The organism is Rathayibacter sp. AY1E2 (genome assembly GCF_002932325.1).
Taxonomy (GTDB): Bacteria; Actinomycetota; Actinomycetes; order Actinomycetales; family Microbacteriaceae; genus Rathayibacter.
This window is the reverse complement of record NZ_PSVO01000001.1, coordinates 285876-342726: the sequence shown is the minus strand read 5'-3', so window position 1 is coordinate 342726 and position 56851 is coordinate 285876. Positions and strand designations below refer to the sequence as shown.

Here is a 56851-nt window from a genome sequence, read left to right as displayed (position 1 = left end):
GTGCACGTGGATGCCCCAGATCATCATGTTCCGGCCCCACCACTGGGTCCGGTCGATGAGGCGGTGGTACCGCTCCTTGTCCGTGATGGCCTGGTCGAACCACTGCGCGAACGGGTGCGTGCCCGAGCACACGAGGTCGAGTCCCATGGGGTCGGTGATCTCGCGCACCTGCCGCAGCTGGTCCTGCAGATCGGCGACCGCGTCGCGGACGGAGGTGTGCACGCCGGAGACCAGCTCGACCGTGTTGCGCAGGAGCTCGCCGGTGATGTGCGGGTGCGGGGCGCCGTCGTCGCCGCGGAGCGCCTCCAGCACCACATCGGCGACGTTGGCGAGATCGCCCGTCTGCCGGTCGACGATCGCGACCTCCCACTCGATCCCGAGCGTGGAGCGGTCTGATGCGGCGAAGCTGATCTCCATGGCGTGGTCCTCATCGGATCCGGGCGTCCGCCGATCGGGACGCGCCTCGCCATCCTGCCACCTGCGGCCGGGGCGGACGCCGAGCCCCGGCGGAGGCCTTCCGGGTCCCGCGCGGCCCGCTCCCGCGAGGGTGCCGCTGGTCGGCGGCGTGCCGGGCCCGCACCGGGGCGGTTTTTCTGGCAGAATGATCCGTCGGGTCCGAGGCGGTCGACCCTCTACTCACCGCCGACGAAACCCCCTCGAGCTTCCGCCGGGTGTGCCCCCACGCTCACGGCTCAGTTCATCCATCATCGACCGGACACCGGTCAACGACCACACAGGAGAATTGTGGCTGTCAAGATTCGTCTGAAGCGCCTCGGCAAGATCCGGGCGCCCTACTACCGCATCGTCGTCGCCGACTCGCGCACCAAGCGCGACGGCCGCGTGATCGAGGAGATCGGCAAGTACCACCCGACCGAGCAGCCCTCGTTCATCCAGGTCGACTCGGAGCGCGCGCAGTACTGGCTCGGAGTCGGCGCGCAGCCGACCGAGCAGGTCGCCGCGATCCTCAAGCTGACCGGCGACTGGGGCCGCTTCAAGGGCGACGCCGACGCCGTCAGCACCGTCCAGGTGAAGGAGCCCAAGGCTCCGTTCGTCGTCGACGCGAAGAAGAAGCCCGTCCTCAAGCCGAAGTCCGAGGCTCCGGCCAAGGCCGCCCCGGTCGAGGACACCGCCGACGAGACCTCCACCGAGGCGTAGTCAGTGCTCGCTCCCGCCGTCGAACACCTCGTCAAGGGGATCGTCGAGAACCCCGATGAGGTCAGTGTCGTGGCCACGAGCTCCCCGCGCGGAGAGGTCCTCGAGGTGCGCGTGCACCCCGAGGACCTCGGCCGCGTGATCGGACGCTCCGGTCGCACCGCCAAGGCCGTCCGCACTCTCGTCGCCGCGCTCGCCGACGGGCGCCGCGTGCGCGTCGACGTCGTCGACACCGACAAGTAGAGGTGTCGGTCACCGGACCGGGCACGACGCAGCTCCGCGTCGCCCGACTCACCAAGGCCCACGGGCTCAAGGGCGCCATCAAGCTCGAGCTCTACACGGACGAGCCCGACAAGCGCTTCACCCCCGGATCCACGTTCACGCTGCAGGTCCCGCGCACCTCCGAGTGGCACGGCAAGAAGCTCGAGCTCGTCGAGCTGCGCTGGTACAACAGCCACCCCGTCGCGTTCTTCCGAGGCGTCGACGACCGCAACGCCGCTGAGACCCTCCTGAAGGCGATCCTCTGGATCGACGAGGAGGTGCAGACCCAGCCGGGCGAGGACGACTCCTGGTACGACTACCAGCTGGTCGGCATGAAGGTCGTCCGCGACGGCGTCGAGGTCGGCACCGTCCGCCGCGTCGACCACTTCCCCGCGCAGGACCTGCTCATCGTCGGTACCCCCTCCGGCGAGGTGATGGTGCCGTTCGTGAACGCGATCGTCCCCTCCGTCGACGCCGCGGCCGGGATCGTCACGGTCACGCCTCCGATCGGCCTGTTCGAGGAGGCTCCCGAGGAGGAGCCCGCCGCGGTCGACCTCAGCGGTGTCGACCTCGCGGACCCGGCGCTGAGCGCGCCTGCGGACGCCGACGCGCCGGACGCCTCCGATGACGCGGACTCCGCTCTCGAGGAGCCCGCCGGCGCCGAGCCCTCGACCGCCTCCGACGCCGCCTCCGAGGAGGAGCCCCGGTCGTGAGGATCGACATCGTCACGATCTTCCCGGAGTTCTTCGGCGTGCTCGACATCAGCCTGCTCGGCCGAGCGCGGCAGAGCGGGCTGATCGAGCTCGGCGTGCACGACCTGCGCGACTTCACCCACGACCGCCACCGCACCGTCGACGACACGCCCTACGGCGGCGGCGCCGGCATGGTGATGCGACCGGAGCCGTGGGGCGAGGCGCTCGACACGATCCTCGACGGCGCGGACGACCCCGTCGTGATCTTCCCGTCGCCCGCGGGCGAGCTGTTCACCCAGGCGACCGCCCGCGAGCTCGCGGAGGAGTCCTCCCTCGTCTTCGGCTGCGGCCGCTACGAGGGCATCGACCAGCGCGTCGTCGACCACACCGCCGAGCGCGCGCGGGTCCGTCTGATCAGCCTCGGCGACTACGTCCTCAACGGAGGAGAGGTCGCCGTGATGGCGATGATCGAGGCCGTCGGGCGCCTGGTCCCGGGCGTCGTCGGCAACCCGGCGAGCCTGGTCGAGGAGAGCCACTCCGACGGGCTGCTCGAGTACCCGAGCTACACCAAGCCGGCCTCCTGGCGGGGCCTCGACGTCCCTCCGGTGCTCCTCAGCGGCAACCACGGGGCGATCGCCGCCTGGCGCCACGAGCAGAGCGTCGAGCGCACGCGCCGCGTCCGCCCCGAACTGCTTCCCTAGCCCCTCGCCGCACGGTCACCGGGCCGCGAGGGCCAGGTGCCGGTCGCGGAGGGCGAGGAAGAGCGGGAACGCGAACGCCAGGGCGACCAGCGGCGCGAGCAGCACCAGGATCCACACGCGGCGCATCCCGATCCGGCGGCCCTCCACCACCATGAAGGCGACGGCCGCGATCGCGACGACCAGCAGGTCGGTCGAGAACGACGACACCCACGGCCCGCCCGCGGCGAGGCCGGCGAGGACGTCCGCGCCCTCCTGCACCGCCCGCACGTTCCAGGTCCAGGTCCCGATCAGCCCGGCGAGGGCGAGGACGAGGTAGACGATCCCGAGCGGCGTCCAGCCGCGGTGCAGCCGGCTCATGCGCGGGCCTCCGTTCGTGCGAGGGTGAGGATCGTCCCTCCGGCGAGGGCGATCACGGCCACAGTAGCGACGGCGAGGGTCAGCGCGTCCGGTGCGGTCAGCGCCTGTCCGCGCAGCGCCTGCCAGCAGGTGAGGGCGACCGCGGCCGCCCAGCCCGCCGAGGCCAGTGCGACGAGCCGCAGCCGGGTGCATCCGGGGCGCAGCACGGGGATCCGGGGTGCCAGCCGTCCGAGCAGCAGCGCGAGCAGCGGGAGCCCCTGCAGAGCGTGCATCCCGACGAAGTGCGGGATGCGCAGATCGCCCCCCGTGGTGCTCCAGCCCAGGAGGGGGAGGCCGGGTCCGCCGTCCGCGACTCCGACGGCGTGCGCACCGACGACGCCCTGGTAGTCGCTGATCTGGCCGGGCGAGGGCCCCGTCATCAGGAACGCGAGGGCCATCCCGACGAGCCCGATCACGAGTCCGGCGCGCACGGCGAGCGTCAGCGCCGGGTCGCCGAGCGGCACCCGCGCCAGGAGGGCGGCGAGGACCAGAGTCGCCAGCCAGACCACCACGATCGAGACGGCCATCGAGGCCCAGAGCGCGGCGTGCAGGGGAGTGGAGACGTCGAAGTGGCTGCGCTCGCCGACCAGGGCGGCGCCTCCGATCACGACCATCTCGACCGCCAGACCGACCGCCGCGACCGTGCCCAGCGCTCGGGCGAGGCGGCGCCGGCGGGGCACGAGCCCGATCAGCCAGGCGAGCGTCACGGCGTACAGCGCGATCGAGAGGCAGAACTTCAGCGGCTTGCCCCAGAGCGGCTGTCCGCCGAGCTCGCGGGGATCGACGACCAGCGCGATCGCGCAGAGGAGGGCGCCGACCGCCATCGCGGCAGCGAGCACCAGGAGCGGCCGGTGCGGAGCAGCGGAGGCGGTGCGCGCGGGCGTCTCGGTCGCGGCGCTCATCGGGGCACCTCCGTCGAGCCGAAGCGGCTCTGCGTCTCGCGCGCCTGGGCGACGCGCCGGAGCGACTGCAGCACCACGTCTCCGAGCGCGGTGCCGACGGCGGCGACGGCAGCCTGCTCGCTCACGCTCTCACGGGCCTGCAGTTCGTCGAGGTCGGCGGAGGCGACGAGGGCGGCGGCGCGGGCGTAGGCCTCGAGCCAGCCGGCGCTCATCGGACCGGTGGAGAGCTCGAGCGCGTCGAGCGCCCGTGCCGCCGTCGCGACGGCAGGGTGGCCGCAGTGGTCGGAGCCCGCGGCCTCGGCGATCCGCCGCGTCGACGCCTCGGTGGCGGACGCGGTCGCGTCGGCGCTCACGGAGACCACGTCCTGCGCCACCTCGAAGGCCGCTGTCGGACCGACGCCCGCGTCGAGCGCGGCCGTGATCCGCTTCGCGCCGGCGATGCCGACGCCGCCGCTCTCGATGAGCGCCCGGAGCAGCGTCAGGCGGGCGACATGGGCGTCCCCGTACTCCGCCCGCTGGGGGCCTGCGGCGTCGCCCGGCGGCAGCAGCCCCTCCCGGATGTAGTACTTGATCGTGGGCAGGCTGACGCCGCTGCTGCGGCTGAGCTCAGAGATTCGCACGTGGACAGTATCGCTATCCGATAGCAGTACTGTCCACCATTTGATCAGTCCCGCGCGGAGAGGACGATGTTCCCCGTCTCGGTGATGGCGATCGTGTGCTCCATGTGGGCGCCGCGCGAGCCGTCGCGGCTGCGGAGGGTCCAGCCGTCCTTGTCCGTGTAGATCTCGTCGGTCGTCTGCAGGAACCACGGCTCGATCGCGACGACGAGGCCCGGGCGGAGCGGGTAGCCGCGGCCGGCGCGTCCGTCGTTGGGGATGTGCGGATCGCCGTGCATCGTGCGGCCGACGCCGTGGCCGCCGAAGTCGGTGTTGATGGACAGGCCCTCGGCGTGTGCGACCGCCGCGATGGCCGCGGAGATGTCGCCGATCTTCTTCCCGGGCTGCGCGGCGGCGATGCCGGCCTCGAGCGCGCGGGTGGTCGTGTCGATGAGGGCGAGGTCCTCCTCGCGCGGCGTCCCGACCACGACGCTGATGGCCGAGTCGGCGACCCAGCCGTTCACGGAGGCGGCGAAGTCGAGGGTGAGCAGGTCGCCGTCCTTCAGCCGGTAGTCGAAGGGCAGGCCGTGCAGCACCGCGTCGTTGACGGAGGTGCAGATGACCTTGCCGAAGGGGCTCGCGCCGAAGGAGGGGTGGTAGTCGATGTAGCAGGACTCGGCGCCGGCCGTGCGGATCATGTCATGGGCGAGCCGGTCGAGCTCCAGCAGGTTCACGCCGACCGCGGCGGCGGCGGAGGTGGCCTTCAGTACTTCGCCGACGAAGCGGCCGGCGGGACGCATCTCCTCGATCTCGGCGGGGGTGCGTAGCTCGATCATCCTGATCCTCTCGGGGTCCGCTGAGCCGTCGCTCAGCGGTGGTGGGTACGGTCGGTGCATGCGCACGCGACGGGCATTCGGTTCCTGGCAGTTCCCGGCGGCGATCGTGCTGCCCTTGTGGATCCTCCTCGGCTACGGGGTCTTCGGAGGATCGAGCGGCTGGACCGTGCTCGGCCTGGTGATCGCCCTCCCCATTCTGGCGGTCGCGCTGGCGGCTGTGGCCGCGATCGTCGCATTCCGGGTGACCGTTCGGCCCACGCGCACTCCCGCGTGGGGCGACGTGGCCGTGGTCGGCGCCTGGCACCTCTCCCTGATCGCCTTCGGCTTCTTCCCGCCCGGCGCCTGGGCGCTGGGCCTGCTCTCGGTGGTCCTCGGAGTGGCGGCCTTCTGGCACTCGGGGTGGCGGTTCCTCGCCGACGCGAGGGCCACTCTCCTCGCCTTCTCGGAGGCGGCGTCCGTGCAGGCCGAGGGCGCTCACCGCCCCGTCTCCGGAGATGGCTTCGACCCGGAGCGCCCGCAGGACGGGCAGACCATCGTCCTCTGATGGGTCGGGCGTCCCGAGAGGCGCTGTCCCCTGCGAGGCCCCGCCCTGCTCCACGGCTCGGCCCTCTCGACGGATCCGCCCTCTGCGCAGCTCTGCCTCCGGGTGACCCTGCCCTCCTCATGACCCTGCTTTGACTCGGATCGACGCGGCATGGCAGAATGAGCGCTTGTGCCTCGCGCAGGCTCTGCCACAGGGGGGCCGCGACGACGTGGGCACGACCGACTTCCATCAACGAAACGGTGTTCGACCTGTGGCGGGCACGGAGAGCGATACAGCATGCACATCCTCGATTCCGTCGATGCGGCGTCCCTCCGCAGCGATGTCCCGGACTTCCGCGCCGGCGACACCGTCAAGGTCCACGTCAACATCGTCGAGGGCTCCCGCTCGCGCATCCAGGTCTTTCAGGGCGTCGTCATCGGCCGCTCCAACGAGGGCGTCCGCGAGACCTTCACCGTCCGCAAGGTGAGCTTCCAGGTCGGCGTCGAGCGCACGTTCCCCGTGCACTCGCCGGTCATCGACCACATCGAGGTCGTCACCCGCGGTGACGTCCGTCGCGCGAAGCTCTACTACCTGCGCAACCTGCGCGGCAAGAAGGCCAAGATCAAGGAGAAGCGCGACGCCTGAGCGGCTTCCGCACGACTTCTCGGGAACCCCGGTCCACCTATGATGGACCGGGGTTCCTCCCTTTCTCGGGGCGATCCGTCCGGGGAGTCCACCCGGTGATGCACAGTAGGGGCGACGGCGAGCGATGACAGACAGCACGGCCCCGGTCCGCCTCCCCGGAGGCGAGGACCACGCCCGCCACTCGGCGGATCCGTCCGAGAAGCGCCCGCGCAAGCGCCGGGGTGTCCTGCTCTTCCTCCGCGACGTGCTGATCATCTTCGTGGTCGCGGTGCTCGTCTCCTTCCTCGTGAAGACCTTCCTGATCCGCTCGTTCTACATCCCCTCCTCCTCCATGGAGCAGACGCTCGTCGAGAACGATCGCATCCTCGTGAACGAGCTCGTGCCCGGAGTCGTGCCGATCTCGCGGGGCGACGTCGTCGTCTTCCGCGATCCCGGCGGATGGCTCTCGCCGAGCTCCGAGCCCTCCGTGCCGCCGTTCCAGGCCGCGGTCGACTCCGCCCTCGCGCTCGTCGGCCTCACCGCTCCCGACAGCAATGACCACCTCATCAAGCGCGTCATCGGCCTGCCGGGCGACCACGTGACCTGCTGCACACCGCTCGGCCAGGTCGAGATCAACGGCAACCCGATCGACGAGCCCTACGTGAAGCTGCCGGACGGGGTGCAGGCGGTCTCGGCCACCCCCTTCGACGTCGTCGTGCCCGAGGGCTCGCTCTGGGTGATGGGCGACAACCGCTACAACTCCGCCGACTCCCGCTACAACACCGACAAGCCGGGCGGCGGCTTCGTGCCGATCGACAACGTCGTGGGCCGCGCGATCCTCGTGACCTGGCCCGTGCAGCAGTGGGCGTGGCTCGACGACTACCCGTCGGTGTTCCGCGGAGTCGACACCGAGGCCTCCGAGGAGGGCTCGGACGACGCGCAGAGCGGGCAGGGCTAGGTGGTCGTCGCCGAGCCGACGCTGACGCAGGAGCGGCGCCTCTTCCGGCAGGGCTACGAGACGGTCATCGGCTGCGACGAGGTCGGCCGCGGCGCGATCGCCGGCCCGGTGTCGGTCGGTGTCGTGTCGATCGGCAGCCGTTGCGGGCGCTTCCCCGAGGGGCTCCGCGACTCCAAGATGCTCGCTCCCGCCCGCCGCGAGGCGCTCCTGCCGGGAGTCGCGAAGTGGGTCTCGGCCTGGGCGATCGGCGAGTCCTCGGCGGACGAGATCGACGAGACCGGGATCATCGCGGGCCTCGGCCGCGCTGCGTCGAGGGGCATCGAGCGCCTCGCCGACCAGGGCGTCGACCTCGCCACCGCCGTCGTCCTCCTCGACGGCGCCCACGACTGGCTGACGCCCGCGCTGGGCGAGTGGGCGGCCGAGCTGACGATCGTCACCCGCGTGAAGGCCGACCGCGACTGCGCCGCCGTCTCCGCCGCCTCCGTGCTCGCGAAGGTGGGCCGGGACGGTCAGATGGTGCGCCACCACGACGACTTCGCCGACTACGCCTGGGACAGCAACAAGGGCTACGGCAGCGCCGCGCACTGGGCGGGGATCGAGCGGGTCGGCCCGTCCCCGCTGCACCGGGTGACCTGGCTGTCGAAGTCGCGGGAGAGCGTCGAGGAGCCGCTCCCGGCGTTCGTGCCCGTCGGCTCGGCGTAGGATTGTCCAACGATGGATGAGGACGAATTCGAGGACTACGACCGCGAGGTCGAGCTGGCACTGTACCGGGAGTACCGCGACGTCGTCTCGCAGTTCTCGTACGTCGTCGAGACCGAGCGCCGGTTCTACCTGGCGAACGAGGTCGACCTGGTCCGCCGCGACACCGAGCACGACTTCTACTTCGAGCTCACCATGCGCGACGTGTGGGTCTGGGACGTCTACCGCTCCGACCGCTTCGTGAAGTCGGTGCGCGTGCTGACCTTCAAGGACGTCAACGTCGAGGAGCTCTCCCGCAAGGAGTTCGAGCTCCCCAAGGAGCTCGCGCTCGACGAGTAGGGCGCTGTCGCGGCAGGCTCCGGACCCCTTGCTGGTCGAGTAGCCGCTTCCGACGGCGCATCGAGATCCGGTGCCCGGAGCCCCACCCCGCTCCGGAGCTCTCTCGGATCCTCGGATCCGCGGGTCTCGTCTTCAGGCAACGCGGATTCCTCCTGCTGGTCGCATAGCCGCCCCCGGCGGCGTCCGAAGACCCCGGCCCGACGTCCCTCCCCACCCGCCTCCTCGGCCCTCTTCTCCCCGGATCCCCTCCCGGCCGTCCGACGCTCCTCTCTGCTCCTGCACGCTTCCGGCAGGAGGACGCATGGACAAGGACGAACTGGGGCGGCGCGGCGAGGAGATCGCGGCGGCGCACCTGAGAGACAACGGATTCGAGATCCTCGACCGCAACTGGCGGGTCCGCGAGGGCGAGCTCGACATCGTGGCCCGCGACGGGTCGGCACTGGTCGTGGTGGAGGTGAAGACGCGCTCGTCGACGCGCTTCGGACTGCCGGTCGAGGCCATCACGCGGGCCAAGGCGCAGCGCCTGCGCCGACTCGCCTACGCCTGGGCCGACGAGCACCACGAGCGCTCCCGGCATCTGCGGATCGACGCGGTCGGCATCGTCGCTCCCGGGGGAGTCCCGTCGCAGATCCGGCACCTGCGGGCGGTGGCCTGATGGGCCTGGGGAGGACCTCCGCGGTCGGTCTCGTCGGCTTCGCGGGAGCCGTGGTCGGGGTGGAGGCCCACTCGGCCGACGGCACCCCGGGCATGGTGATCATCGGCCTGCCCGACGCCGCGCTCGCCCAGGCGAAGGAGCGGGTGCGCTCGGCGGCGATCAACTCCGGCAGCACCATCGCCGAATACAAGATCACCGTGAACCTCTCGCCGGCCGCGATGCCCAAGCACGGCTCCGCCTTCGATCTCGCCATCGGGCTGGCCGCGCTCGCGTCGCTCCGTGAGGTCGATGCGGAGTCGGTCGCCGCGGTCGTCCACATCGGGGAGCTCGGGCTGGACGGCCGGCTGCGCTCCGTCCCCGGCGTGCTGCCCGCGGTGCTCGCGGCCGCCCGCGAGGGCAGGCGCCGCGTGATGGTCCCCGTCGAGGACCGCCTCGAGGCGGAGCTGGTCGACGGCGTCGAGGTGATCGCGGTCTCCTCGCTGGCGGCGGCCGCCGTCTGGCACGGAGCCGAGTGGGAAGTGCCGGTGCTCCCCGAGGCCGCGCCGCCGTGTGCGACGGTGTCCGAGCCGGAGGCCCGCCTCGACCTCTCCGACGTGGTGGGGAACGAGGAGGCGGCCGAGGCGATGGTCGTCGCGGCGGCGGGCGGGCACCACGTGTTCCTGCTCGGGCCTCCCGGCGCCGGGAAGACGATGCTCGCCTCGCGCCTTCCAGGCATCCTCCCCGACCTCGATGACGACGCAGCGCTGGAGGCCACCTGCATGCGCTCGCTGGTCGGAGCGCCGACCGGTGGCGCGCTGGTGCGCAGACCGCCGTTCGAGAGTCCGCACCACTCCGCCTCGTCCGCAGCGATCGTCGGCGGGGGCAGCGGCCGCATCCGGCCCGGCGCGGTCGCCCGCGCCACCCGGGGAGTGCTGTTCCTCGACGAGGCCCCCGAGTTCTCGTCCGTCGCCCTCGATGCGTTGCGCCAGCCGCTCGAATCCGGCGTGATCCGCATCCACCGCGCGAACGCCGTCGCCGAGTTCCCCGCGCGGGTGCAGCTCGTCCTCGCGGCGAACCCGTGCCCGTGCGGCCGCTTCGGCATCCCCGGAGAGACCTGCACCTGTGCTCCCTCGGTCCGCCGCCGCTACCTCGCGCGGCTCAGCGGACCGCTGCTCGACCGCGTCGACATCCGCCTGACGGTCCGCCGCATCAGCGCGGCTCAGCTGGCCGCACGTCGAGACACGTCCGGCATGTCGACGGCGCAGGCCCGCGCTCGTGTCGCCGCGGCGCGGTCCCTGGCAGCGGCTCGCCTCGCCTCCACTCCGTGGACGCTCAACTCGGAGGTCTCCGGCGCCTGGCTGCGCTCGGACGCGGTGCGCCCGACCAGTGCCGAGTCCCGCACGCTCGACCGGGCTCTGGAGCGAGGTCTGGTGACCATGCGCGGCTACGACCGGGTCCTGCGCCTGGCCTGGACGCTCGCGGACCTCGACGCGGCCGACCGGCCGAGTGCCGCCCACCTCGCGCGCGCGCTCGTCCTCCGTGGAGGTGCCGCGTGATCCGGCCCGACGCGCTCTTCGACGGAGCGGAGCTCGACGCTGTTCGCCGACTGCTGCCGAGCGGTGCAGCCGATCAGGACTCGGCTGCCGACGGCGAGCCTTCGGGTGAGTCCGGCTGCGCTCGGAGCGCACTCGTCGACGCTGCTGCCCGGTGCGGCTGGAACTCTCTGACCGAGCCCGGCGACTCCGTCGCAGCCCTCCTCATCGCGAGGGTCGGCGCGGCCGAGGCCTTCGCCCACGTCGTGTCCTCGTCGTCCGCGGAGGAGATCCTCGCGCCCCCGCATCGCGCTCCCTCCGACGAAGGAGGCCCGGCACCCGCGCCCCTCGACTCCGAGGTCGCCGCGCTCCAGTCGGGGCTGGCGCGCTGGCGACCGCGCCTGGACCGCAGGCTCCTGTTCCGACGTCTCGAGATCGCCGAGCGACTCGGCGCCCGGCTGCTCCTGCCCGGGGCTGCCGTGTGGCCCGAGTCGCTCGACGACCTCGGGCCGCACGCGCCACTCCTGCTCTGGCTGCGCGGTGATCCCGCCGCCTTCGATCCGCCGCACCGCCTCGCCCTCGTCGGCGCCCGCGCTGCGACCGGTTACGGCGAGCACGTGGCCGCCGAGCTCGCCGCGGGCGTCGCGGCGCGAGGCGTCTCCGTCGTCTCGGGCGGTGCCTTCGGGATCGACGCGGTCGCCCACCGTGCCGCACTCGGCTCCGGAGGCCGAACGGTCGCCTTCCTCGCCGGGGGAGCGGACCGCCTCTACCCGACGGCCCACGCCGACCTCCTCCACCGCATCATCGCCACCCCCGGCTGTGCCGTCGCAACGGAGGTCCCGCCGGGCACCACGCCCACTCGCTGGCGATTCCTGCAGCGCAACCGCCTCATCGCCGCCTCCACCGCGGGCACCGTCGTCGTCGAGGCCGGCGCCCGCTCCGGATCCCTCAACACCGCCGGCCACGCGGCTGCCCTGGGCCGCCCCCTCGGTGCGGTCCCGGGCCCGGTCACCAGTGCCTCCTCCGCCGGCTGCCACCGGCTCCTCCGCGAGTACGCGGCGACCTGCGTCACCTCGCCGGCGGACGTGCTCGAACTGCTCGGTGTCGGCGACGCCGACGGATCGTGCCGAGCGCTGACCGCGGCTGAGGCGCGAGTCCTGGCCGTCGTCGAATCCGAAGGAGGCTGCGACGCCGCAACCGTCGCCCGGCTCTCCGGGGATTCGCTCGATTCGGCACTGTCGGCGCTGGGTGCGCTCCTCGCAGACGGACGCGTCCACCGTTCCGAGGACGGGGACTGGGAGCGGGCGCCCGGGTGAGCGGCCCCGCCGCCGCGGCGCTGTCGGCGGTCCGCCCTACGCTGAAGGGGCATCGGCGAGGGGAGCGGCATGGACGCCACGGCAGCAGGACACGGCGGAGAGCGCCCGCAGCTCGGGCACTTCCGCGCCGCCGACAGGGTCATCGCGCATCTGAGCGACACGCACCTGCTGGCCGACGGCGCTCCGCTCTACGGGAAGGTCGACACGGTCGCCCGCCTCGCGCAGGCGGTCGGCCGGCTGGCCGAGCGCGGCGGACGCCTGGACGCGATCGTGGTGACCGGGGACGTCGCGGACTGCGGCGAGGAGGACGCCTACCGGCGCGTGCGCGAGCAGCTCGACCCCGTGGGCGAGCGGTTCGGCTGCCCGATCGTCTGGGTGATGGGCAACCACGACGAGCGCGGAGCCTTCCGGCGGGTGCTCCTCGAGCAGGACCCGGCGGGCGCGGGACCCGTGGACCAGGTCGTCGACCTCGGCGGGCTCCGGCTCATCGCGCTCGACAGCGCGGTGCCCGGCTTCCACCACGGCGACCTCACCGACGCCCAGCTGGCCTGGCTGAAGGACGAGCTCGCCGCACCGGCCCCGCTGGGGACGATCCTCGCCCTGCACCACCCTCCGCTGCCCACGCCGCTCGGCGCGATGACCGTGCTCGAGCTGCGGGGGATCGACCGCCTCGAGGAGGTGGTGCGCGGAACCGACGTCCGCGCGATCCTCGGCGGCCACCTGCACTACCCCACGGCTGCGACCTTCGCGGGCGTGCCCGTGCTCGTCGCCGGCGCCACCAGCTACACGATGGACCTCGGAGCGCCCGAGCGGGAGCTCGCCGGCGTCGACGGAGCGCAGAGCCTCTCGCTCGTCCACGTCCACCCGGAGACGGTGGCCGCCTCGTTCGTGCCGACGGCACCGGCCCCGATCGCGACGCGGTTCGGCACCGACCTGATCGAGCGGCTCGAGGGGCTCGACGAGCAGGGGCGCATCGACCTCTGGTCGCGGATGCCGGACGGATCATGACCGGCGAGACGCTCGCCGACTCGGTCGAGCACTTCCTCCGGTACGTCCTCGATGAGCGGTCCCTCTCGCCCGCCACCGCGAAGGGCTACCGCTCCGACCTGGCGCGCCTGATCGCCCACACGGAGGAGAAGGGGCGGCTCCTCACCGCCGAGCTCGACCTCGAGCTGCTGCGCGACTGGCTCTGGCGAGAGTCGGAGTCGGGGATCGCCCGCGCGACCCTCGCCCGGCGCACCGCGGCCGTCCGCTCCTTCTCCTCCTGGGCGCAGCGGACCGAGCGGCTTCCCCTCGACGTCGCCGCACGCCTCAAGACGCCCAAGTCGGGACGGACACTGCCGCGGGTCCTGACGCTCCCGCAGGCGGAACAGGTGCTCGACACGGTCGCGGCGCGCGGCGCGACAGAGGACCCGGTGGCGCTGCGGGACCTGGCGATCGTCGAGCTGCTCTACGCCTCCGGCATCCGCGTCTCCGAGCTGGTCGCCGTCGACCTGGGCGACGTCGATCTCGGCAGGCTCACCGTGCTCGTCACCGGCAAGGGCGCGAAGCAGCGGGTCGTGCCGTTCGGCGTGCCCGCGAAGGAGGCGCTCGTCGCCTACCTCGACCGCGCCCGTCCCGCTCTCGCCACCGGTGACGGCGGCCGCGCGCTCCTGCTCGGCCGACGGGGGGCGAGGCTCACCCCGCGCACGGTCTACGGCGTCGTGGCGAGGCTCCTCGACGGCGGGCAGGGCTCCGGACCGTCCGGTCCGCACACGCTCCGCCACACCGCGGCGACCCATCTGCTCGACGGCGGAGCCGACCTCCGCGCCGTTCAGGAGCTGCTCGGCCACGCGAGCCTGGGCACCACGCAGATCTACACCCACGTCTCGACCGAGCGGATCCGCGACGCCTACCGCCTCGCCCACCCCCGCGCCTGACCGGTTCCCCGCGCCCGAACGGACCCCCGCGCCCGAACGGGTCCGAGAGACACCGGACGCACCCGCCCGCGCCACGTTCTCGACACCCCGCGCCCCCTCGTCCATCGGCAGAAGCACCGCCCGGGGGATCCCGCCGAAGAACCGCATCGGCGAGACGTAGTCGCCACCCTCGCGGACGCCGAGGTGCACGCACCTCCCGTCGCAGTGGCCGCCCGCACCCACTGCTCCGACGGGCTGGCCCGCGGTGAGGACCTGCCCCGCCGTCACCGATCCGTCGACCGGCTCGACCGTCGAGACCAGACCGTCCGCGTGCACGATGCTCACCACGGACCGGTCGACCACCCTGCCCGAGAACGACACGGTGCCCGCCGCGACGGCGATCACGGGCTGCCCGGCCGCTGCCGCGAGGTCGATCCCGCGGTGCCCGGGGGCGTAGCGGTGGGCCGGCGCGCCCCACGGCTCCACGACGGAGAACCCCGGGACGGGTGAATTCCACCGCGGGTCGGACCGGCCGGGGGACGAGGTGCCGGAGGGGGAGGCGCCGAGAGGCGCCCCGACGAGCAGAGCGGCGAGGGCGAACACGCCCGGGCGCAGGAGTCGGGATCGGAGCATGCGGCCACCCTCCTGGAGCCGGTTCGGGACCGGTGGTCGGCCGAGCGGATCAGGGGAGGAGAGCGCGACGGGCCCGGCTGTGGAGGGAGGACATCGGCCGAGGGAGAGCGCAACCCGTCTCGGCGGTGCCGCGGCGAGGAGTAACGTGCCGGTGATCCGGCTCGGGAGCGGCACCCCGCCCCCACCGGCGGCGAGAATCGGAGACGACCATGACCAGCGGACGATCTGACACGACCAGCGGGAGAGCGGACATCCCGAACCCCTCGGCGGCGAAGCTGAAGAGGAAGGTGATCGGCCTCGCGATCGCGGCGGCGGTCGGCGGCTTCCTCTTCGGCTTCGACTCGTCGGTGGTGAACGGTGCCGTGGAGGCGGTGCAGGGCGAGTTCCAGCTCTCGGCCGCCCTGATCGGCTTCGCCGTCGCCTCCGCGCTGCTCGGCTGCGCACTCGGCGCGTACCTCGCGGGCCGCCTGGCCGACCGCTGGGGCCGCATCAAGGTCATGCTGCTCGGCGCCGGGCTCTTCTTCATCTCCTCCATCGGCGCCGGCGCGGCGTTCGCGGTCTGGGACCTCGTGCTCTGGCGCGTGGTCGGAGGCCTCGGCATCGGCATCGCCTCCGTGATCGCTCCGACCTACATCTCGGAGATCGCGCCCAAGGCCATCCGCGGCGCCCTCGCGTCGCTGCAGCAGCTGGCGATCACGCTCGGCATCTTCGCCGCCCTGCTCTCGGACACCCTCATCGCGAACGGCGCGGACGGCGCCTCCGAGCCCTTCTGGTTCGGCGTCGCCGCCTGGCGCTGGATGTTCATCGCCTGCGCCGTGCCGGCCGTCATCTACGGCCTCCTGGCCCTGACCCTGCCGGAGTCGCCACGCTACCTCGCGACCCGCGGCCGCTCCGAGGACGCCCGCGCGGTGCTCGCGACGGTCACGCCGCGCGACGAGGTCGACGAGGCGCTCGCGGACATCCAGAAGAAGATCGACGAGGACTCCGAGAACGCGAAGCGCTCCAGCCTCCGCGGTCCCGCCCTCGGCCTGCTCCCCGTGGTCTGGGTCGGCATCCTGCTGTCGGTGTTCCAGCAGTTCGTGGGCATCAACGTGATCTTCTACTACTCCACCTCGCTCTGGAGCGCGGTCGGATTCGACGAGTCCAACTCCTTCGCGATCTCGGTCTTCACCTCGGTCGTGAACGTCGTCGTCACCTTCGTGGCGATCTTCCTGGTCGACAAGGTCGGCCGGAAGCCGCTGCTGCTGGTCGGCTCGGCCGGCATGGCCGTCTCGCTCGCACTGATGGCCATCGCCTTCAGCCAGTCGACGATCAGCGGAGAGGACGTCTCGCTGCCCGGCGCGTGGGGGCCGATCGCCCTCGTCTCGGCGAACGCGTTCGTCGTCTTCTTCGGTGCGACCTGGGGCCCGCTGGTGTGGGTCCTCCTCGGCGAGATCTTCCCGAACCGGATCCGGGCGGCCGCGCTCGGCCTGGCGGCCTCGGCCCAGTGGATCGCGAACTTCGCCATCACGGTGACCTTCCCGATCCTCTCGCAGGACGTGTCGCTCACCCTGGCCTACGGCCTCTACGCCGCCTTCGCGGCGATCTCGTTCGTCTTCGTCTTCATGTTCGTGCCCGAGACCAAGGGCCGCTCTCTGGAGGAGATGGACACCCTGCACATCCGCACCGTGATGAAGTCGGCGCGCAAGTAGCACCGGCCTCCCGCGCCCCGACGGCCGCCCTCCCGCAGCAGCGGGGGAGGCGGCCGTCCTGGTGCTAGACTCCACGGAGCACCTCGCTCGTCGGGGTGACTACGCGCGCCCATTCGGCCTCCGCTCCCCACGGTCCCTCTCCGCTCATGCGGCCGGGGCGGGAGTGCGCCGGGCGCCAGGGCGACGTGCCGACCGGCCGTCGCAGACAACCGAACGGGAGTTCGGCGCCGTCGTGCGCCCGGGCCCCGAGACAAGGAGAACGACTCATGGCAGTCGTCACCATGCGCCAGCTGCTCGACAGCGGCGTCCACTTCGGGCACCAGACCCGTCGCTGGAACCCGAAGATGAAGCGCTTCATCCTGACCGAGCGCTCGGGCAGCTACATCATCGACCTCCAGCAGTCGCTGGCCTACATCGACAAGACCTACGACTTCGTCAAGGAGACGGTCGCCCACGGCGGCACCATCCTTTTCGTCGGCACCAAGAAGCAGGCGCAGAACGCGATCTCGGAGCAGGCGACCCGCGTCGGCCAGCCCTACGTGAACCAGCGCTGGCTCGGCGGCCTCCTGACCAACTTCCAGACGGTCTCGAAGCGCCTCGCCCGCATGAAGGAGCTGGAGGAGCTCGACTTCGACGACACGTCGAAGAGCGGCTTCACCAAGAAGGAGCTCCTCATAAAGAAGCGCGAGCTCGACAAGCTGCACAAGTCGCTCGGCGGCATCCGCAACCTCTCGAAGACGCCGTCGGCCCTCTGGGTCGTCGACACCAAGAAGGAGCACCTCGCGATCGACGAGGCCAAGAAGCTGGGCATCCCGGTCATCGGCATCCTCGACACGAACTGCGACCCGGACGAGGTCCAGTACCCGATCCCGGGCAACGACGACGCGATCCGCTCGGTGAGCCTGCTCACCCGCATCGTCGCCGACGCCGCGGCCGAGGGCCTCATCCAGCGCCACCAGAAGCCCGAGGCCGAGGGCAACGTCTCCGCCGTCGAGCCGCTGGCCGAGTGGGAGCAGGAGCTGCTCTCCACCGGTGCGCCCGCCGCCGACGTGCAGGAGCCGAACGAGCAGGCCGGCGCGGAGACCGAGAAGGTCGCCGACGCCGAGGCCGAGACCGCCGACGAGGCCGTCGTCGAGGCCGAGACCCCCGCCGCGGAGGAGGCCCCCGAGGCCGACGCCGCCGCGACCTCGACCGACGAGACCGCCACCGCCTGACACCCCGTTCCGTGACGGGGGTCGGACGCCGCACCCGCGGTCGTCCGGCCCCCGCTCGGTCGGTGCACGTTCACCACGAGTAAGAACCGCCGTCACCTCGGCGTGCTGGGCTCCTCCCGTGAGCCCGCCGCGAGTGACGGCGCCACAGGGTTTCCGAACCAAGAGGAGTTCCGAGAACATGGCAAATTTCAGCCTCGCTGACGTCAAGACGCTGCGCGAGCAGCTCGGTACCGGCATGGTCGACACGAAGAACGCGCTCGTCGAGGCCGACGGCGACCTGGACAAGGCGGTCGAGATCCTCCGCCTCAAGGGCGCCAAGGGCAACGCGAAGCGCGCCGACCGCTCCACGAGCGAGGGCCTCGTCGCCGCCGCTGAGAAGGACGGCGTCGCCACGATGATCGAGCTCGCGTGCGAGACCGACTTCGTCGCCAAGGGCACGAAGTTCATCGCCCTCGCCGACGCCGTGCTCGCCGCGGTCGTCGCCGCCGGCTCCACCACGGTCGAGGAGGCCCTCGCGGCCCCCGCCGACGGCAAGACCGTCGCCGACCTGATCAACGACGAGGCCGCGATCCTCGGCGAGAAGGTGGAGCTGCGCCGCGTGGCCTCCGTCTCGGGCGAGCACTTCGCGATCTACCTCCACAAGACGAACAAGGACCTGCCCCCGCAGGTCGGCGTGGTCGTCGGCTACGCGGGCGAGGACGCCGAGACCGCGCGCTCCGTCGCCCAGCACATCTCGTTCGCGAACCCGTCCTACCTCTCGCGCGAGGACGTGCCGCAGTCCGAGGTCGACAACGAGCGCCGCATCGTCGAGGAGATCTCGCGCGGCGAGGGCAAGCCCGAGGCCGCCCTGCCGAAGATCATCGAGGGACGCGTGAACGCGTACTTCAAGCAGGTCGCGCTGCTCGACCAGGACTACGCGAAGGACAACAAGCTGTCCGTCAGCAAGGTCCTGAGCGACGCGGGCCTGACCGTGTCGGGCTTCGCCCGCTTCAAGGTCGGCGCCTAACAGCACTGCAGGAGGGAGTCCGGGTCGTTCAGTCGACCCGGGCTCCCTTCGCTCTGCCCGGGGCGGTCCCGGGCGTGGTCGCGGGGCCCGCTCCGCGCGGGATAGGTTTGTACGGGTCTACGGGAGGAAACGTCCATGACGGAGACGGATGCGATGACGACGGGCAAGCGCCGCAGGGTGCTTCTGAAGCTGTCGGGGGAGGCGTTCGGAGCCGGCACGCTCGGCGTGAACCCGGACGTGATCAGCGCCCTGGCGCGCGAGATCGCCGATGCCGCGACCGAGGTGGAGATCTCGGTGGTCGTCGGCGGCGGCAACTTCTTCCGCGGAGCCGAGCTCTCGCAGCGCGGCATGGACCGCGGCCGGGCCGACTACATGGGCATGCTGGGCACGGTGATGAACGCCCTCGCCCTCCAGGACTTCCTCGAGCAGGCGGGCGCCGAGACGCGCGTGCAGTCCGCGATCGCGATGACGCAGGTCGCGGAGCCCTACATCCCCCGCCGGGCGATCCGGCACATGGAGAAGGGCCGCGTCGTCATCTTCGGCGCCGGCGCCGGACTCCCGTACTTCTCGACCGACACGGTCGCCGCGCAGCGCGCGCTCGAGACGCACGCCGACGTGGTCCTCGTCGCCAAGAACGGCGTGGACGGCGTGTACGACGCCGACCCGCGGACGAACCCCGACGCGAAGAAGCTCGACGCGCTGACCTACCAGGAGGCGCTCCAGCGGGGCCTCAAGGTGGTCGACTCCACCGCGTTCAGCCTCTGCATGGACAACGGCATGCCGATGCAGGTCTTCGGCATGGAGCCCTCGGGCAACGTCGCGAAGGCCATCCGCGGCGCCGAGCTCGGCACGCTCGTCTCGAACTAGACTGACCACTTCCCTCTCTTAAGGAGCTCCCTGTGATCTCGGATGTACTGGCCGATGCGAAGACCAAGATGGGCAAGGCCGTCGAGGTCGCCAAGGAGGACTTCTCCACGGTCCGCACCGGACGCGCGAACCCCGGCATGTTCCAGAAGGTGCTGGTGAGCTACTACGGCACCCCGACGCCGCTGTCGCAGCTCGCCTCGATGCAGAACCAGGAGGCCCGCACGCTCGTCCTGACGCCCTACGACAAGGGCTCGCTGCGCGACATCGAGCAGGCCATCCGGGACATGCCGAACCTCGGCGCGAACCCGACCAACGACGGCACGATCATCCGCGTGACCCTGCCGGAGCTCACCGCCGAGCGCCGCAAGGAGTTCGTCAAGATCGTCCGCACCAAGGCCGAGGACGCCAAGATCGCGGTGCGCAACATCCGCCGCAAGGGCAAGGACGACCTCGACGCGCTGAAGGGCGACATCGGCGACGACGAGCTCGCCCGCGGCGAGAAGGAGCTCGAGGCGCTCACGAAGCAGCACGTCGACGCGATCGACGAGGCGCTCAAGCGCAAGGAATCCGAACTGCTCGAGGTGTAGCGGTGCCCGAGATCCCCGAAGGACCCGAGGGCGGCGAGAAGAGACCGTCTCCGCACGTCCCGGGTGCCCGGGGATCCCGGATGGTCACCCGCGACGCGCTGCGTGCGCGCGCCCAGCAGGGCCGGGCCGACGTCGAGCGCCAGCTCGAGGCGACCCGCGCCCAGCTCGAGGCGACGAACGACCGCCTGACCGCGCGCTCGGGCCGGAACCTCGTGTCGGCGACCGCGATCGGACTCCTCGGCGGCGGCGCGATGGTCGTCAGCCTCCTCCTGGTCAAGGAGCTCTTCATGGTGCTCGCGGGGGTGGTGGTGCTGCTCGCGGCGCTGGAGCTCTCGAACGCCCTGCGCCACGCCGGTCGCGACATCCCGCGCATCCCGACCGGGATCGTGGCGGTCGTCGCCGTGCCGGCCGCCTACTACGGCGGCCTCGGCGCCGCGTGGGCCACCGTCCTCGGCGGATCCGTCCTCGTCGGCCTCTGGCGGCTGGGGGAGCAGCTCTTCCGGCGCACCGCCTCGAGCCGGAGGGACCTCGCCCTCGACATCGGCCTCGGCGCGTTCGTCCAGGGCTACACGACCTTCCTCGGCGCCTTCGCGATCCGTCTCGTCGCCGAGCCCGGCGGCCAGCTCTGGGCGTTCGCGTTCCTGGTGCTCGTGATCGTCGTCGACACCGGCGCCTACGTGAGCGGACTCACCTGGGGCAAGCACCCTATGGCACCGCGGATCAGCCCGAAGAAGACCTGGGAGGGGTTCGCCGGTGCTGCCGTCGCGGGGATCGGCGTCGGCGTCCTGCTCGCCCTGCTGATGCTCGGCCAGCCCTGGTGGGTCGGCGCGGTGTTCGGGGCGGTGGTGCTGCTCACCGCGACGCTCGGCGACCTCGCCGAGTCGCTGATCAAGCGCGACATCGGCATCAAGGACATGAGCTCGTGGCTGCCCGGCCACGGAGGAGTCCTCGACCGGCTGGACTCGATCCTGCCGTCGGCCGCCGCGGCCTACGTGCTGTACTTCGTCTTCGCCCACTGAGCGGGCGCCTCACCGGGGCGTGCCGATTCCGCTCCCGGCGCGCGGCTTGGCATGATGTCGGGATGACCGCTCCCTTCCCCCGAGCCCGCGAGTCCCGTCCCGGCTACGACACGGCCGAGGTCGACTCCTTCCTCGCGTCGGCGCGCGAGGCCTACTCGCAGCTCTCCGGGGGACCGGCGGACCTCCGCGCCGCCGACCTGCGCCACACCGCGTTCACCCTTCGCAAGGGCGGCTACTCCGCGCCCCACGTCGATGCGGCGCTCGAGCGCCTCGAGGACGCCTTCGCCCTGCGGGAGCGCCAGTACGCGATCGCGGCCCGGGGCGAGGAGGCGTGGCTCGCGGACGCGCGGTCGACCGCCCAGGAGATCGTGAACCGGCTGGCCCGCGCTCCCCGCGAGCGGTTCACCCGGGCCGGCGCTCTCACGACGGGCTACAACATCCGCCAGGTCGACGCCTTCGCCGACCGGATCTCCGGGTACTTCCGCGACGGATCGGTGCTGACCGTGGACGACGTGCGGACCGTCTCCTTCGCCCCGCAGCGCGGCGGGTACGCCGAGGCGCAGGTCGACCTGCTGCTCGACACGGTCGTCGACGTGATGCTGGCGGTCCGCTGACCGGAGCCGGATCTGCTGGCCGATCAGGTCATCGTCCGTTATGCTTTCGTAATCGTGGCTCAGCATCCTCAGACCTCCGTCGCCCACACGCCCGCGAACCGCACCAGCGGTCGCCCGGCGGTCCCGCACCAGACCCCGGTGCGGCGCTCCTGGGCTCGGATCCCGGTGACGGTGCTGGCCTTCACGGCGTCGATCGCGTTCGCCATGGTGAACGTCGTCGATCCGTCCAGCGGCGCGGTCGCCTCCCCCTACTACCAGGCCCCGGCGCGCTTCAACGGCGACTCCGCGCAGCGGCTCGTCGTCGCGGACGCCGTCGAGCGGACCGTCCAGCGCGACTCATTCGGCGCCGAGGCGAAGCCGACGCCCACTCCGACCCCGACGCCCACTCCGACCGAGACTCAGACCGCTTCCGCGACCGTCGACGAGGAGGAGTCGGGCTCTGCCGAGGCCGAGACCGCCGCTCCCGTCCAGCGCGCCGCCGCTCCGGATCCCGGATCCGCGAAGGCCATCGCGTACGACATGATCGTGCAGCGCGGCTGGGCCGACAGCGAGTACGACTGCCTCGTCCTCCTCTGGAACCGCGAGTCCGGCTGGAACGTCTACGCCGAGAACAAGTCCAGCGGTGCCTACGGCATCCCGCAGGCACTCCCCGGCAGCAAGATGGCGACGGCCGGCTCCGACTGGGCGACCAACGCGAGCACCCAGATCACCTGGGGCCTCGGCTACATCTCCGGCCGCTACGGCTCGCCCTGCGGCGCCTGGGCCCACTCCGAGTCGGTCGGCTGGTACTGATCGTTCCCCTCCGCTCGGCACCGCGTCCGGCGGGTTGAGGCTCTCGCTACCCTGGTGCCGTGGATTACGCGCTGCTCGGGGTCGTCGGGATCATCACGGTCGTCACCGTCGCGCGGTTCTCGAGCCGCCTCGGGATCGCCGCACCGCTGCTCCTGGTCGTCATCGGTATCGGCGCGTCCTACCTCCCCGGGGTCCCGGGCATCGAGGTCGAGCCTGAGCTGATCCTCGCGGGCGTGCTGCCGCCGCTGCTGTACTCGGCCGCGATCCAGGTGCCCCTCACCGACTTCCGGCGGAACCTGCGCTCGATCTTCGGGCTCTCGGTGCTGCTGGTCGTCGTGACCGCCCTCGTGGTGGGCGGCTTCCTCTACCTCGTGTTCCCCGATCTGAGCCTGCCCGCAGCGATCGCTCTGGGCGCCGTCGTGAGCCCGACCGACGCGGTGGCAGCGACCTCGATCGGCAAGAAGCTCGGACTCCCGCCCCGCCTGGTGACGGTGCTCGAGGGCGAGAGCCTCGTGAACGACGCGTCGGCGCTGGTGCTGCTGCGCGCCGCGACGGCTGCGGCGGCCGTGGTCGGCGCCTCCGTCACGACCGACGCGATCGACGTGGGCGAGGTGGGGGTCCTCTTCGTCTACTCCGTCCTGATGGCGATCGTCCTCGGACTGGTGATGGGCGTGCTCACCGTCTTCGTGCGCTCGAAGCTGCGGGACCCGGTGCTCGACACCGCCGTGTCCTTCGCCGTGCCGTTCCTGGCCTACATCCCGGCCGAGGAGCTGGGCGCGTCCGGGGTGCTCGCCGTCGTGGTCACCGGGATCTACACGGGGCACAACAGCGCGCGCTTCCTCTCGCCGCAGTCGCGGATCAGCGAGCGGGTGAACTGGCGGACGGCGCAGTTCCTGCTCGAGAACGGCGTGTTCCTGCTCATGGGCGCCGAGATCAAGGCGATCGTCTCCGGGGTCGTGGACCCGGGCGAGTTCGGAGTGGGCACCGCGGTGCTGCTGGGTCTGGCCACCGTGGTCATCCTGATCGTGCTGCGGGCCCTCTTCGTGTGGCCGCTGCTCCTGTGGCTTCGCAGCTCCGGTCGGCGGGCGGAGCGGATCAACCGGCGGCTGGCGGTGGGCCTGATGCGACTGCGCAACAGCGCCACCAGCGACGAGCGCTTCCGGCGGCGGCAGGTGCGAGCGGAACGGCTCTACCTCCGGCGCGAGACCGACCTGGCCGCGACCACGAGCGAGGCGTTCGGCTGGCGCGGCGGAGTCGTCCTGTCCTGGTCCGGGATGCGCGGCGTGGTCACGCTCGCCGCGGCCCAGTCGCTGCCGGACGAGACTCCCTACCGCTCCCAGCTGATCCTGATCGCCTTCACCGTCGCCGTCGTGACGCTGCTCCTGCAGGGTGCGACGCTCCCGGCGCTGATCCGGCTCACCGGCATCCAGGGCACCGACGGAGAGGCCGACCGCCGCGAGCTCGCGACGCTGCTCGACGAGGTCGCGGCCACGGGCATCCAGGCCCTCCCCGAGGCGGTGGCGGAGCTGCCCGACGGCGAGGCGGGCGAGCGCGTCCTCGAGCGCGTGCGCCGCGACACTCTGACCCGCTCGCAGGTGGCGTGGGAACAGGTCGGCCGCGAGGAGGACGCGCCGCTCGGCCCGCACGCGCAGTACCTGCGGCTGCGCCGAGCGGTCCTGCTCGCCGAGCGGGAGGCACTGCTGGACGCCCGGGGGCGCGGGGTCTACTCCTCGCGGACGCTGCGGCGGGCGCAGCTGATGCTCGACGCCGAGGAGACCCGGCTCGAGATGGACGACAGCTCCCACTGACGGAAGGGGCACGGCGGCGGCCTCCTAGACTGGGGAGATGCCGCGCAGCAACAGACCCCGGGGCGGCCGCCGTGACGACGACGACGAGCAGCGCGACCTCTCGCAGATGCTCGCCGGCTTCCGGCGCACCGAGTCCCACGCCGGTCGGGAGTGGAACGTCCAGCCCGTCTCCGCAGCGCGGGCCGTGAAGAACTACCTCTGCCCGGGCTGCGGGCTCACCATCGACATCGGCCAGCCGCACCTGGTCACCTGGCGGGCCGACGGCGCGCTCGGCGACGCGGCCGATCTGGCCGGCCGCCGCCACTGGCACACGCACTGCTGGAGAATCCGAGGAGCACGATGACCCACGAGATCCGCGGAGGCGTCGTCCTCCCCGCCCGTCGCGAGGACATCGAGCTGCACACGGCCGACGGGCTGACCCTTGTCGGGGAGCTCGCGCTGCCCCTGGAGCGCGAGCCGGTCGCGACCCTGGTCACCCTGCATCCACTGCCCACCCACGGCGGCTTCATGGACTCGCACATCCTGCGGAAGGCCGCCACCCGCCTGCCCGCGCTCGCCGACCTGGCGGTCCTCCGCTTCAACACCCGCGGCACCGCGTCGCCGCGCGGCACGAGCGAGGGCGCGTTCGGACACGGCACCGAGGAGCGCGCCGACGTCGCCGCAGCCCTGGCGCTCGTCGCGGAGCGCGGACTGCCGCACCCCTGGCTGGTCGGCTGGTCCTTCGGCACCGAGCTCGCGCTGAAGTGGGGGAGGGAGCACCCCGTCGAGGGAGCGATCCTGCTCTCGCCGCCGCTGCACCGCACGAGCGCGGAGGAGGTCGCCGCCTGGGGCGAGGACGGCCGCCCGCTCGTGGCGCTCGTCCCGGAGTTCGACGACTACCTGCGGCCGGAGGCGGCCGCCGAGCGCTTCGCGAGCGTGCCGCAGCTGGACCTCGTGGCCGTGGAGGGCGGGAAGCACCTCTGGGTCGGCGAGGCGCAGACCCGCCGGGTCCTCGACGAGATCGTGCGCGTGGTCGCGCCCGCCTCGTCCCCGCTGCCGACGGAGTGGGCGGGCGAGCTCGGCTGAGCCGACCCGCGCGGCGGCCGCCTAGCGGCCGGACGAGCCGCCGTCGGAGCCGTCGCCGTCAGAGCCGCTGCCGTCGGAGCCGTCGCCGTCGCTGTCGTCCGCGAGTCCGTCGATGTGGCCGATGAGCCCGCGCAGTCCGGACACGTAGCCGGCGATCGCGTCGCGCTCGGTGCGGATCTCGTCGAGGCGCCGCTCGGCGGTGTCCATCAGCTCGCGGCTGCGGCGCTCCGCGTCCGCGACGAGCTTCTGCGCCTGGTCGCGCGCGTCGTCGAGCAGGGCGTCGGAGTCGTCCTGGGCCTTCCGGCGCAGTCGCGTCGTGTCGTCGAGGGCGTCGCTGCGGAGGGCGTCCGCCTCGAGGCGCTTGTCGTTCGCGCGTCGGATGGCGTCGGCGAGCTGCAGGTTCGACTCGTCGAGGTAGCGCTGGGTCTGCGCGACGGCCTCCTGGTGGCGGAGCAGGTCGTCGCGGTCGGCCTCCTCGCGGCGCGCGGCGAGCTCGACCACCAGGTCGATCCGGGCCTGCTCGACCTCGCGCGAGAGCGCAGCGGCCTCGTCGGCGGACGCGGCGCGCAGGCCCGCCAGCTCGGCGTCGAGCACGGCGACGGCCTCGGCGCGCTCCTGGGTGAGCCGGGTGCGCTGGTCGGCGATCTCGCGCGCGCCCTCGGCGCGGACTGCGGCGACCTCGGCGTCGAGCGCGGCGCGGGTCGAGAGCACCTCGGCCTCGACCGCCGCGCGCGCCTGGGCGACCTCGGCCTCGACGGCCGCCCGGAGCCGGTCCACCTCGGAGGCGACCTCGGCCCGCAGGAGCTCGTTGGCCTGGGCGAGGCGGGCGGCCTCGGCGCGGGCGACCTCGATCTCGCGGGCGGCGACGGCGCGCATCTCCGCGGCCTCGCGCTCGGCCTCGGAGCGGATCGCGGCGGCCTCGCGCTTCGCGGTGGCGCGGGTCTCGGCGGCCTCGGTCGCCACGGTGCCGCGGATCGCGGCGGCCTCGCGGACGGCGTCCTGCGTCATCACGTCGCGGTCGTCGGCGGCCTTGCCGAGCGTCGCCGCGGCCTGCGCCTCGGACTCGTCGCGGGTCCGGTCCGCACGGCGGCGCGCCTCGGTCACCAGGCGCTCGGCCTCGTCGCGCGCCTCCTGGAGGATGCGGTCGCCGTCGTCGCGGGTGGAGCGGCGGAGGGCGGCGGCGTCGTTCTCGGCCTGGGCGATGATCCGCTCGGACTGCTCCTCGGCCACGCGCAGGGTGTGCTCGAGCTTGGCGCCCAGGCCGGCGTAGGTGGGGGTGCCGACCTGCTGCAGCTCCTTCTCGAGGCCCTCGATCCGGGAGGAGAGGCGCTTCACCTCGCGGCCGCTCTCGGCCGCCTGGGTGTTCGAGTGGATGAGCTCGCGGCGCAGGCCCTGGACGGCCTTGTCGACCTCGTCCCGGTCGTAGCCACGGAACACCTGGGTGAATTCGGCCTCGTCGTTCGCCACGTCGTCTCCTTCAGAGCAGGACCGCGGTGGGGCTCGCGGCACTGGGAAAGTGTATTCAGCAGGGAGGCCGCGGCCGGGGCGACACCCGCACCGCGCGCCGCTCGGGCCGCACTCTCGGCTTCTCCCGGGCATCGGAGCGAGGGCATCGGCTATCGTGGACTGTCTTTGTCTGTTGCCGTCGCGCCCCGGTCCGGCTGCGTACCCCGAGCCGGCCCCGGCCGTCACCCCGATCCGGCAACGCAGGAGGAGTTCTTTCGTGCGGTTCGTCTTCGCCATCATCGCCACCGTCATCGCTGCCGCGATGATCGTGCTCGGCATCGGTCAGCGGACGGTCTGGGCTCCTCCGGAGTCCCTCACCGCCGAGGCCGCGCTCGACTCCTCCGCTCCCTACGCGGTGATCGACGGCAGCACCCTGGGCGCCAACCCGGGACGCCAGACGATCACGGTCGAGGGCAGCGGCGACCTCGTCGTCGCCTACGCCCGGACCTCCGACGTGCTGGGCTGGGTGGGCGGCTCGAGCTACGACGCCATCGGCTACGAGCGCGCCGACGACACCCTCACCTCCGCGGAGGAGACGGGCGAGCGCGTCCAGCTCTCCTCCGACGTCGAGACCGCCGACGCGGCGGTCGTCGATCCGCGCGGCTCCGACCTCTGGCTCGAGGAGTTCGAGGGGAGCGGCAGCGTGACCCTGGCGCTCGACGTGCCGGAGGACGTCTCCATCCTCATCGCGAGCGACGGCACCGCGCCGGCAGCCGACTCCGTGCGCGTCAGCTGGCCCGTGGACACCGCGACGCCCCTCGCCGGTCCGCTGCTGCTCGGAGGAGCCGTGTTCCTCCTCCTCGGCCTCGTCCTCTACATCTGGGCCTTCGTCCACCTGCGCCGCCAGCACGGCCCGCGCCGGAAGGGACCGCAGGGTCGGATCCCCCGCGGTGCCCGCCGCCCCCGGCCGCGTGCCGGGATCCAGGCCTCCACGGCGTCGCCGGCGCCCTCGCGCCGCCGGGCCGCCCTGGTGCTGCCCGTCGTCCTCGGGACGACGGTCCTCCTCTCCGGCTGCAGCTCCGACTACTGGCCGGATCTCGCCGCGGGCGCGAGCGAGGCGCCGACCGCGTCCGCCACGGCGACCGCGGGGGCAGAGCCGGTCTCGGCCGAGCCGACCCCCGTGGTCACCACGCAGCAGGCGGAGGCCGTCGTCGCCGAGGTCGCCGATGTCGCGTCGCGCGCCGACGCCGCCCGGGACGCCGGGATCCTCGCCGAGCGCTTCCAGGGCGAGGCGCTCACCGAGCGCACCACCAACTACGACGTCGTCGCCAAGGGCGGGACGATCGACCCGCCGCAGACGATCCCGGCCTCCCCGGTGAGCCTGGTGCTCCCGCAGGACACGGAGTGGTGGCCGCGCCTGGTCACCGCCGTCGTGCAGAACTCGACGGACACCACCCAGGCCCCGATCGCGCTGATGATGAGCCAGGCGAGCCCGCGCGTCGACTACAAGGTCGACTACGCCATCTCGCTCGAGGCCAACGCGCGCATCCCCGACGTCGCGCCCGTCACCGTCGGCACGTCGATCGTGGCGCCCGACTCGCGCCTGATGAAGCTCGCCCCGCAGTCGGTCGGCTCCGCGTACGCGGACGTGCTCGCCAACGGCGACTCGAGCCAGTACGCCGAGCTCTTCGCGGCCGACGGCGACACCCTCCGGGGGCAGGTCGGCGTCGACAAGAAGAACGCCGACCGCGAGGCGCTGCCGGACACCGCCTCGATCGAGTTCTCGAACGCCGCCGGCACGTCGCCGACGATCGCGCTCGCGACGAACGACTCGGGGGCCCTCGTCGCGGCGAGCATCGCCGAGACGTCGACCGTCCGCCCCACTGCCGAGGGCTCGACCGTCTCGACCTCCGGCGCCTCGCAGACCCTGCTGGGCACGGACAAGTCGACGACCGGCATCGAGACCACCTACGGATACCAACTGCTGTTCTACGTACCGCCCGTCGGATCGGAGGAGAAGATCGTGATGCTCGGATGGAGCCAGGGACTCGTCTCGGTGGTGCAGCTGCCGTGAGCACCGTCCCGCCCCTGCCCGGAAACCTCCGCGGCGCCGTCGACCTCTCGTCGCTGGTGAACCGCCGCACCCCGCCCGCCGCCTCCGCCGGTGCCCCGGCCGCGCCCGCCGCTCCCGGAGGCGCGCCCGGCGCGAATCCGCTGCTGCTGACCGCCGGCGACGCCGAGTTCGACCAGGTGGTCCAGCTCTCGTCGCGCGTGCCGGTGATCGTCGACCTGCGCGGCTCCTGGTCGGACCAGAGCCAGAGCATGACCGCGCTGCTCGAGAAGGTCGTCGTCTCGTACGCCGGCGCGTTCGTGCTCGTCGGGGTCGATGTGGAGTCGAGCCCGCAGCTGGCGCAGGCGTTCCAGGTGCAGTCCGTGCCGACGGTCGCCGCGATCATCGGCGGCCGCCCGGTGCCCCTGTTCAGCGGCCTCGTCGCCGAGGAGCAGCTGCGCGACCTGCTCGAGCAGGTCCTCCAGCTCGCGGCTCAGAACGGTGTGACGGGCACGGTGCCGGTGGAGGGAGCCGCTCCCGCCGAGGGCGCGGAGCCCGAGCCGGAGCCGCTGCCGCCGCACCACCAGGAGGCCTACGACGCGATCGACCGGGGCGACTACGCCGCGGCGATCACCGAGTACGAGACCGCCATCGCGCAGAACCCGCGCGACGATCTCGCCGTCGCTGGTCTCGCCCAGGTGCGGCTGCTGGCCCGCCTCCAGAGCCGCACGCTCGACGACATCCGCTCGACCGCCGCGGCCGAGCCGTCGAACCTCGACGCGCAGCTCGCCGTCGCCGACCTGGACGTCTCGGGCGGCCACGTCGAGGACGCCTTCGACCGGCTGCTCTCGATGTTCCCGCGCCTCCACGCCGAGGGTAAGGCCGCCGTCCGCGCGCGCCTCCTGGAGCTCTTCGAGATCGTCGGTCAGACCGACCCGCGCGTCAACAAGGCTCGGGCCCGGCTCACCGGCCTGCTCTACTGACGCCGGCCGGAACGCCGAGAGGCCGCCCGCTCGCGACGATCGTCGCGGCGGGCGGCCTCTTCCGTGCGGGGACCGATCAGTCGGCGGGTCGCAGGTAGAGCACGGCCAGCGGGGGCAGGACCAGCTCGGCGGAAGCCGGGCGGCCGGCCCACGGCTCCTCGCGAGCCTCGACCGCTCCGAAGTTCCCGACTCCGCTGCCGCCGTAGATCTCGGCGTCCGTGTTGACGAGCTCCTCCCAGCGGCCGGCCGTGGGCAGGCTCACGCGGTAGCCGTGCACGGGCGAACCCGAGAAGTTGGCGATGACGGCGATCGGGCGACCCTCGCTGTCCTTGCGCAGGAACGAGACGACGTTGGCCGCCGCCGCGCCGCCGTCGATCCACTCGAAGCCCGACTGCTCGTGGTCGAGCTCCCAGAGCGACGGCGAGTCGCGGTACACGCGGTTCAGCTGACCGATGAGGCTCCAGAGACCGCGGTGGCTCGGCTGGTCGAGGATCCACCAGTCCAGGCCCCGCTCCTCGCTCCACTCGGAGTACTGGCCGAACTCCTGGCCCATGAAGAGCAGCTGCTTGCCGGGATGGGCCCACATGAAGGCGAGGTAGGCGCGCACGTTCGCGAGCTGCTGCCAGTGGTCGCCCGGCATCTTCTGGATCAGCGAGCCCTTGCCGTGCACGACCTCGTCGTGGCTGATCGGCAGGACGAACTTCTCGCTGAAGGCGTAGACGAACGAGAAGGTGATCTCGCCCAGGTGGTACTGGCGCCACAGCGGATCGTTCGCCATGTAGTCGAGCGAGTCGTGCATCCAGCCCATGTTCCACTTGAGCCCGAAGCCGAGGCCGCCGGAGCTGGTGGGCTGGGTGACGCCGGGCCAGCTCGTCGACTCCTCGGCGATCATCATGATGCCGGGGTGCAGCTTGTAGGCCGTGGCGTTGACCTCCTGGAGGAAGCTGATCGCCTCGAGGTGCTCGCGTCCGCCGTACTGGTTCGGCAGCCACTCGCCCTCCTTGCGGGAGTAGTCGAGGTAGAGCATCGAGGCGACGGCGTCCACCCGCAGGGCGTCGACGTGGAACTCCTCGAGCCAGAACAGGGCGTTCGCGACGAGGAAGTTGCGCACCTGGGTGTGCCCGAAGTCGAAGACGTAGGTGCCCCAGTCCATCTGCTCACCGCGGCGCCAGTCCGGGTGCTCGTAGAGCGGCTCGCCGTCGAAGCGGGCGAGGGCGAAGTCGTCCTTGGGGAAGTGCCCGGGCACCCAGTCGACGATGACGCCGATGCCGGCCTGGTGCAGACGGTCGATCAGGTACTTGAGGTCGTCGGCCGTGCCGAAGCGGCTCGAGGCGGCGTAGTAGCCGGTGACCTGGTAGCCCCAGGAGCCGCCGAACGGGTGCTCGGCGAGCGGCATGAACTCCACGTGCGTGAAGCCGAGCTCGGTGACGTACTCGATCAGCGGGTCCGCGAGGTCGCGGTAGCCCAGTCCCGGACGCCAGGAGCCGAGGTGCATCTCGTAGACGCTGAGCGGCTGCGTGTGCGGATCGACCGAGGCTCGCTTCTCCATCCAGCCGGAGTCGCCCCACTGGTGGTGCGAGACGGGGACCTTCGAGGCGGTCGCAGGCGGCACCTCCGTGGCGCGGGCCATCGGATCGGCCTTGCGGACCCAGTGGCCGTCGCGCGAGAGCAGGTCGAACTTGTAGGAGGCTCCGGGCTCGACGCCCGGGACGAAGATCTCCCAGACCCCGGTCGTCCCGAGGTTGCGGAGGGAGTGGCCCTCGCCGTTCCAGTCGTTGAAGTCGCCGACGACCCGAGCGGCCTGGGCGTGCGGGGCCCAGACGGCGAAGCTCGTGCCCCAGACCCCCTCGTGCTCGCGGTGGCGGGCACCGAGCGCCTCCCAGAGGCGCTCGTGGCGGCCCTCGCCGATGAGGTAGAGGTCGAAGTCGCCGACCGTCTTCGAGAACCGGTAGGGGTCCTCCGCGGTCCACTCGCCGCCGCCGCCGTAGCGGGCCTCGACCGTGTACGCCTGCGGACCGAGGACGTGGAAGCCCTGCCAGATCCCGTCGCTGAGGTGGCTCAGCTCGACGCGGGCGCCGGTGGCGAGCACCACGGCGACCTTCTCGGCGAGCGGGCGGCGCACGCGGACGACCGTCACCGGGTCGGAGACGCCGGGGGCCGCGACGAGGTGCTGGCCCAGGACGTCGTGGGGGAGCGCGTTGCTGCCGGTGGCGAGCTGCTGCAGCACCCACTCCGGGATGTCGGGCAGCGCGATCGCCGCGGTGCCGTCGACGGGGCCCGAAGCGGTCGCGGGGTCCGCGGTCGTCTCGGCGGGGCCGGCGGTCGTCTCGAGGGGAGCGGCGCTGTCGGCTGCGACGGAATCGGCCGCGTCCGTGTCGTCGGGCAGGTCGCCCTCGGCCCCGCTGCCGACCGGAGCGGACTCCGCGTCGTCGGCGTCGCGCTCGACGGTCACGGCGTCGTCGCCCGCGACCGGCTGAGGCGCCTCCGGGACCGTCTCGACCGCGTAGCTGCGCGCGTTCTCGCCGTCCGCTCCGGGGTGCTGTCGTGCGTCGGGTGCCGCGTCGGCGACGTGCGCGCCGTGGCCGGAGGTGGTCGCCGAGCTGGTGCCCGTCGTGGGGACCGTCTCGGCGTGCGCGCTGAGGCCCGCCTCCTCGGCCGGGCTCGTGCCCTCGGGGGTGGTTCCGCTCATCGCTCGTCCGCCTTCACGCTCAGGATGTGCACGGGCTCGACGAACGAGTCGAGCCGCACGTAGTCGTCGGTGCCCCAGGTCCAGACGGCGCCGGTGATCAGGTCCTCGACCTCGAAGGTCGCGCTCCAGTCGAGCCCGATCGCGGGCAGGTCGAGGTGGACCGTGGTCTCGCGGGCCGAGTGCGGGTCGGTGTTGACGACGACGATGATCGTGTCGTCGGTTCCGGTGCCCGTGAACGCGGCCTGCAGGTGCTTGGAGTAGACGAGGATCGCGTCGTCGTCGCTGCCGTGCACGTGCAGGTTCCGCAGCTGCCCGAGCGCGGGGTGCGAGCGCCGGATCTCGTTGAGGCGCGTGATGTACTGCGCCAGCGAGCGGCCCGATTCCTCGGCGCCGGCCCAGTCGCGCGTCTTGTACTCGTACTTCTCGTTGTCGATGTTCTCCTCGGCGCCGGGGCGAGCGACGTTCTCGACCAGTTCGTAGCCGGCGTAGACCCCCCACAGCGGCGACGCGGTCGCGGCCAGGGCCGCCCGCACCTTGTACGCCGAGCGGCCGCCGTACTGGAGGTACTCGGTGAGGATGTCCGGAGTGTTCACGAAGAGGTTCGGCCGCATGTAGTCGGCCGTCTCGTGGGAGATGCTCGTGAAGAACTCGCCGAGCTCCTCCTTGGTGTTGCGCCAGGTGAAGTACGAGTACGACTGCTGGAAGCCGACCTTGCCGAGTGCGCGCATGATCGCGGGGCGGGTGAACGCCTCCGCGAGGAAGACGACCTCGGGGTGCTCGGCGTTGACCTCGTGGATGATCCACTCCCAGAAGTCGAGCGGCTTCGTGTGGGGGTTGTCGACGCGGAAGATCCGCACGCCCAGGTCGATCCAGTGCCGCAGGACCCGCAGCGACTCCTGACGGATGCCCTCGGGGTCGTTGTCGAAGTTGATCGGGTAGATGTCCTGGTACTTCTTCGGCGGGTTCTCGGCGTAGGCGATCGAGCCGTCGGGGAGCGTCGTGAACCACTCGGGGTGGCTGGTGACCCAGGGATGGTCGGGCGAGGCCTGCAGGGCGAAGTCGAGGGCGAGCTCGAGGCCCGCGGCCTCGACCGCGGCGTGGAAGGCGCGGAAGTCGTCCTCGGTGCCGAGGTCCGGGTGGATCGCGTCGTGCCCGCCCTCGGCCGAGCCGATCGCCCACGGCGAGCCGGGATCGTTCTCGCCGGCGTCGAGGGTGTTGTTCGGGCCCTTGCGGAAGGAGCGGCCGATGGGGTGGATCGGCGGCAGGTAGAGCACGTCGAAGCCCATCGCGGCCACAGCGGGGAGGCGGTCGATCGCGGTGCGGAAGGATCCGCTGGTCACGGTCCCGTCCTCGTGGCGCACGGCGCCCTCGGAGCGGGGGAAGAACTCGTACCAGGCGCCGACGCCGGCGCGGGTGCGCTCGACGTGGACGGTGCGCGGCTCCGAGACGCTGGTGAGGCTCATCACCGGGCGGGCGTCGACCGCGCCGTGGACGGCGGGATCGGTCGCCGCGGCGAGGCGCTCCTCGGCGCTCAGCGTGGTGTCGCCGACTCGGGCGGCGGTGTCGGAGAGCAGGCTGCGCTCGCCCTCGGGCCGCGAGGAGTCGTCGGCGCCGCTGCGCAGCAGGCCCTCGCCGATGGCGAAGGTGACGTCGATGTCCAGGCCGGCCGGGATCTTGACCTCGGCCGTGTGGAGCCAGGTCGCCCAGTCGTCGGCGTAGGCGCGGATGCGGTAGCTCCAATCGCCCTCCTCGTCGAGGGCCACGAGGCGCCCGTAGCGGTCGGTGCCGGTCGCGAGGAGCGACATGCGGTGCTCCGACTCGGCCCCGGACGGCGAGCGCAGCAGGAGGTCGACGCCGATGAGGTCGTGCCCCTCGCGGAAGGCCGTGGCAGCGAAGGGGACGACCTCGCCGACGAACGCCTTCGCGGGCCAGCGGTCGTCCTCGAGCCGGGGCTGCGGGTCGATGATCGGCAGGCGCTCGGCGCGGACGCGGTATCCGCTCCCGGTCGTCGCGGGCGCCGGCGACGCGTCGGGTGCGCCCGCGGTCACCGGAGCGGCCGGAGCACTGTCGGCCGCGGGGGGAGCAGGAGTCGCCTCGGGGGCGGCGGCGGGCGCCGGAGCGGCCGTCTCGGGAGGCGCCGACGCCTCCTGGGGTGCGCGTCCGCGACCCGCTCGCCGTGCGTCCTTGCCGTTCTGAGCCTTGCCGAAAGGTATCTGAGCCACGTCACGACAGTAGCGACCGGCGGCGGCTCGCACACGACGCTTGCGCCCGCGCTCGGGCCTGTGCAAACGAGCCCGGGGAGCGCGCGCCGGCGCGTCGAGGCGGGTCCGCGTCCCGCCGATCCGCGGTGGCCGGGGTCCGCTAGGGTGACCGAGCGCGACCGCCCCGGTGCTCCGCGACCGGGCGCTCCGGGGTCCGCAGAGAGTCGAGGGGTGCCGTGAAGGCGATCCGCCGCTTCATCGTCCGCTCCGTCCTCCCGCCCGAGCTCTCGGCTCTGGGCGATCTGGCGGGCAATCTGCGCTGGGCCTGGCACGAGCCCGCCCGGCGCTTGTTCGAGCGGGTCGATCCGGAGCTGTGGCGGAGCGGGGGAGCGGACCCCACCGCCCTGCTCGGAGCGGTGAGCCCCGAGCGCCTCGCCGAGCTGGCGGGGGACCAGGGCTTCGTCGACGAGGCGTGGCGCCTCCGCGACGAGCTGGAGCGCTACCGCACCGAGCCGCGGTGGTACCAGTCGCTGCCGGAGTCCGCCCCGCGCTCGATCGCCTACTTCTCGCCGGAGTTCGGGATCGCGGCGGCGCTGCCCCAGTACTCCGGCGGACTCGGCATCCTCGCCGGCGACCACCTGAAGGCCTCCTCGGACCTGGGCGTGCCGCTCACCGGCGTGGGCCTCTTCTACCGGTCGGGCTACTTCTCGCAGAAGCTCTCCGCCGACGGCTGGCAGCTCGAGTCCTACCCCTCGCTCGATCCCGACGGGCTGCCGCTGCGCGTCGTCCGTCTCGCCGACGGCTCGCCCGCCCGCATCGTGCTGGCGCTCCCCGAGGGACGCGCGCTCTACGCCCGGGTCTGGCGCGCGGAGGTCGGCCGGGTGACCCTCCTCCTGCTCGACACCGACATCCCCGAGAACGAGGACTCGCTCCGCTCCGTCACCGACCGCCTCTACGGCGGCGGGGGCGAGCACCGCCTGCTGCAGGAGCTGCTGCTGGGCATCGGCGGGGTCCGCGCGCTCGAACTCTGGGCCGAGGTCTCGGGCGGCGTCCTCCCGGAGGTGTTCCACACCAACGAGGGGCACGCCGGCTTCCAGGGGCTCGAGCGCATCTCCGGCCTGATCGGCGCGGGCCTGGACTTCGACCAGGCTCTCCAGGTGGTGCGGGCGAGCACGGTCTTCACCACGCACACTCCGGTGCCGGCGGGCATCGACCGCTTCGACCGCGGGATGATCGAGGAGTACTTCTCCACGGAGCTGCTCCCGGGCGTGCAGGTCGAGGACGTGCTCGCGCTGGGCGCCGAGCCGGGGGACTCCGGGACGGCGTTCAACATGGCGTACATGGGCCTGCGGCTCGCGCAGCGCTCCAACGGCGTTTCGACGCTGCACGGCGAGGTCAGCCGCTCGATGTTCTCGAGCCTCTGGCCCGGCTTCGAGACGGCGGAGGTGCCGATCGGCTCGGTGACGAACGGCGTCCATGCGGCCACCTGGACCGATCCGATCCTCCGGCGGCTCGCGGAGGAGCGGCTCGGCACCGACGACACGACGCGGGCCGACTGGGCCTCGGGCGCGCTCGGCGACACCGAGCTGTGGGCCGCGCGCCGGGCGATGCGGGAGCAGCTGGTGCGGGACGCCCGCCGCCGGGCCGCCCGCTCCTGGCGCGAGCAGAACCCGGGCGGCCTCCCGCCGGCCTGGCTGGACGAGCTGCTGGACCCGGACGTGCTCACCATCGGCTTCGCGCGGCGGGTGCCGACCTACAAGCGGCTGACCCTGATGCTCCACGACCCCGAGCGTCTGCGCGCGCTGCTCACCCACCCGCAGCACCCGATCCAGATCGTCATCGCGGGCAAGTCGCACCCGGCCGACGAGGAGGGGAAGCGCCTGATCCAGCGGCTCGTCCGCTTCGCGCAGGAGCCGGACGTGCGCCGCAGGATCGTCTTCCTGCCGGACTACGACATCGCGATGGCGCAGCTGCTCTACCCGGGCACCGACGTGTGGCTCAACAACCCGCTGCGCCCGCTCGAGGCGTGCGGCACCTCGGGGATGAAGGCGGCGCTCAACGGCTCGCTCAACCTCTCGATCCTCGACGGCTGGTGGAACGAGTACTTCGACGGCGAGAACGGCTGGGCGATCCCCTCCTCCGACCGCGCGCTCGACCCGGAGGCCCGCGACACGCTCGAGGCCGAGGCGCTCTACGAGCTGCTCGAGACCGAGGTTGTGCCGCGCTACTACGAGCGCGATCACGACGGCGTGCCCCGGCGGTGGGTGCGCTCGATCCGGCACACCCTCGCGACCCTCTCGCCCGAGCTCTCCGCCGAGCGGATGGTGCGCCAGTACGTCGAGGCGCTCTACTCGCCGGCCGCCGAGGCCGGGCGCGCCGTCGCCGCCGACCACTTCGAGCCGGCCAAGGAGCTGGCGACCTGGAAGCGGCGGGTCCGCGCCGGCTGGCCCGGGGTCGCGGTCGCGTCCGTCGAGTCCGGCGGGATCGACGCGGTGCCCCAGCGCGGGGACCGGCTCGCCGTGCGGGCGGGCGTGCGCCTGGGCGAGCTCTCGCCGGCGGACGTCTCGGTCGAGGTCGTCTACGGGACGACGTCCGCTGACGGCTCGCTCACCGAGGTCCGCCACCACGAGCTCGAGGTGGTCGAGGAGTCGGGTGCCGTGGTGCCGGCCGACGCGGTCGGGCGCGTGCCCTACGCCGGAGTGGTCACTCTCGACCGCAGCGGCTCCTTCGGCTACACCGTCCGCGTCGTGCCCCGGCATCCCCTCCTGGCCCGCTCCGCCGAGCTGGGCCTGGCCGCCGCCGCCGGCTGACCCCGCCCGGTCCCTCTCCGCGAGATGCCGCTCCGGTGCGCCTTCCTCGGCGTCTCGCGGACCGGAGTGGGATCTCGCGGGAGGAGGACGGCGCATGGAGCGAAACGGCGCCCGGAGGAGGACGGCGAGGGATCGGGGGTCAGCGTGCGATGTCGGCGAGGAGGGCGGCCGTCGCGGCGACGAGGTCGGCGGGGGCGAGCTCGATGTCGAAGCCCCGGCGCCCGCCCGAGACGAGCACCGTGTCGTGGAGCTCGACGGTCTCGTCGATCACGGTGCGGTGCCGCGTCCTCTGCCCGAGCGGCGAGATGCCGCCGAGCACGTAGCCGGTCCGGCGCTGGGCCAGCACGGGGTCGGCCATCGCCGCCCGCCTGCCTCCGACCGCGGCCGCGAGCTCCTTCAGCCCGAGCGAGCCGGTGACGGGCACGACGCCCACCACGAGCTCGCCGTCCACATCGACCATCAGGGTCTTGAACACGCGCTCCGGTTCGACGCCGAGCGCCTCGGCCGCCTCGAGCCCGTAGCGCGTCGTGGCCGGGTCGTGCCGGTACTGGCGGGGAGTGAAGGGGACGCCCGCCGCCGTCAGCGCGACGGTCGCCGGGGTCCCCGGCCCGCTCCGCGCCATCAGGCGTCCTGCTCGGCCGCCGGCCCGTGCGCGGCGAAGAGCTGCATCGAGGTTCCGGCCACGCGGATGACCTGCCCCGGCTCGAACGATTCGCCGTGCTCCAGCGGCTCCGGCTCGTCGCTGTTCCACAGGCGCGTGTAGCCGGTGACCCCCTCGCCGTCGGCGAGCACGACCGTGGTGTCCTGCTCGACGCCGTGCACCACCAGCAGGACACGGTCCGGCTCGCCCTCGACCGGCGTCGAGGCCGCGAGGTACTGCAGCGTCCGGTTGGCGGCGGAGGTCCAGTCGTGCTCGCTCATCCCGCGCCCGTGGGCGTCGAACCACGTCATGGTCGTGGCGCCCGGCTCGCTCGCGTCGCCGCTGCCATAGCGGGAGGGACGCAGCGCCGGGTGCTCACGCCGCAGGCGCAGCAGGGTGCGCGTGTGCGCGCGGAGCGCGAGCTGCCAGTCGGCCAGGCCCTCCCAGCGCACCCAGGTCAGGTCCGAGTCCTGGCAGTAGGCGTTGTTGTTGCCGCGCTGGCTGCGCCCGGTCTCGTCGCCCGCCGTGATCATCGGCACGCCGGCCGACAGCAGCAGGGTGCCGAGGAGATTCCGCATCGCCTTGCGCCGCGCCAGCGTGATCCGCTCGTCGGTGGTGGGGCCCTCGAAGCCGTGGTTGAAGGAGCGGTTGGTGTCGGCTCCGTCGCGGTTCGACTCGCCGTTGCCGATGTTGTGCTTGACGTTGTACGAGACGAGGTCCGCCAGCGTGAAGCCGTCGTGCGCGGTGACGAAGTTGACCGAAGCGAGGGGTCCCCGCTCCGCCGAGAAGGTGTTGGAGGAGCCCGAGAGCCGGGTCGCGAAGCCGCCGATGCCGACGGGGGCCGTGCCGGCGCGGCGGGCGTAGTCGATGTCCGAGAGCCAGAAGTTGCGGGCGCGGTCGCGGTAGCGGTCGTTCCACTCCGACCACCCGGCCGGGAAGTTCCCCGTCTGCCAGCCGCCCATTCCCACGTCCCAGGGCTCGGCGATCATCTTCACGCCGGCCAGCGCCGGATCCTCGACCGCGGCCCGCAGCAGCGGGTGGTCGCTCCGGAAGTGCGCGATCTCGTCCCGGCCGAGGGTCGCGGCCAGGTCGAGCCGGAAGCCGTCGATCCCGACCTCGCCCGACCAGTAGCGCATCGAGTCCAGCGCGAGGCGCTGCGCCGCGGGTCGGCCGAAGTCGATCGTGTTCCCGCAGCCGGTGACGTCCACGTAGTGGCCCTCGGGCGTCTGGCGGTACCAGCCTGCGTCGTCGATCCCGCGCAGGCTCGACATCGGCCCGCCCGGCCCCTCCTCAGCGGTGTGGTTGTAGACCACGTCCAGGATCACCTCGAGGCCGGCCTCGTGCAGGAGCTTCACCATCCCCTTGAACTCGCGGAGCACCGCGGTCGGTCCGCCGCGCTGCGCGGTGGAGGAGGCGTACGCGGCGTGCGGGGCGAAGAAGTTCAGCGTGTTGTAGCCCCAGTAGTTGGTCAGCCCCTGCCGCAGCAGGCGCTGCTCCGACATGAACGCGTGCACGGGCAGCAGCTCGACCGCCGTCACGCCCAGATCGAGCAGCGCCGAGACCGTCGACTCGTGCGCCAGGCCGGCGTAGGTGCCGCGCAGCTCCACGGGCAGCGCCGGGTTCAGCCGGGTCAGCCCCTTCACATGCGCCTCGTAGATCACGGTGCGGTCCATCGGGGTGCCGGGCCGGGAGGAGGAGCCCCAGTCGAACGCGTCGTCCACGACGACCGAGCGCCACTCGTTCTCCGCCACCCGGTGCAGGCCGCGGGAGTACGGCTCCAGCAGGGCCCGGCGGGGGTCGAAGCGGTGCCGGGGGCCCGTCGGCCCGTCGACGCGCAGGGCGTAGCGGCGGCCGGGGGCCAGCAGATCGGAGCGCGCGGACCAGACCGCGGCGTCGTCGCGCGCCAGCGGGACCGTGCGGGTCACCCAGGTCGGATCCTTCTCGTCGTACAGCAGCAGATCGACGGCGCTCGCGCTCTCGGACCAGACCCGCAGCTCACCGCCCTGATCGTCCACGGTCACGCCGAGCCGGGCCAGGGGATCGTGAGAGGTCATGCGACTTACAGTAGTGACGGGCACCGGCTCCCTCCGTGCCCCCGACGCGGGACGAAGGGCTGCTGTGATCTACCTCGACCACGCCGCGACCACCCCGCTGCGCGCCTCGGCGCTCGCCGCGTTCGCGGAGGCGTCCGCCCACGGCGGCAATCCCTCCTCCGTCCACGGCTCCGGCCAGGAGGCGCGCCGCCTGTTGGAGGACGCCAGGTCGGCGCTCGCCGGGGTGCTCGGCTGCGAGCCGATCGAGGTGATCCTCACCGCCGGCGGCACCGAAGCGGTCAACCTCGGGATCAAGGGCCTCTACTGGCAGCGCCGGAGCGAGGACCCGGCCCGCGTCCGGGTCCTGGTCGCCGAGGGGGAGCATCACGCGACGCTCGACTCCGCCGCCTGGCTCGCCGAGCACGAGGGCGCCGTCCTCGAGTGGCTGCCTCTCGACGACGAGGGCACCCTGCGGCCGGAGGCGCTCGCCGCGGCGCTGGAGGAGGACCCCGGATCGGTCGCCCTGGTCACGGTGCTCTGGGTCAACAACGAGATCGGGACGATCAACCCGATCGCCGAGCTGGCGGCCGCGTGCGCCCGCGCCGGCGTCCCCCTCCACGTCGACGCGGTCGCCGCCCTCGGACACGTGCCGCTGCGGATCGCCGAGATCCGCCGCGCCTCCGGCTCCGGGCGCGGCGCGGGACTGGCCGCCGTCAGCGTCTCGGGTCACAAGGTCGGCGGGCCGATCGCGACCGGTGCGCTCGTGCTCGCCCGCGACGCCCGCGTGGTCCCGGTGCTGCACGGAGGCGGACAGCAGCGGGGCGTCCGCTCCGGCACCCAGGACGTGCCCGGCGCCGCGGCCTTCGCCGCCGCCGCGGTCGAGGCGGACGCCGAGCTGTCGGCGGAGGCGCAGCGCCTGGCCGCCCTGCGCGACCGGCTCGTCGCGGGCGTCCTCGCCGCCGTGCCGGGGGCGACCCTGACCGGGCCCGCCCTCGACTCCGGACGCCGGGTCGCCAACAACGCGCACCTCGCCTTCCCCGGTGCGCAGGGCGACTCCCTCCTCTTCCTCCTCGACACCGCGGGCGTCTCCGTCTCGACCGGGTCCGCCTGCACGGCGGGGATCCCGGAGCCCTCGCACGTGGTCCTCGCGCTCGGCCGGAGCGAGGACGAGGCCCGCGGGGTGCTCCGGATGACGCTCGGCCACACCTCGACCGACGCGGACGTCGACGCCCTCCTGGCAGCGCTGCCCGGCGCCTACGCCCGCGCCGCCCGAGCCGGACTGTCGAACCGCGCGGTGCTGCCCGCCTGAACCCCTGCCGCCCGCGCCCGCGGGAAACGTAGACTCGCACGGTGAAGGTTCTGGCGGCGATGAGCGGTGGAGTTGACTCGGCCGTGGCCGCGGCCCGCGCGGTGGAGGCGGGGCACGACGTGGTGGGCGTGCACCTCGCCCTGAGCAGGATGCCCGGCACGCTTCGCACGGGCAGCCGGGGGTGCTGCACGATCGAGGACTCGATGGACGCGCAGCGCGCCGCGAACGTCCTCGGCATCCCGTACTACGTCTGGGACTTCTCCGAGCGGTTCAAGCTGGACGTCGTCGACGACTTCGTCGCCGAGTACTCGGCGGGCCGCACCCCGAACCCCTGCATGCGCTGCAACGAGCGGATCAAGTTCGCCGCCCTGCTCGAGAAGGCTCTCGACCTCGGCTTCGACGCGGTCTGCACCGGCCACTACGCCTCCCTCCGCACCGCCGCCGACGGCTCCCCGGAGCTCCACCGCGCGAGCGACGAGGCGAAGGACCAGTCCTACGTCCTCGGCGTGCTGACGGAGCAGCAGTTGCGGCACTCGATGTTCCCGCTCGGCTCCACGCCGTCCAAGGCGATCGTGCGCGCGGAGGCGGCCGAGCGGGGCCTCAGCGTCGCGAGCAAGCCCGACAGCTACGACATCTGCTTCATCCCCGACGGCGACACCCGCGGCTGGCTCGCCGAGCGCGTCGCCCCCGAGACCGGAGCGGTCGTCGATCGGGACGGCGCGGTGGTCGGCTCCCACGAGGGCGCTCACGGGTACACGGTGGGCCAGCGCCGGGGCCTGCACCTCGGCGTCCCCGCGCCCGACGGCCGGCCGCGCTTCGTCCTGGAGGTGCGGCCGGTGAGCAACGAGGTCGTCGTCGGTCCGCGCGAAGCGCTGCGCATCGGCGAGATCGCCGGCGAGCGGTTCACCTGGGCGGGCGCCGCTCCCGAGGACGTGGACGCTCCCTTCCGCTGCGACGTCCAGATCCGCGCGCACGCCGACCCGGTCCCCGCCTCCGCGGTGGTGTCGCAGGTCGATGGCAGGGTGGAGCTCGTGATCACTCCGGACTCGCCGCTCGACGGCGTCGCCCCCGGCCAGACGGCCGTCGTCTACCTCGGCACCCGCGTGCTGGGCCAGTGCACGATCGACCGCACGGTCGCGGCCGACGCCGCGGTGCTCCGGTGAGCGCCGTCGAGCCCGCCGCCCGCGTCGAGGAGCTGCGGGCGCGGATCCGGTCGGCGAGCGACGACTACTACGCGGCCGACTCCTCGCCGCTGTCCGACGCCGAGTACGACGCCCTGGTGCGCGAGCTCGCCGCACTCGAGGCCGAGCACCCCGAGCTCGCCGCCGAGGACTCGCCGACGCGGACCGTCGGCGGGATCGTCGGAGCGGGCCTCGCCCCGATCGACCACGCCGAGCGGATGCTCTCCCTCGACAACGTGTTCTCGGCCGAGGAGCTGCGCGAGTGGTGCGAGAAGACGGTGGCCTCGGCCGACCGCCCCGTCGCCTGGCTCACGGAGCTCAAGATCGACGGGCTCGCGATCTCCCTCCACTACGAGGACGGCCGCCTCGTCACGGCGGCGACCCGCGGTGACGGCCGCACCGGCGAGGACGTCACCGTCAACGCCCTCAGCGTCGCGGGCATCCCGGAGCGCCTCTCCGGCGAGGGCCACCCGGCACTCGTCGAGGTCCGCGGCGAGGTCTTCATCCCCGTGGCCGCCTTCGCCGAGCTGAACGCCCTCCAGGAGACGCTGCGCGACGAGGCGGTCGAGGAGGCGCGGACCCGCTGGTCGTCCCGCCCGCCCGCCACCCGAGGCGTCTTCGAGGAGGAGAAGGCGCGCACGAGCGCGCTGCGGCGCTTCCCGACCTTCGCCAACCCGCGGAACGCGGCGAGCGGCGGCCTCCGCCAGCAGCTCGACAAGAAGACGGGTCTCGACCTGCGCGCCGGCGAGGCGCGCGTCGGCTCCCTCGCGCTCTACGTGCACGGCATCGGCGCCTGGCCGGACCCGCCGGTCGCGACCCAGTCCGAGGTCTACGGGCTCCTCTCCTCCTGGGGACTGCCGGTCAGCGGCCACAACCGCGTCTCGGCCTCGGTGGAGGAGGTGCTCGCCTTCGTCGAGCGCTACGGCAGCGAGCGGCACTCGGTCGAGCACGAGATCGACGGCGTGGTCGTGAAGGTGGACGAGCTCGAGCTGCACGACGAGCTCGGCGCCACCAGCCGGGCGCCGCGCTGGGCGATCGCCTACAAGTACCCGCCCGAGGAGGTCCACACGAAGCTCCTCGACATCGTCGTGAGCGTCGGGCGCACCGGCCGCGCGACGCCGTTCGCCCAGATGACCAAGGTGAAGGTCGCGGGGTCCGAGGTGCGCCAGGCCACGCTGCACAACGCCGACGTGGTCAAGGCCAAGGGCGTGCTCATCGGCGACACGGTCGTGCTGCGGAAGGCCGGGGACGTCATCCCCGAGGTGCTCGGCCCGGTGGTGGAGCTCCGCGACGGCTCCGAGCGCGAGTTCGTGATGCCGACGCAGTGCCCCGAGTGCGGCACCACGCTCGCTCCGGCCAAGGAGGGCGACGTCGACCTGCGCTGCCCCAACGCGGAGTCCTGCCCCGCGCAGGTCCGCGGGCGCGTCGAGCACATCGGCAGCCGCGGCGCGCTCGACATCGAGGCGCTCGGCGAGGTCAGCGCCGCCGCCCTGACCCAGCCCCTGGTGCCCGCCGAGCCGCCGCTGCAGACCGAGGCCGGCCTGTTCGAGCTCACGGTGGCCGATCTCTTCCCGATCGAGGTCGTCGTCCGCGACTCCGAGACGGGCCTGCAGAAGCTCGACGCGAAGGGCGATCCGAAGGTCGTCACGCCCTTCAAGCGCAAGCGGCAGCTCGCCAAGGACGGCGCCTTCGACCCGGAGGCGGCAGCCTTCGCGGGAGACGTGGCCTCCGTGCCCTCCACCAACGCCCTCCGGCTGATCGAGAACATCGAGCGGGCGAAGACCAAGGAGCTGTGGCGTCTGCTGGTCTCGCTCAGCATCCGGCACGTCGGCCCGGTCGCCGCGCGCGCGCTGGCGGGCTACTTCGGCTCGCTCGACGCGATCCGCGGGGCGAGCCGCGACGAGCTCGCCGCGGTCGACGGGGTGGGCGGGATCATCGCCGACGCCCTGATCGCCTGGTTCGAGGTCGACTGGCACGTCGAGATCGTCGACCGCTGGGCCGCGGCCGGAGTGCGCTTCGCCACGCCCGGCCACCCCGGGCCCGGTGCCGCGGACGCCGCCGGCGGGGTGCTCGCGGGTCTCACGGTCGTAGCGACCGGCAGCCTGGAGGGGTACTCCCGCGAGGGGGCGCAGGAGGCCATCCTCGCGGCCGGCGGCAAGGCCGGCTCGAGCGTCTCCAAGAAGACCGACTACGTCGCCGCCGGTCCCGGCGCCGGCAGCAAGCTCGGCAAGGCCGAGGCCCTGGGGCTCCGGATCATCACCGCGGCCGAGTTCCACCTCCTGGTGACGGAGGGACCGGACGCGATCGCGCTGCCGGAGGAGGCGTCCGCCGACGCTCCGGAGGAGGCCGCCGCCGGTCCGGACGAGGACGTCGCCGGCGCATCGCACTCCGACCTCTCGCCGGAGGACGACGCCGTGCCGGAGATCGACGCCGTCCCGGACACGACCGCCCCGAGCACGGAGGAGCCGACCGGGCCCGATGCCTGACGCGGGCGGCGGGGAGCGGCGGGCGTTCCTGCGCCGCTCCCTCGCCGACGCAGCGTCGCTCGCGCTCGACGCCGCGGCTCGGCCCACCGCCGCCGAGCGCCGGACCGCCGAGGTGCTCGGGCGGATCGACCACGTGGTCGTGCTCTCCTTCGCCGGCCGCAGCCGCGACCAGGTCCTCGGCGCGCTCGACGATCCGGACGGCCCGGTGTTCACCGGCGGCACGGACGCCGTGATGACCGCGCCCGGCCCGGACGATCCTCCGGGCGCACGCTTCGCCCCCGAGATGCTGCCGGTGCACGCGCTCCTCGCCACGGCCTTCGCCCGGGCCGACCACTGGCGCGCCGACGGCCGCGATCCGCTGCCGGCCGCCCTGCGCGCGGCCCGGGAGACCGGCACCGGCTGGGCTCTCGCGGTCGACGAGCGGCAGGGCGTCTCGACCACGCTCCTCGCCGATCCGGAGTGGCCCCACCGCGATCCGGGCGCCGCCGGCTCCCGCGGCGGGCGCCTCCTTCCCGTCGACGCGCTGGCCGCCGAGGCCGCAGCCGGCACCCTGCCTCCGCTCGTCCTGGTCGAGCCGCGGTCCCTCGTCGATCCGGCCGACTTCGCCGACGCCGCAGCCGCCGGCACCGATCGATCCGCCGATGCGCGCCTCGCGGAGCAGCTGCTGCACGTCGTGTTCGACGCCGTCCGCGACGGGGAGCGGGCGGGGCGGCGGATGCTGCTCCTCGTCACCGCGCGGGGGAGCGCGGAGCGGCCCGGCACGGTGCCGGCGCTCGTGCTCGCCTCGGCCGTCCCCTCGGGTGCACGGATCGGCGTGCCGCTCGGTCCGGAGACTCCCGCGCAGCTCGTCCGCGCCCGGGCGGGCGTGCGCCGGGCGCTCGTTGATCCGCAGGTCCGAGAGCTGGCCGCACTCCTCAGCGGTCCCGACCGCCCCCTCGCGCGCTGGCCCCGCACGGCGCCGGCGTTCGCGCCGCCCGCGCCGGTCGGGCGGCGCCTCCGCGACGCGGCCCGCCGCGCGCACGTCGACCCCGAGCCGGAGGCCGGACTGCTCGCCCGCGTTCGAGCCGCCGTCCCGGGCGCGTCGCTACACTCCGAGCAGGCGCAGGCGGCGCAGGAGAGGCGGCGGAGATGACCAGCGAGCGGACTCCCTCGGAGCACGACGACGGAGCTCCGCGCTCCCGCTCGCGCCGCCGCTTCCTGGCCGGCACCGCCGCCGCCGGAGTCGGAGCCGGAGCCCTCGCCGGCGGCGCGATCGGCGCGGCCGTCGCCTCCGGCCCCCGCCGTGAGGAGGAACCGCGACTGCCCGCCCGCACGGAGCCGGGATTCGACCACGTCGTCGTGATCATGTTCGAGAACCGCTCCTTCGACAACGTCCTCGGCCGCCTCTACGGACCGGACGACCTGCCCGCGGGCGAGAGCTTCGAGGGCCTCCTCCCCGACGAGCGGACCAACACCAGCGCCGGGGGACTGACCGTCGGCACGCACGTCTACGAGGGCGCCACCGACTCCGTGATGCGCCAGCCCGACCCGGACCCGGGTGAGGAGTACCCGCACGTCAACACCCAGCTCTTCGGCACGGTGGATCCGCCCGAGAACGCCGGCCGCACCGTCGGCGCCATGACCGCGCCCTTCAACGCGCCCGCCGACGCCTCCGCCCCGACGATGAGCGGCTTCCTCGAGGACTACGTCCAGCACCTGAGGGTGATGAAGAAGGGGCAGGAGCCCACTGCGGAGGAGGCGCGGACGATCATGGGCGGCTTCTCACCGGAGATGCTGCCCGTCTTCTCCACCCTCGCCCGCGAGTTCGCCGTCTTCGACCAGTGGTTCTGCGCCGTCCCCTCCCAGACCTTCTGCAACAGGTCCTTCCTGCACGCGTCGACCTCGCACGGCTTCGTCACCAACAAGCAGGGCGGCGGCTACGAGAAGTGGCTCGCGGACGACCTGGCCGACGCGCCGACGGTGTTCAACCGCCTCGAGGAGGCGGGGAGGACCTGGCGCGTCTACTTCGACGCGCTGCAGGTGGTCTCCTACACCGGCTTCCTGCACGCGCCGGTGCTCGAGAAGTACTGGAAGACCCACTTCTCGACGATGGACCGCTTCTACGCCGACGTGGAGAACGGCGAGCTGCCCGACTACGCCTTCCTCGAGCCGCGGCTCGTCTTCGACCACAACGACATGCACCCGCCGACCGGGGTCCTGCACGAGGACGAGGTCGACGGCACGCCCGTCTACGACAGCGCGCTGTCCGACGTCCGCGCCGGCGAGCTGCTGCTGCACCAGGTGTACTCGGCGATCCGGGAGAGCGCGAGCACGACCGGCTCGAACGCGGTGAACACGCTCCTGCTGGCGACCTTCGACGAGCACGGCGGCCTCTACGACCACGTCCCCCCGCCGTCGGCGACTCCGCCGGGCGACGGCCGCGAGGGCGAGATGGGTTTCGCCTTCGACCGGCTCGGCTGCCGCGTGCCGGCGATCGCGGTCTCGGCGTACACGAGGGCCGGCACGATCGTGCACGACGAGCTGCACCACGGCGCCGTGATCCGGACCCTCAGCGCCCTGCACGGCCTCGAGCCGCTGACCGCTCGCGACGCCTCCGCCCCGGACCTCTTCGGGGTGCTGACCCTCGACGAGCCGCGGCAGATCGGCGACTGGCCGACCACGGTGCCGCAGTACCTGCCCCCGAACCCCGAGTCGGCACCGGCGCATCCAGCGCACGTGAACCGCGACAAGCCGCTGAGCCCGCCCGCCGTCGGCCTGATGGGCCTGCTGCTGGCCCGGTACGGCGAGCCCGGCGAGGACCTGCCGACCACCTACGAGGGCGCGTACAACGCACTCCTGAAGCACGGCGCCAGCCTCTTCGGCGGCCCCTGACGGGCGGGCGGCACGGGCGGAGGCGGTGCGGGCGCGCCGAGTAGACTGGCGGCCGGAAATCCCCCCGAACCACCAGACGGAGACGCATGTCCGAGATCACGGCCGACACGGTCGCCCATCTGGCCCAGCTGGCCAGGATCGACCTCACTTCCGACGAGATCGGGAGCCTCACCAGGGAGCTCGGCCAGATCGTCGACTCCGTGCGCGCGGTCCAGGCCGTCGCCACGCCCGACGTGCCGGCGACCAGCCACCCGATCCCGCTCGAGAACGTCTTCCGGCCCGACGTGGTCGGCGAGACCCTCACGCTCGAGCAGGCGCTCTCCGGCGCGCCCGAGCACGACGGCAGCCGCTTCCAGGTCTCCGCGATCCTGGGGGAGGAGCAGTGAGCGCGCACGGCGACGAGCTCGTCCGCCTCAGCGCGTCCGCCCTCTCCGGGAAGCTGGCCGACGGCTCGGTCTCCTCGGTCGAGGCCACCCGCGCCCACCTCGAGCGCATCGACGCGGTCGACGGAGCGGTCCACGCCTTCCTCCACGTCGCGCGCGAGGGCGCGGTCGCGTCCGCCGAGGCGATCGACCGCCGGCGGGCCGACGGCGAGTCGCTGCACCCCCTCGCCGGGGTGCCTCTCGCGGTCAAGGACGTCATCGTCACGAACGACATGCCGACCACGAGCGGCTCCCGCATCCTCGAGGGCTGGCGCCCGCCCTACGACGCGACCGTCATGCGCAAGGTGCGCGAGGCCGGGCTGGTCCCGATCGGCAAGACCAACATGGACGAGTTCGCGATGGGCTCGACCACCGAGCGCAGCGCCTACGGCCCCACCCACAACCCGTGGGACCTCGACCGCATCCCCGGCGGCTCCGGCGGCGGGTCCGCCGCGGCCGTCGCGAGCTACGAGGCGCCCCTGGCCCTCGGCTCCGACACCGGGGGATCGATCCGTCAGCCCGCGCACGTGACCGGCACCGTCGGCGTGAAGCCGACCTACGGCGGCGTGTCCCGCTACGGAGCGATCGCGCTCGCCTCGAGCCTCGACCAGATCGGCCCCGTCTCCCGGACGGTCCTCGACTCCGCGCTGCTGCACGACGTTATCGCGGGCCACGACCCGCGCGACTCGACGTCGCTGCGCGACTCCTGGCCCTCCTTCGCCGACGCGGTGCGCCGCGCCGACGTGACGGGCCTCCGGATCGGCGTGGTCAAGGAGCTCGACGGCGGCGAGGGCTTCCAGCCCGGCGTGCTGGCGCGCTTCCACGAGGCGCTCGAGATCCTGCAGGGCGCCGGAGCCGAGGTCGTCGAGGTGAGCCTCCCGAGCGTCGAGCACGCGGTCGCCGCCTACTACCTGATCCTCCCCGCGGAGGCCTCCAGCAACCTCGCCAAGTTCGACTCGGTCCGGTTCGGCCTCCGCGTCACGCCGGAGGGCGGCGGCACGGTCGAGCAGGTCATGTCCGCGACCCGCGAGCAGGGCTTCGGCCCCGAGGTCAAGCGCCGGATCATCCTCGGCACCTACGCCCTCTCGGCCGGCTACTACGACGCCTACTACGGCAGCGCGCAGAAGGTCCGGACCCTGGTGCAGCGGGACTTCGACGCGGCCTTCGCGGACGTCGACGTGATCGCCTCGCCGACGGCGCCGACGACCGCCTACCGCCTCGGCGAGAAGCTCGACGACCCGCTGGCGATGTACCGCGGCGACGTCGCGACCATCCCGGCGAACCTGGCCGGCATCCCCGGCATCTCCGTCCCCGCCGGCCTCGCCGACGAGGACGGGCTGCCCGTCGGCATCCAGTTCCTCGCTCCCGCCCGGGAGGACGTGCGCCTCTACACCGTGGGCGCCGCGCTCGAGGCGCTGCTCGAGGAGAAGTGGGGCCGCCCGCTCCTCGCGCATGCCCCCGACCTGACCCACTCCGTGCTCTCCGCGACCGAGGAAGGTGCCGTCTGATGGCCTCCGCGCACACGTCCGCTCCCGAGCTGATGGACTACGACGAGGTCTTCGAGACCTTCGAGCCGGTGCTCGGCTTCGAGGTGCACGTCGAGCTCAACACGAAGACCAAGATGTTCTCGGACGCGCCGAACGAGTTCGGGTCCGAGCCCAACACGAACGTGACCCCGGTCGACCTCGGCCTCCCGGGCTCGCTGCCGGTCGTGAACGAGCAGGCCGTCCGCTACTCGATCAGCCTCGGCCTCGCCCTGGGCTGCTCGATCGCCCCGTCCAGCCGCTTCGCGCGCAAGAACTACTTCTATCCGGACCTGGCGAAGAACTACCAGATCTCGCAGTTCGACGAGCCGATCGCCTTCGAGGGCTCGGTCGAGATCGAGCTGGCCGACGGCTCGCTCGTGCAGATCCCGATCGAGCGCGCGCACATGGAGGAGGACGCCGGCAAGCTCACGCACGTCGGCGGCGCCACCGGCCGCATCCAGGGCGCCGAGTACTCGCTCGTGGACTACAACCGCGCAGGGGTCCCGCTCGTCGAGATCGTCACGAAGCCGATCTACGGCGCGGGGAAGAGCGCACCCGAGTACGCGAAGGCCTACGTCGCGACGATCCGCGACATCGTGCTGGCGCTCGGCATCTCGGACGCCAAGATGGAGCGCGGCAACCTGCGCTGCGACGCGAACGTCTCGCTCCGCCCGATCGGCCAGGAGAAGCTCGGAACCCGCACCGAGACCAAGAACGTCAACTCGCTCCGCTCGGTCGAGCGCGCCGTCCGCTACGAGATCCAGCGCCAGGCGGCGATCCTCGCCGCGGGCGGCACGATCACGCAGGAGACGCGCCACTGGCACGAGGACACCGGCCGCACCTCCGCGGGCCGGCCCAAGAGCGACGCCGACGACTACCGCTACTTCCCGGAGCCCGACCTGCTCCCGGTCGTGCCGAGCCCGGAGTTGATCGAGGAGCTGCGCGCCGCGCTCCCCGAGAAGCCCGCCGACCGCCGTCGCCGCCTCAAGCAGGAGTGGGGCTTCACCGACCTCGAGTTCCAGGACGTCGCCAACAGCGGCCTGCTGGTCGAGATCACCGAGACCGTCTCCGCGGGAGCCGCTCCGCAGGCGGCCCGCAAGTGGTGGACCGGGGAGATCGCGCGCCTCGCGAACGCGGCGGGCGAGGACCCGGCCTCCCTGGTCACCCCGGCCCAGGTCGCCGAGCTCGCCGGTCTGATCGAGAGCGGCACGCTGACCGACCGCCTCGCCCGCGAGGTCCTCCAGGGCGTCATCGCCGGAGAGGGCACCCCGCAGGAGGTCGTCGACGCCCGTGGACTCGCGGTCGTCTCGGACGACGGAGCGCTCATCGAGGCGATCGACGCGGCACTGGCCTCGCAGCCCGACGTGCTCGCGAAGATCCGCGACGGCAAGGTGCAGGCCGCCGGTGCTGTGATCGGTGCCGTGATGAAGGCCATGAAGGGGCAGGCCGACGCCGCCCGCGTCCGCGAGCTCGTCCTGGAGCGCGCGGCCGGCTGAGCCGGTGCGCGGGGAGGTGCGGTCATGAGCGGTGGAACCGGCGACGCGCCCCTTCCCGCGCGGCTCGAGCTGCCGGCGGGCGCCCTCCTGCGTCCTCTCGTCTCGAGCGATGCGGACCTCCTGCACGCGGTGATCGGCGAGCAGCGACCGTGGCTCGCGGCTCTCCTCCGCGGGGACGATCCGGCCGCCCTGCCGTCGGCGTCCCTCGGCGACGACGTACGCGGTCTCCTGCGCCTCGAGGAGGAGTCGCGTGCGGGCAGAGCGCACGCGTTCCTGCTCGTCGGCCCGGACCGCACCGAGGCGCTGGGCGCTCTGAGCGTCCGGCCCGGCGGCGGCGACTCCGCCGAGGCCTCCTGGTGGGTCGTCCCCGCCGTCCGGGGCTCGCGGCTCGAGGAGGAGCTCGACGCCTACGCGCGCCGCTGGCTCCAGCAGCACTGGCCCTTCGACACGGTCACCACGCCCGACAACCACCCCGACGATCCCGCCTCCCTGGCCGGGGCGAACATCGTGGCGCTCGTGCCCGCCGCGCCGGAGCGCACCGCCCTCCCCGACACCGACGCCGCCTCGGCGGCGCTCCTCTGGGCGGAGTACCGCTCCGCACATCCGGGAGTCGACGAGCCGCTCCCGCCGGTCGAGGCGTTCGGCGACAGCACGGCGATGGCGGACGAGCTGCTGGGCCTCGTGCGGCGCGGAGTGAAGACGGCCACGGCGTCCCTCGCCGAGGAGGGGGCGCCCGTCGCGGGCGAGCACTGGATCGTCTGCGACGGCGCGGGAGCGGCGCGTGTCGTGCTCGTGACGGATGAGGTGCGGACCGGTCCGCTCGACTCCGTCGACGACGCGTTCGCCTGGGCCGAGGGCGAGGGGGACCGCACGCTCGCCTCCTGGCTCGACGGGCACCGCCGCTACTTCGCCCGCGTCTCACCTGGCGGCATCGGCGACGTGGTCTTCGAGCGCTTCCACGTGGTCTGGCCGGAGGCCGAAGCCGAGCGCGCCGCCGCCTTCGCCCGCTCGGTCGGAGCGTTCCGGCCCGAGTAGCTCGACGGGACTCCCGCGCAGACCTAGGGGGTTTCCCGGATGCCCCGCTCAGGCGCCCTGCGCCAGAGTGGAGTCATGGCTACTCTCGTGCGCCCCCGTCGGGGCAGGATCATCGCCGGCGTCTGTGCCGGTCTCGCCCGCCGATTCGGCTGGAGCCCCTTCGTGGTGCGTCTCCTGTTCGTGCTCTCGTGCCTCCTCCCGGGGCCGCAGATCATCGCCTACCTCGTGATGTGGGTGGTCATCCCGAAGCAGAAATGACCGAGGCCCCCGCTCCGAGCAGCCTCTGAGAGAACGCTCAGCACCCGGAGCGGTGAGAGGCCTACGGTGGCGGTGTGCGTCCGTCGGGCGCCGAGGAGGAGATCATGGGATTCCTGGACCGACTGCTGGGCCGCGACGAGCAGCCCGAGAGCGCACGCCGCTCGACGTACGCGCCGCCGCAGGCCGCGGACCGCAGGCCCGAGTACGGCTCCCCTCCGGCGACGTCTCCGCGCACCGACGATGAGCGTGCCATCGAGCGCTACCGCTACCTCCTCCGCACCGCGCCGCCCGAGGCGATCGAGCAGGTGCACCGCGAGGCCTTCGAGCAGCTGACCCCGGAGCAGCGCCAGCAGGTCTTCCGAGAGCTCAGCGAGGGGGCCCCTGTCGGCGACGCGCCGAAGGACGACGACCCCCGCACGCTCGCCCAGTCCGCCACGCGGAGCGAGCTGCGCCAGCCCGGATTCATGGAGCGGCGCTTCTCCGGCGGCGGAGGCATGGGCTTCGGCGGCGTCCTCGCCTCCTCGATGCTCGGCACGATCGCCGGGTTCGCGATCGGCTCGGCCATCGCGGGCGCGTTCCTCCCCGACGCGGGAGGCGACTACGCCGGCGGTGACGGCGGGGGAGACGCCTCGGCCGACGGCGGAGCGGATGCGGGAGGTGCGGACGCCTCCGGTGCGGACGCCGGAGACGGCGGCGGCTGGGGCGACTCCGGCGGCGGCGACTTCGGTGGCGGAGGCGACTTCGGCGGGGGCGGCGACTTCGGAGGCGGCGACTTCGGAGGCGGCGACTTCGGCTTCTAGCCTCGTTGCAGAGGGCCCCCGATCACGGACAGTGGTCGGGGGCCCTCGCTCGTTCCGGGCTAGTCCTCGTCGGTCAGCATGGCCTTCACCTGGCGGCGGAGGACCTTGCCGATCATGCTCCGCGGCAGCTCGTCGACGACGGTGATCCGCTTGGGCACCTTGTAGGGCGTCAGCGCCTCCCTGACGGCCTTGCGGGCGGCTGCGACGTCGAGCTGCGCGCCCGGCTCCAGGACGACCGCCGCCGCCACGGACTCGCCGCTGCGCGGATCGGGCAGGCCGACCACCGCCACCTCCTTGATCTCGGGCAGGCGGAGCAGCACCTCCTCCACCTCGGACGGCGAGACGTTGAAGCCGCCCGTGATCACGAGCTCCTTGATCCGGTCGACGATGCGCACGAAGCCGTCCTCGTCGATCGTCGCGATGTCGCCGGTGCGGAACCAGCCGTCGCCGGTGAAGGTCGCCGCCGTCTCGTCGGGCTTGCGGTGGTAGCCCCGGAACACCTGCGGACCGCGCACGACCAGCTCGCCCTGCTCGCCGGTCGCCACCTCCGTGTCGGGATCCTCGGGGTCGACGATCCGCACGTCGGTGCCGGGCAGCGGGAGCCCGACCGTCCCGGCGCGTCGCGTCGGACCGACCGGGTTGGCCATCAGGACCGGAGAGGTCTCCGAGAGGCCGTAGCCCTCGACGAGCGTGCCTCCGGTCAGCGCCTCGAACGAGTCGACCAGCGCCGGGTCGAGCGGCATCGCGCCGGAGATGGCGATCTCGATGCCGCGCAGGGAGACGCCCCGCTGCTGCGCGCTGCGCGCCAGGCGCTCCGCGATCGGCGGAACGGCCGGGAGGAAGGTGGCGGGGTGCTTCTTGACGACCTTCAGCACCAGCTCCGGGTCGAACTTCGGGAACAGCACCAGGCGCGCGCCCATGCTCATCGCGAAGGTGAGGCAGAGCGTCAGCCCGTAGGCGTGGAACATGGGGAGCACCGCGTAGACCACGCAGTCGCCGCGGCGGACCGTCGGCACCCAGGCGCGCGACTGGGCGGCGTTCGCCGTCAGGTTCGCGTGGGTCAGCTCGGCGCCCTTGGGTGTGCCGGTCGTGCCGCTCGTGTACTGGATGACCGCGAGGTCCTCCGCGACCGGGCGCGGGTGCGCCGGGTCGATCCGCCGCCTCAGCAGCGACTCCCACTCGATCGCACCGCGGACCGGCCCGGTCAGCGCGGCGCGCGACTCCCGGGCCTTCTTCAGCGGCAGGCGGAGGGCTGCGCGCATCGAGGCGGGCATCGCGCGGGTGAGGTCGACGGCGACGACGGTCTCGACGCCGAGATCGGCCGGGAGGTCCTGCACCGTCGGCACGACGCGGTTCCAGGCGATCGCGACACGAGCGCCGTGGTCCTCGAACTGGTGGCGCAGCTCGCGCGGGGTGTAGAGCGGGTTGTGCTCGACCACCACGGCGCCGAGCCGGAGGACGGCGTAGAAGGCGACGACGTGCTGCGGGCAGTTCGGGAGGACGAGGGCGACCGGATCGCCCGCGCGGACGCCCAGGCGGCGGAGGCCCTCGGCGGCCCGCTCCACCTCGTCGGCGAGCTGGGAGTAGCTGGTCGAACGGCCGAAGAACTCGAGCGCGACCTGGTGGGGATAGCGCTCGGCCGACTCGGTGACGATGTCGACGAGCGAGCCGGTCGGGAGCTCGAGCTCCGTCGGCACGCCGGGCGCGTAGCTGCGGATCCAGGGGCGGGGCGGGTGGGTGCTCACCCGCCCCACTCTAGGAGGAGGTGCCGGGGCTCAGGCTCCCTGAGCCACCGCGTCCTCGATCGCGGTGGGACCGGAGACGATCTCCCACGTCTTCGCGATGGAGGTCGGCTGCGCCAGGGCGGCGATCACCGTCGCGGCGACGTCCGCTCGCGCGATGCTCCCCTTCTCGACGGAGGTGCCGAGCGTGATCGTGCCGGTGCCCTCGTCGTCCGTCAGCCCGCCCGGGCGGAGGATCGTGTAGTCGAGGCCGGAGTCGCGCAGTGCCGCGTCGGCGTCGCGCTTGGCCTCGACGTAGGCCTTCCAGCCCTCCTCCGTGTCCTCGGGGAGCGGCTCGTCCACACCGATCGCACTGACCTGCACGAAGTGCTGGACCCCGACGATCGCGGCGGCCTTCTGGCTGAGGACGGACGCCCCCAGGTCGACGGTGCGCTTGCGCTCCGGGCCCGAGTCGGGTCCGGCTCCGGCGGTGAAGACCATGCCGTCGACGTGGCCCAGCGCCTCGGCGAAGGCCTCGGGCGTCGTGTCCTCGAGGTCGTGCACGAGCGGCTCGCCGCCCAGCCGGACGATGTCCTCGGCGTGATCGGGGTTGCGGATCACTCCGACCGACTCGTGGCCGGCGTCGTAGAGCAGGTGCAGGATCTGCTGCCCCACCTTGCCGTGGGCTCCGATGACGGCGATGCGTGTCATGGACGTTCCTCTCCTCGTCGGGGCGGGTCGCCCCGTGTTCGTGGTCCCCTCCATCCTGCCGCGGCGTCCCTGGACGCCCCCAGGCCTTGACGGCGTTCGGGCGCCGGGCCGTCAGGCGGCGAGGCGGTCGTCGCGTCCGGTGATGGCGAGCAGGCGGCTCTGGAGGGAGGCGGCGTCGTCGACCGGCACGGGCGCGGCGTAGAGGCCGCTCGCGCGCAGGGTCTCCTCCTGGGGTGCGAAGAGCTCCCATACCGCTGCGACGAGCTCCTCGTCCAGCCGCTCGTCGCTGCCGGTCGCTCGGGCGAGGTCCCAGGCGTGGACGGTCACATCTGCCGTCTGCTCCTGCAGCAGCTCGACGGCGCTGACGGTGTCGCGCCCCAGCTGCACGGTCGCGGCCGGGTCGACGGTGCGGACAGCGTCGCGCAGGCGGTCGGTCACGCGACGCCACTCGCTCCTCAGATCGGTGGCGACGGACTCGAGGCGCAGCGCCGACTCGTCGCCCCCCGAGAGGAGCGTGTGCGCGCGCTGCTGCTCGCGGACGACGTGCAGCACCAGAGCGCGCGTGTCCCACTCGGTGTCGGGCGTGGGGGCCGACCAGTCCTCGACGGCGCTCAGCCGGAGCTCGAAGGCGCGGTGGGCGCGGTCCTGCAGATCGAGCCAGCGGCTCATCTCGGCGCCGGGGCCGGTCTCGGTGGCGGTGGGGGAGTCGGGCTGCTCGTGCGTCATGGTCTCTCCGGAGCGTCGTGGTGCTCGGGTCAACCGCGAGTGGTCGGCGCTCATTCCCAGCCGGCCCGGGCGCAGCGGTCGAGCGGCCGATGTCGGTGGTGC

52 protein-coding genes and 1 pseudogene (1 of these 53 running past the window's edge) are annotated in these 56851 nt (G+C 72.9%); 39 read left to right on the top strand and 14 right to left on the bottom strand.

Going from position 1 to position 56851, the window contains the following annotated elements; translation table 11 throughout:
• Window positions 1-417, bottom strand: partial view of a glutamate--cysteine ligase gene (locus C5C49_RS01550; protein WP_104345255.1) — the 5' end (the start) only. Its footprint begins 729 nt before the window's first position; 417 of the gene's 1146 nt are visible here — the first part of the coding sequence; the start codon lies at window positions 415-417; its stop codon lies off the left edge, out of view.
• A 327-nt stretch (window positions 418-744) separates the two neighbouring features.
• Between C5C49_RS01550 and rpsP the strand changes: the two genes are divergently transcribed.
• Genes rpsP through trmD form a run of 4 tightly spaced genes read left to right on the top strand, consistent with a single transcriptional unit; the run spans window position 745 to window position 2806 of the window.
• Window positions 745-1155 (top strand): 30S ribosomal protein S16, encoded by a 411-nt coding sequence (rpsP, locus tag C5C49_RS01545; protein WP_104223912.1) that lies wholly within the window; start codon window positions 745-747, stop codon window positions 1153-1155.
• Between the two features lie 3 nt (window positions 1156-1158).
• Entirely contained in the window at window positions 1159-1395 is a 237-nt protein-coding gene (locus C5C49_RS01540) for an RNA-binding protein (RefSeq protein WP_068210678.1), read from the top strand.
• Between the two features lie 2 nt (window positions 1396-1397).
• Window positions 1398-2126 (top strand): ribosome maturation factor RimM, encoded by a 729-nt coding sequence (gene rimM, locus C5C49_RS01535; protein ID WP_104345254.1) that lies wholly within the window; start codon window positions 1398-1400, stop codon window positions 2124-2126.
• Complete coding sequence (gene trmD, locus C5C49_RS01530) at window positions 2123-2806, top strand: tRNA (guanosine(37)-N1)-methyltransferase TrmD (protein ID WP_104256310.1); 684 nt, start codon at window positions 2123-2125, stop codon at window positions 2804-2806. The genes rimM and trmD overlap by 4 nt, the downstream gene beginning before the upstream one ends.
• A 15-nt stretch (window positions 2807-2821) precedes the next feature.
• Here the strand turns inward: trmD and C5C49_RS01525 are convergent, their stop codons facing one another.
• From C5C49_RS01525 to map, 4 genes are read right to left on the bottom strand one after another with little or no spacing between them, the layout of a single operon-like run.
• A complete protein-coding gene (locus C5C49_RS01525; RefSeq protein ID WP_104345253.1) occupies window positions 2822-3163 on the bottom strand; it encodes a DUF2834 domain-containing protein in 342 nt (113 codons plus the stop codon).
• Complete coding sequence (locus tag C5C49_RS01520) at window positions 3160-4104, bottom strand: hypothetical protein (protein ID WP_104345252.1); 945 nt, start codon at window positions 4102-4104, stop codon at window positions 3160-3162. Before C5C49_RS01520 ends, C5C49_RS01525 begins: the two co-directional genes overlap by 4 nt.
• Complete coding sequence (locus C5C49_RS01515; protein WP_181135682.1) at window positions 4101-4724, bottom strand: MerR family transcriptional regulator; 624 nt, start codon at window positions 4722-4724, stop codon at window positions 4101-4103. Before C5C49_RS01515 ends, C5C49_RS01520 begins: the two co-directional genes overlap by 4 nt.
• Window positions 4725-4768: 44 nt before the next feature.
• A complete protein-coding gene (gene map / locus C5C49_RS01510; RefSeq protein ID WP_104223906.1) occupies window positions 4769-5536 on the bottom strand; it encodes a type I methionyl aminopeptidase in 768 nt (255 codons plus the stop codon).
• Window positions 5537-5594: 58 nt separating this feature from the next.
• Here map and C5C49_RS01505 point away from each other — a divergent pair, with 58 nt between their 5' ends.
• From C5C49_RS01505 to C5C49_RS01460, 10 genes are all read left to right on the top strand, one after another.
• Complete coding sequence (locus tag C5C49_RS01505) at window positions 5595-6080, top strand: hypothetical protein (protein WP_104345250.1); 486 nt, start codon at window positions 5595-5597, stop codon at window positions 6078-6080.
• A gap of 276 nt (window positions 6081-6356) precedes the next feature.
• A complete protein-coding gene (gene rplS / locus C5C49_RS01500; protein ID WP_104223904.1) occupies window positions 6357-6704 on the top strand; it encodes a 50S ribosomal protein L19 in 348 nt (115 codons plus the stop codon).
• A gap of 124 nt (window positions 6705-6828) precedes the next feature.
• Entirely contained in the window at window positions 6829-7641 is an 813-nt protein-coding gene (gene lepB / locus C5C49_RS01495) for a signal peptidase I (protein WP_104250528.1), read from the top strand.
• Entirely contained in the window at window positions 7642-8343 is a 702-nt protein-coding gene (locus C5C49_RS01490; RefSeq protein ID WP_104250529.1) for a ribonuclease HII, read from the top strand.
• Window positions 8344-8355: 12 nt separating this feature from the next.
• On the top strand, window positions 8356-8679 hold the full coding sequence (locus tag C5C49_RS01485; RefSeq protein WP_055792576.1) for a DUF2469 domain-containing protein: 324 nt from the start codon (window positions 8356-8358) through the stop codon (window positions 8677-8679).
• Window positions 8680-8980: 301 nt separating this feature from the next.
• Window positions 8981-9334 (top strand): YraN family protein, encoded by a 354-nt coding sequence (locus C5C49_RS01480; RefSeq protein WP_104223901.1) that lies wholly within the window; start codon window positions 8981-8983, stop codon window positions 9332-9334.
• Entirely contained in the window at window positions 9334-10869 is a 1536-nt protein-coding gene (locus C5C49_RS01475) for a YifB family Mg chelatase-like AAA ATPase (protein WP_104345249.1), read from the top strand. The genes C5C49_RS01480 and C5C49_RS01475 overlap by 1 nt, the downstream gene beginning before the upstream one ends.
• Window positions 10866-12161, top strand: coding sequence for a DNA-processing protein DprA (gene dprA, locus C5C49_RS01470; RefSeq protein ID WP_258068341.1), 1296 nt, complete (start codon window positions 10866-10868; stop codon window positions 12159-12161). Before C5C49_RS01475 ends, dprA begins: the two co-directional genes overlap by 4 nt.
• 69 nt (window positions 12162-12230) lie before the next feature.
• A complete protein-coding gene (locus C5C49_RS01465; protein ID WP_104345248.1) occupies window positions 12231-13169 on the top strand; it encodes a phosphodiesterase in 939 nt (312 codons plus the stop codon).
• Window positions 13166-14080 carry a tyrosine recombinase XerC gene (locus C5C49_RS01460; protein WP_104254954.1) on the top strand — a complete coding sequence of 305 codons (915 nt, stop codon included), beginning with the start codon at window positions 13166-13168 and terminating at the stop codon, window positions 14078-14080. The genes C5C49_RS01465 and C5C49_RS01460 overlap by 4 nt, the downstream gene beginning before the upstream one ends.
• 159 nt (window positions 14081-14239) lie before the next feature.
• On the opposite strand, the pseudogene C5C49_RS17485 reads toward C5C49_RS01460, so the two are convergent.
• Window positions 14240-14692, bottom strand: a pseudogene (locus C5C49_RS17485) (murein hydrolase activator EnvC family protein); the annotation flags it as partial.
• Window positions 14693-14901: 209 nt separating this feature from the next.
• On the opposite strand from C5C49_RS17485, the gene C5C49_RS01450 reads away from it, so the two are divergent.
• From C5C49_RS01450 to C5C49_RS01400, 11 genes are all read left to right on the top strand, one after another.
• Window positions 14902-16383: a sugar porter family MFS transporter gene (locus C5C49_RS01450; protein ID WP_104223897.1), complete on the top strand. Its 1482-nt coding sequence runs from the start codon at window positions 14902-14904 to the stop codon at window positions 16381-16383.
• A 266-nt stretch (window positions 16384-16649) separates the two neighbouring features.
• Entirely contained in the window at window positions 16650-17597 is a 948-nt protein-coding gene (rpsB, locus tag C5C49_RS01445) for a 30S ribosomal protein S2 (RefSeq protein ID WP_104223896.1), read from the top strand.
• A 178-nt stretch (window positions 17598-17775) separates the two neighbouring features.
• Window positions 17776-18603, top strand: coding sequence for a translation elongation factor Ts (gene tsf / locus C5C49_RS01440; RefSeq protein WP_104223895.1), 828 nt, complete (start codon window positions 17776-17778; stop codon window positions 18601-18603).
• A gap of 153 nt (window positions 18604-18756) precedes the next feature.
• On the top strand, window positions 18757-19470 hold the full coding sequence (gene pyrH, locus C5C49_RS01435; protein WP_374952923.1) for a UMP kinase: 714 nt from the start codon (window positions 18757-18759) through the stop codon (window positions 19468-19470).
• Window positions 19471-19502: 32 nt separating this feature from the next.
• Complete coding sequence (frr, locus tag C5C49_RS01430) at window positions 19503-20057, top strand: ribosome recycling factor (protein ID WP_104232499.1); 555 nt, start codon at window positions 19503-19505, stop codon at window positions 20055-20057.
• Between the two features lie 80 nt (window positions 20058-20137).
• Window positions 20138-21076: a phosphatidate cytidylyltransferase gene (locus C5C49_RS01425; protein ID WP_104223892.1), complete on the top strand. Its 939-nt coding sequence runs from the start codon at window positions 20138-20140 to the stop codon at window positions 21074-21076.
• Window positions 21077-21138: 62 nt separating this feature from the next.
• Window positions 21139-21690, top strand: a complete 552-nt coding sequence (locus C5C49_RS01420; RefSeq protein WP_104226865.1) for a DivIVA domain-containing protein — start codon at window positions 21139-21141, stop codon at window positions 21688-21690.
• 54 nt (window positions 21691-21744) lie between these two features.
• Window positions 21745-22482 carry a lytic transglycosylase domain-containing protein gene (locus C5C49_RS01415; RefSeq protein ID WP_258066949.1) on the top strand — a complete coding sequence of 246 codons (738 nt, stop codon included), beginning with the start codon at window positions 21745-21747 and terminating at the stop codon, window positions 22480-22482.
• A 59-nt stretch (window positions 22483-22541) separates the two neighbouring features.
• Window positions 22542-24290, top strand: a complete 1749-nt coding sequence (locus C5C49_RS01410; protein ID WP_104345247.1) for a sodium:proton antiporter — start codon at window positions 22542-22544, stop codon at window positions 24288-24290.
• A gap of 37 nt (window positions 24291-24327) precedes the next feature.
• Window positions 24328-24633, top strand: a complete 306-nt coding sequence (locus C5C49_RS01405) for a hypothetical protein (RefSeq protein ID WP_181027199.1) — start codon at window positions 24328-24330, stop codon at window positions 24631-24633.
• Window positions 24630-25355, top strand: coding sequence for an alpha/beta hydrolase (locus tag C5C49_RS01400; protein ID WP_104345246.1), 726 nt, complete (start codon window positions 24630-24632; stop codon window positions 25353-25355). Before C5C49_RS01405 ends, C5C49_RS01400 begins: the two co-directional genes overlap by 4 nt.
• 21 nt (window positions 25356-25376) lie before the next feature.
• Here the strand turns inward: C5C49_RS01400 and C5C49_RS01395 are convergent, their stop codons facing one another.
• Complete coding sequence (locus tag C5C49_RS01395; protein WP_104345245.1) at window positions 25377-26822, bottom strand: DivIVA domain-containing protein; 1446 nt, start codon at window positions 26820-26822, stop codon at window positions 25377-25379.
• Window positions 26823-27078: 256 nt separating this feature from the next.
• Here C5C49_RS01395 and C5C49_RS01390 point away from each other — a divergent pair, with 256 nt between their 5' ends.
• Both C5C49_RS01390 and C5C49_RS01385 read left to right on the top strand, forming a co-directional pair.
• A complete protein-coding gene (locus C5C49_RS01390) occupies window positions 27079-28875 on the top strand; it encodes a hypothetical protein (protein WP_104345244.1) in 1797 nt (598 codons plus the stop codon).
• Window positions 28872-29834: a tetratricopeptide repeat protein gene (locus C5C49_RS01385; RefSeq protein WP_104345243.1), complete on the top strand. Its 963-nt coding sequence runs from the start codon at window positions 28872-28874 to the stop codon at window positions 29832-29834. The genes C5C49_RS01390 and C5C49_RS01385 overlap by 4 nt, the downstream gene beginning before the upstream one ends.
• A gap of 76 nt (window positions 29835-29910) precedes the next feature.
• Here C5C49_RS01385 and glgB read toward each other — a convergent pair whose 3' ends face one another.
• Window positions 29911-32523: a 1,4-alpha-glucan branching protein GlgB gene (glgB, locus tag C5C49_RS01380; RefSeq protein ID WP_104345242.1), complete on the bottom strand. Its 2613-nt coding sequence runs from the start codon at window positions 32521-32523 to the stop codon at window positions 29911-29913.
• Window positions 32520-34490 carry an alpha-1,4-glucan--maltose-1-phosphate maltosyltransferase gene (locus C5C49_RS01375; RefSeq protein ID WP_308471222.1) on the bottom strand — a complete coding sequence of 657 codons (1971 nt, stop codon included), beginning with the start codon at window positions 34488-34490 and terminating at the stop codon, window positions 32520-32522. The genes glgB and C5C49_RS01375 overlap by 4 nt, the downstream gene beginning before the upstream one ends.
• 470 nt (window positions 34491-34960) lie before the next feature.
• Here C5C49_RS01375 and glgP point away from each other — a divergent pair, with 470 nt between their 5' ends.
• A complete protein-coding gene (gene glgP / locus C5C49_RS01370; protein ID WP_104238514.1) occupies window positions 34961-37534 on the top strand; it encodes an alpha-glucan family phosphorylase in 2574 nt (857 codons plus the stop codon).
• 139 nt (window positions 37535-37673) lie between these two features.
• Here glgP and ybaK read toward each other — a convergent pair whose 3' ends face one another.
• Window positions 37674-38156, bottom strand: a complete 483-nt coding sequence (ybaK, locus tag C5C49_RS01365) for a Cys-tRNA(Pro) deacylase (protein ID WP_104226855.1) — start codon at window positions 38154-38156, stop codon at window positions 37674-37676.
• On the bottom strand, window positions 38156-40228 hold the full coding sequence (glgX, locus tag C5C49_RS01360) for a glycogen debranching protein GlgX (protein WP_104345240.1): 2073 nt from the start codon (window positions 40226-40228) through the stop codon (window positions 38156-38158). The genes ybaK and glgX overlap by 1 nt, the downstream gene beginning before the upstream one ends.
• A 64-nt stretch (window positions 40229-40292) precedes the next feature.
• Here glgX and C5C49_RS01355 point away from each other — a divergent pair, with 64 nt between their 5' ends.
• The 11 genes from C5C49_RS01355 (at window position 40293) to C5C49_RS01305 (ending at window position 53591) form a co-directional block, all read left to right on the top strand.
• Window positions 40293-41516, top strand: a complete 1224-nt coding sequence (locus C5C49_RS01355; RefSeq protein WP_308471221.1) for a cysteine desulfurase family protein — start codon at window positions 40293-40295, stop codon at window positions 41514-41516.
• Window positions 41517-41557: 41 nt separating this feature from the next.
• The gene (mnmA, locus tag C5C49_RS01350; RefSeq protein ID WP_181135681.1) at window positions 41558-42679 is read left to right on the top strand and encodes a tRNA 2-thiouridine(34) synthase MnmA; all 1122 of its coding nucleotides are present in this window, start codon (window positions 41558-41560) and stop codon (window positions 42677-42679) included.
• Window positions 42676-45183, top strand: coding sequence for an NAD-dependent DNA ligase LigA (ligA, locus tag C5C49_RS01345; protein WP_104345237.1), 2508 nt, complete (start codon window positions 42676-42678; stop codon window positions 45181-45183). The genes mnmA and ligA overlap by 4 nt, the downstream gene beginning before the upstream one ends.
• Window positions 45176-46315: a hypothetical protein gene (locus tag C5C49_RS01340; RefSeq protein ID WP_104345236.1), complete on the top strand. Its 1140-nt coding sequence runs from the start codon at window positions 45176-45178 to the stop codon at window positions 46313-46315. The genes ligA and C5C49_RS01340 overlap by 8 nt, the downstream gene beginning before the upstream one ends.
• Window positions 46312-48054: an alkaline phosphatase family protein gene (locus C5C49_RS01335; RefSeq protein ID WP_104345235.1), complete on the top strand. Its 1743-nt coding sequence runs from the start codon at window positions 46312-46314 to the stop codon at window positions 48052-48054. The genes C5C49_RS01340 and C5C49_RS01335 overlap by 4 nt, the downstream gene beginning before the upstream one ends.
• 86 nt (window positions 48055-48140) lie before the next feature.
• Entirely contained in the window at window positions 48141-48440 is a 300-nt protein-coding gene (gatC, locus tag C5C49_RS01330) for an Asp-tRNA(Asn)/Glu-tRNA(Gln) amidotransferase subunit GatC (protein WP_104223877.1), read from the top strand.
• Entirely contained in the window at window positions 48437-49984 is a 1548-nt protein-coding gene (gene gatA, locus C5C49_RS01325; RefSeq protein ID WP_104345234.1) for an Asp-tRNA(Asn)/Glu-tRNA(Gln) amidotransferase subunit GatA, read from the top strand. Before gatC ends, gatA begins: the two co-directional genes overlap by 4 nt.
• Window positions 49984-51498, top strand: a complete 1515-nt coding sequence (gatB, locus tag C5C49_RS01320; protein ID WP_104269086.1) for an Asp-tRNA(Asn)/Glu-tRNA(Gln) amidotransferase subunit GatB — start codon at window positions 49984-49986, stop codon at window positions 51496-51498. The genes gatA and gatB overlap by 1 nt, the downstream gene beginning before the upstream one ends.
• Before the next feature lie 24 nt (window positions 51499-51522).
• On the top strand, window positions 51523-52533 hold the full coding sequence (locus C5C49_RS01315; protein ID WP_104345233.1) for an ASCH domain-containing protein: 1011 nt from the start codon (window positions 51523-51525) through the stop codon (window positions 52531-52533).
• Window positions 52534-52608: 75 nt separating this feature from the next.
• Complete coding sequence (locus C5C49_RS01310; protein WP_104223873.1) at window positions 52609-52791, top strand: PspC domain-containing protein; 183 nt, start codon at window positions 52609-52611, stop codon at window positions 52789-52791.
• Window positions 52792-52895: 104 nt separating this feature from the next.
• On the top strand, window positions 52896-53591 hold the full coding sequence (locus C5C49_RS01305) for a hypothetical protein (protein WP_104250582.1): 696 nt from the start codon (window positions 52896-52898) through the stop codon (window positions 53589-53591).
• A gap of 59 nt (window positions 53592-53650) precedes the next feature.
• On the opposite strand, the gene C5C49_RS01300 is transcribed toward C5C49_RS01305, so the two are convergent.
• The 3 genes from C5C49_RS01300 to C5C49_RS01290 all read right to left on the bottom strand — a co-directional run bounded on the left by C5C49_RS01300 (window position 53651) and on the right by C5C49_RS01290 (window position 56749).
• Entirely contained in the window at window positions 53651-55336 is a 1686-nt protein-coding gene (locus C5C49_RS01300; protein ID WP_104308734.1) for a long-chain-fatty-acid--CoA ligase, read from the bottom strand.
• A gap of 30 nt (window positions 55337-55366) precedes the next feature.
• Window positions 55367-56023: an SDR family oxidoreductase gene (locus tag C5C49_RS01295; protein ID WP_104345232.1), complete on the bottom strand. Its 657-nt coding sequence runs from the start codon at window positions 56021-56023 to the stop codon at window positions 55367-55369.
• Window positions 56024-56134: 111 nt separating this feature from the next.
• Window positions 56135-56749 carry a TIGR03086 family metal-binding protein gene (locus C5C49_RS01290; protein WP_244229430.1) on the bottom strand — a complete coding sequence of 205 codons (615 nt, stop codon included), beginning with the start codon at window positions 56747-56749 and terminating at the stop codon, window positions 56135-56137.
• Window positions 56750-56851 lie beyond the last annotated feature (102 nt).

What these genes read in the sequence shown, in the direction of transcription:
- map (WP_104223906.1), bottom strand. Translation starts at nt 5,536, where the DNA reads ATGATCGAGCTACGCACCCCCGCCGAGATCGAGGAGATGCGTCCCGCC.
- C5C49_RS01450 (WP_104223897.1), top strand. Translation starts at nt 14,902, where the DNA reads ATGACCAGCGGACGATCTGACACGACCAGCGGGAGAGCGGACATCCCG.
- C5C49_RS01340 (WP_104345236.1), top strand. Translation starts at nt 45,176, where the DNA reads ATGCCTGACGCGGGCGGCGGGGAGCGGCGGGCGTTCCTGCGCCGCTCC.
- glgX (WP_104345240.1), bottom strand. Translation starts at nt 40,228, where the DNA reads ATGACCTCTCACGATCCCCTGGCCCGGCTCGGCGTGACCGTGGACGAT.
- C5C49_RS01335 (WP_104345235.1), top strand. Translation starts at nt 46,312, where the DNA reads ATGACCAGCGAGCGGACTCCCTCGGAGCACGACGACGGAGCTCCGCGC.
- rplS (WP_104223904.1), top strand. Translation starts at nt 6,357, where the DNA reads ATGCACATCCTCGATTCCGTCGATGCGGCGTCCCTCCGCAGCGATGTC.
- C5C49_RS01475 (WP_104345249.1), top strand. Translation starts at nt 9,334, where the DNA reads ATGGGCCTGGGGAGGACCTCCGCGGTCGGTCTCGTCGGCTTCGCGGGA.
- lepB (WP_104250528.1), top strand. Translation starts at nt 6,829, where the DNA reads ATGACAGACAGCACGGCCCCGGTCCGCCTCCCCGGAGGCGAGGACCAC.
- glgB (WP_104345242.1), bottom strand. Translation starts at nt 32,523, where the DNA reads ATGAGCGGAACCACCCCCGAGGGCACGAGCCCGGCCGAGGAGGCGGGC.
- gatB (WP_104269086.1), top strand. Translation starts at nt 49,984, where the DNA reads ATGGCCTCCGCGCACACGTCCGCTCCCGAGCTGATGGACTACGACGAG.
- C5C49_RS01310 (WP_104223873.1), top strand. Translation starts at nt 52,609, where the DNA reads ATGGCTACTCTCGTGCGCCCCCGTCGGGGCAGGATCATCGCCGGCGTC.
- C5C49_RS01290 (WP_244229430.1), bottom strand. Translation starts at nt 56,749, where the DNA reads ATGACGCACGAGCAGCCCGACTCCCCCACCGCCACCGAGACCGGCCCC.
- C5C49_RS01425 (WP_104223892.1), top strand. Translation starts at nt 20,138, where the DNA reads ATGGTCACCCGCGACGCGCTGCGTGCGCGCGCCCAGCAGGGCCGGGCC.
- C5C49_RS01520 (WP_104345252.1), bottom strand. Translation starts at nt 4,104, where the DNA reads ATGAGCGCCGCGACCGAGACGCCCGCGCGCACCGCCTCCGCTGCTCCG.
- gatC (WP_104223877.1), top strand. Translation starts at nt 48,141, where the DNA reads ATGTCCGAGATCACGGCCGACACGGTCGCCCATCTGGCCCAGCTGGCC.
- C5C49_RS01465 (WP_104345248.1), top strand. Translation starts at nt 12,231, where the DNA reads ATGGACGCCACGGCAGCAGGACACGGCGGAGAGCGCCCGCAGCTCGGG.
- ybaK (WP_104226855.1), bottom strand. Translation starts at nt 38,156, where the DNA reads ATGGCGCGGAGCGGGCCGGGGACCCCGGCGACCGTCGCGCTGACGGCG.
- rpsB (WP_104223896.1), top strand. Translation starts at nt 16,650, where the DNA reads ATGGCAGTCGTCACCATGCGCCAGCTGCTCGACAGCGGCGTCCACTTC.
- C5C49_RS01480 (WP_104223901.1), top strand. Translation starts at nt 8,981, where the DNA reads ATGGACAAGGACGAACTGGGGCGGCGCGGCGAGGAGATCGCGGCGGCG.
- C5C49_RS01460 (WP_104254954.1), top strand. Translation starts at nt 13,166, where the DNA reads ATGACCGGCGAGACGCTCGCCGACTCGGTCGAGCACTTCCTCCGGTAC.
- C5C49_RS01420 (WP_104226865.1), top strand. Translation starts at nt 21,139, where the DNA reads ATGACCGCTCCCTTCCCCCGAGCCCGCGAGTCCCGTCCCGGCTACGAC.
- C5C49_RS01405 (WP_181027199.1), top strand. Translation starts at nt 24,328, where the DNA reads ATGCCGCGCAGCAACAGACCCCGGGGCGGCCGCCGTGACGACGACGAC.
- C5C49_RS01315 (WP_104345233.1), top strand. Translation starts at nt 51,523, where the DNA reads ATGAGCGGTGGAACCGGCGACGCGCCCCTTCCCGCGCGGCTCGAGCTG.
- pyrH (WP_374952923.1), top strand. Translation starts at nt 18,757, where the DNA reads ATGACGACGGGCAAGCGCCGCAGGGTGCTTCTGAAGCTGTCGGGGGAG.
- C5C49_RS01305 (WP_104250582.1), top strand. Translation starts at nt 52,896, where the DNA reads ATGGGATTCCTGGACCGACTGCTGGGCCGCGACGAGCAGCCCGAGAGC.
- C5C49_RS01400 (WP_104345246.1), top strand. Translation starts at nt 24,630, where the DNA reads ATGACCCACGAGATCCGCGGAGGCGTCGTCCTCCCCGCCCGTCGCGAG.
- C5C49_RS01505 (WP_104345250.1), top strand. Translation starts at nt 5,595, where the DNA reads ATGCGCACGCGACGGGCATTCGGTTCCTGGCAGTTCCCGGCGGCGATC.
- C5C49_RS01525 (WP_104345253.1), bottom strand. Translation starts at nt 3,163, where the DNA reads ATGAGCCGGCTGCACCGCGGCTGGACGCCGCTCGGGATCGTCTACCTC.
- C5C49_RS01295 (WP_104345232.1), bottom strand. Translation starts at nt 56,023, where the DNA reads ATGACACGCATCGCCGTCATCGGAGCCCACGGCAAGGTGGGGCAGCAG.
- tsf (WP_104223895.1), top strand. Translation starts at nt 17,776, where the DNA reads ATGGCAAATTTCAGCCTCGCTGACGTCAAGACGCTGCGCGAGCAGCTC.
- C5C49_RS01485 (WP_055792576.1), top strand. Translation starts at nt 8,356, where the DNA reads ATGGATGAGGACGAATTCGAGGACTACGACCGCGAGGTCGAGCTGGCA.